The sequence below is a fragment of the Lysobacter sp. Root916 genome (assembly GCF_001429785.1).
Lineage (GTDB): Bacteria > Pseudomonadota > Gammaproteobacteria > Xanthomonadales > Xanthomonadaceae > Lysobacter.
In genome coordinates, this window is the sequence record NZ_LMJF01000012.1 from 455979 (window position 1) to 509820 (window position 53842).

Sequence of the window (53842 nt, forward strand, 5' to 3'; positions counted from 1 at the left end):
GAACAGACGGGTCAGCACGGTGACGGTGTCCCAGCCCAGCAGCTCGCCGGGTTGGAGGGTGTCGAACAGGGCCCCGGCCCGGGTCCAGCCGTCCTCGTCGCCGCCGTCGCCGGGCAGCTTCTGCAGCATCAGGCCGGCCGCTCGCTCGCCGTCGGCGGCCAGCAGCAGGCGGGTCGGCAGTTGTTCGGACTGGCGGAAGTAGTCCTCGAAGGCGCCGCTGAGGGAGTCCGAATCCAGCGCCACCAGGCCCTGGTAGCGGGCCGGATCGCGGTCGTCGCCGGCGCGCCCGCCGATCGGCGGGTTCTCGATGGTGATCGCCAGCACCGCATCCGGGCCGAGCTGGCGCAGGTCGCGCGAGACCTCGCCGCCGTCCTCGGCCAGCTGGGCGATGCCGCGCAGGGTGCCGGCGGCGGTGCACTCGGCGAACAAGGTGCGCAAGGCGCCGTCGCCGCGCAGCTGCACGGACAAGCGGCCCTCGACCTTGGCGTGTCCTGTGAACAGGGCGGCCGCGGCGGCGGCCTCGCCCAGCAGTTCGGCCGCCGCAGGCGGATACTCGGAGCGCTCGCGGATCTGGCGCCAGGTCTGGTCCAGGTGCACGTGCACGCCGCGCACACCGGCGCCCTCGATCAGGAATCGGGTCAGGCGGTCGTGGTCGTGGTCGGGGCCGACGGCGTCGGTGGGGCTGGAATCGTTCATCGCTGGACTCGTGCGGCGGCGCGCGCTCTATCGCGGATAATGCGCGCGACCGCGTGAAAGGGGAGACCGGGCAAGATGGGGATGGAGTGCAGACAGTGCAAGTCGTGAACGAGACCGTCCCCGCGCCCCCGGCCCCGCGCCGGCGCCGTCGCTGGCTGCGCTGGCTGATCGCGCTGCCGTTCCTGTTCCTCGCCGCTTCGATCCTGCAGGTCGCGGTGCTGCGCTTCATCGATCCGCCGTTCAGCGCCTTCATGGCCGCGCGCCAGTTCCAGGCCTGGGGCAGCGGCGATTTCGGCTTCCGCGTCGCCTACGACTGGCGCGACCTGGACGAGATCTCCTCCAACGTGCCGGTGGCCCTGGTGGCCTCCGAGGACCAGAACTTCGCCGAGCACTTCGGCTTCGATCTCAAGGCCATCGAGAAGGCGCGCAAGAACAACGCGCGCGGCCGCAAGGTCCGCGGCGGCAGCACCATCAGCCAGCAGACCGCCAAGAACCTGTTTCTTTGGAGCGGGCGCAGCTGGGTGCGCAAGGGCATCGAGGCCTGGTACACCCTGCTGATCGAACTGATGTGGCCCAAGCACCGCATCATCGAGGTCTACGCCAACATCGCCGAGTTCGGCGACGGCGTGTACGGCGCGCAGGCCGCTGCGCGCACCTACTACCGCAAGGACGCCGCGCGCCTGGGCCCGGCCGAGGCCGCGCGCATGGCCGCGGTGCTGCCCAATCCCAAGCGCTACAGCATCGCGCGCCCGGGCCCTTACGTGCAGCGCCGCGCCAACGCGATCCAGCGCCAGATGCGCTACATCGGCGGCAGCGGCTACCTCAAGCAGATCGACTGAGGCGCGCTCAGGCGCCGCGGCCGATGTCGCGCAGGCGATCCTGCGCGACCAGGCGGTCCAGCTTGCCCAGCGGCAGCGACAGCAGCAGTTCGACGCGCCGGCGCAGCAGCGCGAACGCCGCCACATAGGCCTGGCGGCGCGCGTCCTCGTCGCCGACCGCCGCGGCAGGATCGGCCACGCCCCAATGCGCGGTCGCGGCCTCGCCCAAGCGCACCGGGCAGGACTCGCCGGCGGCGTCGTCGCAGACGGTGATCACCATGTCCATGCGCGGCGCGTCGGCGCCGGCGAACTCGTCCCAGCTTTTGCTGCGCAGGCGCGCCGGGTCGTAGCCGAGCTTGGCCGAAAGCTCGGCGGCCATGGGCTGGATGAAGCCGGCCGGGCGGCTGCCCGCGCTCCAGGCGCGGAAGCGGTCCCCGCCCAAGGTGTTGAGTAGGGCTTCGGCCATCGCGCTGCGCGCGGAATTGCCGGTGCACAGGAACAGGACGTGATAACGGGCATCGGTGGGCATGAGCGGCTCCGGAACGGTGGCGGGCGGCACCGGCTAGGGTCGCGCGGCCAGTTTTCAGCGACGTTGCGATGAGATCGAAAACCCCCGCCCGCGCCGCCGGCTATGATTGAAGGCATGAATCGCGATCTGCTGACCGTCGTCGTCGCCGCCTACAACGAGGCCGAGAGCCTGCCGCTGCTGCAGCCGCGCATCGCCGCGGCCCTGGATGCGATCGCCGCCGACGGCGTCGAGGGGCGCGTGCTGTACGTGGACGACGGCAGCCGCGACGCGACCTGGCGCGTGCTGGAAAGCCTGGCCGCGGCCGATCCGCGCATCGCCCTGCTGCGCCTGTCGCGCAATTTCGGCAAGGAACTGGCGCTGACCGCCGGCCTGGACCGGGTCGAGCGCGGCGCGGCCCTGATCCTGGACGCCGACGGCCAGGACCCGCCGGAGTTGATCGCCGCCTTCGTCGCCAAGTGGCGCGAAGGCTACGACGACGTCTACGGCACCCGCATCGAACGCGAGGGCGAAAGCTGGCTCAAGCGCAGCACCGCGCATGCCTTCTATCGGGTGATCGGGCGTTTGTCGAAGACCCCGATTCCGGCCGACACCGGCGACTTCCGCCTGCTGTCCGAGCGCGCCCTGACCGGGCTGCGCCAGCTGCGCGAGCGCCACCGCTTCATGAAGGGCCTGTTCGGCTGGGTTGGCTACAACCGCGTCGCCTTGCCCTACCATCGCGAGGCGCGCGTGGCCGGCGCCAGCAAGTTCAATTTCTGGCGGCTGTGGAACCTGGCCCTGGAAGGCATCACCAGTTTCTCGACCGCGCCGCTGCGGCTGGCGACCTATATGGGCCTGGCGACCGCGCTGTTCGCGTTCGGCTTCGGCGTGTGGGTGGTGGCCAAGGCCCTGCTCTGGGGCGACCCGGTCGCGGGTTGGCCGACCATGATGGCGGTGATCCTGTTCCTGGGCGGCGTGCAGCTGATCGCGCTGGGCCTGATCGGCGAATACCTGGGCCGGCTGTACGAGGAATCCAAGCAGCGGCCGCTGTACCTCGTCGACACCTGGCAGCCGGCGGCAGGAGTATCCTCGGGACAGGGCTCGCTGCCCCCCTCCCAGATCGCCGAAGGAGAAGGCCATGCGCACCGTGCGGCAACTGCTAGAAGCGAAAGCATCTGAAGTGTTCGCGATCGGCCCGGACGCGCCGGTGATCGACGCGATCCGGCTGATGGCCGAAAAGCGCATAGGCGCGGTACTGGTGATGGAAGGCCCGCGTCTGACCGGGATCCTGTCCGAGCGCGATTACGCGCGCAAAGTCGTGTTGCAGGGTCGCTCCTCGGCCGACACGCCGGTGCGCGACATCATGACCGCCGAGGTGGTCAGCGTCGGCCTGGAAGACAGCGCCGAGCGCTGCATGCAAATCGTCACCGACCGCCGCATCCGCCATCTGCCGGTGGTGCACGGCGGCCAGGTGCAGGGCGTGGTCTCGATCGGCGACCTGGTCAAGGCGGTGATCGAGGACCAGCAACTCGAGCTGGACCAGTTGCAGCGCTATATCGCCAGCTGAGCGGCCACGCCGCCGTAGGATGCGGTGAGCGCCAGCGAACCGCATCATCGTCCCGCCCGGATTCGCACGCTGCTGCGGTCGTCACCGCGCCCGAAGGCCCGTGCCGCTCAACGCGCGTACTTGCCGCCACACGCGGCGTCCTTGCCCGGTCCCAGTTCTATCGTCGCCAGCAACGCCGCCGGCGGCGCGATCGTGCCCAGGGCCAGCGCCGCGGCGCCGCGCAGGCCCAGGCGCGCGTAGTCGGGTTTGGCCTTGGGGTGCTTGAACGTGCCGGACACCTTCAGGGGCGAGCGCAGCGTGAACAGGCTGCGGTCCTTGGGGCGCGCGCGCAGGATCAGGTCCAGGGTCTCGTCTCCCAGGTCGATCTTGCCGTCGCCGACCAGCAAGGTATCGCTGGTGTCGAAGGCCAGCGCGCGGGTGCGCATCACGCCCTCGCGCACTTCGAAATCGCCGAACGCGCAGCGGATCGGGATCTGGCGGTCGTGGCCGAGCTTGAACTTGATGATCTCGGCGATGTCGATGCCGGTGAACTCCATCAGCAGATTGCTGATCTTGCCCGAGCCCATGCCCAGCGCGATGTCGCCGTCGCTGCTGCCGAGCATGTCGGCGATGGAATTGCCGCGTCCGTCCAGGGCGATCTGTCCGCCGACCTTGCCGACCGCGTCGCGCGCCAGGTCCACCGTCGGCAGCAGCTTGGCCAGAGTCAGGCCGCGCGCATCGATCTGCGCGTGCGTGGCGATGGTGGGCTGGCGCGCGTCCATGCGTACGGTCGAGCGGATGCGGCCGTCGGCGACGCCGAAATCCAGCGGTTGCAGGCGCAGTACGCCGGCTTCCAGCAGCAGATGCGCGTCCATGTTGTCGATCGGCCAGCCCGGCGCGTCGATGCGCTGCGCCTTCCAACGCACGTCGGCGTCCATCGCGCGCAGCTTGTCCAGGCGGTAGGGCGTATCCGGCAGCACGCGTGCGCTCGCGCGTTCGCGCGCGGCCAGGGCCGCGAGTTCGGGATTGCTGGACTCGCCGCGTCCGGTTTGCGGCGCGGCGCCGACGAAGCCGCCGAGGTCGTCGAAGTCGAGCCGGCGCGAACGCAGATCGGCGCGCAGATAGGGGCGCGCGCCGCCGGTCTCCACGCTCGCGCGTCCGCCCAGGTCGCTGTCGCCGACCTTGCCGGTGAAATCGTCGTAGTGCCAGGTGGTGCGCGCGCCGGCGATGTCTCGGGTAAGGCGACCGTCCAGCGCGTACGGCGGCGTCGGCGGCGTGGCCACGCCGATCAGCGGGTACAGGTCGGCCAGATCCTGGCCCGACAGCGCCAGGCGCAGGTCGAAGTCGCGCAGCCGCAGCGGATCGACCAGGCTGCCGCGCGCATGCGCGCGGGTGGCGCCGGCAGTCGCGCGCAGATCCAGACGGTACGGACGTTCGCGATCGCGCAGTTCCAGCGGCGATTCGGCGCGGCCCTGCAAGCTGAAGCGATTGCCCTTCCAGCGTCCGCCGCCGCGCGCGGCGATCGGCGCGGCGGCGTCGTTGGCGCCCGGCGCCAGGCTGGCGATCTCGAAACGCATGTCGCTGCGGCTGACCGGGTCGAGGAAGCTCAGCTCGCCCTGTTCGATCCAGACGCGGCCGAAGCTTGGCCCGGCGCCGCCGGTTTCGCCGAACACCCAGTTGCCGCCGCGCTTGCGGTCGTTTTCCAGATGCAGCCTCGGGCGTTGCAGGCGCAGATCGGGGATGCGCACATCGCCGCGCAGCAGCGGCCACAGTTCGATGTCGAATTGCAGACGATCGGCGACCGCCATGTCGCGGCGCCGCGACCAGTCGGCGTCGCCGAAGCGCACGGCATCGGCGCGCACGCGCACGGTGCGGCCCAGCGCGATATCCAGATCGCCGCCGATGTCGAAGTCGCGACCGGTGCGCGCCTGCACCTGGCGCTCGATCGGGCCGCGCAGCCAGTTCCAATCCCACAGCGCGATCAGCGCCAGCAGCGCGATCGCCAGCAGCGCGGCAGCGCTGCGCCAGGGATGAAGACGCATGGCCCGCGCAGCGCGCGCCATACCGGACGCGGGTGTTGCGGCGCCGTCGTTGGCTGGGGTCGGCTCGGGGCTGGAGTGGGGCTCGCTCTCGCGCATGTTGATCGGCCGACTCCGGGCCGCCCGATCGGGCCACACCCGGACGGCGCGCATCGATGCGCGCCAGTGCCGCTGTCCTTCGTTAGGAGTGGCCTCACCATCCCCACCCGGCGGTCAAGCGCAGGTGAACGCGTTGTGCGGCGTTCAGCGAACGCCAGCGCGCGTTCAGCGCGCGGGGATCACCTGCGCCATCACCGAGATGTAATGGCAGACGCTGCCGGCGATCACGAACATGTGCCAGATCGCATGCGAATACGGCAGCTTGGGCCGGTGGTAGAACACCGTGCCCAAGGTGTAGCAAAGCCCGCCGGCGAGCAGCCAGCCCAGGGTCCAGGTGTCCAGCGCGCCCAGCAGCGGCTTGATCGCCACGATCACCAGCCAGCCCATCGCGATGTAGATGCCGGTCGACAGCAGCTTGAAGCGGCCGGTGTAGAACAGCTTGAACACGATGCCGGCGAAGGCCAGCGCCCAGATCGCCGCGAACAGGCCCCAACCCCACGGGCCGCGCAAACCGATCAGGGTGAACGGGGTGTAGGTGCCGGCGATCAGCAGGTAGATCGCGCAATGGTCGAAGACCTTGAGGCGCGCCTTGGCGATCGGGTGCTGGATCGCGTGGTAGAGGGTGGAGGCCACGTAGAGCAGCAGCAGGCTGATCCCGAATACGGTCGCGCCCACCAGTTGCCAGCCGTCGCCGTACAGCGCGGCGAGGGTGATCAGAACCGCCCCGCCGGCCAACGCGGCGGTCGCGCCCAGGCCGTGGGTGAGCGCGTTGGCGATCTCCTCGCGCACCGACGCCACGTGCGGGTTGAGCGCGTTCGCGCGGTCGGGCCTTTCGCTGCCAGGGCGTGCGCTGTCCATCGATGCAGCATCCTCGGGGGAGGTGGAGCAAATGCTCGGAATCGGAGCGGCGAAGCCGGCGCGACGGGCCTGGGCGATGCCCTGCGCGCCCGCCGCTGGCTTAGGATAGGCCGATTCCAGGGCCAGACGCATGATCATCTCCCACCAGCACCGTTTCGTTTTTGCCGCGATCCCCAAAACCGGCACCCATTCGGTCCGCCAGGCCCTGCGCGAGCACATGAGCGCCGACGACATCGAGCAGGTCGGTTTGTTCGTGAACAAGCGCTTCCCGTTCGAGGAACTGGCCGCGATCAAGCACGGCCACCTCAGCTTGCAGCAGGTGCGTCCGTTCCTGGGCGAGGAGGCCTTCGCGAGCTATTTCAAGTTCGCGTTCGTGCGCAACCCCTACGATCGCTTCATTTCCTATTGCGCGTTCATGACCCGCGCCGACGGCGCCTTCCTGCAGCGTCCGCAGGCGGTCATGCGGCATATCCTGTTCGAGGCGCGGCCGATGCAGCACGTGCTGTTCCAGCCGCAGCACAGCCTGGTCACCGGCGCCGACGGCGAACTGCTGGCCGACTACGTGGGCCGGGTCGAGGAGATGCAGGCCTCCTACGACAGCATCTGCGCCCGCATCGGCATCCCCAGCGCCCAGCTGGGCCAGGTCAACAGTTCCCGCCGCGGCGGGTATCGGGACTACTATGACCAGCCCTTGATCGACGCGGTGGGCGAGCTTTACCAGCGCGATCTGGAACTGTTCGGTTATTCGTTCTGACCCGGTCCGATGCCATGAACGCGACTCCCATGAATGCGACCCCGATCCAACCCAACCCGCGCAAGACCACCTCGATACGCCGGCTCGGGCCGGTCGACATCGCGGCGTTGCGCACGGCGGTGCTGGAGATTCCCGAAGCGGTGTGGGACGCCGAGAACGCCGACAAGCCCAACCGCTTCGAGGCCTTGGACAAGACCCGCCACGTGGTCTTCCGCTTCGTCAGCAACTTCCAGGACTGGCGCGATTCCTACGATCGCCCGTTGTGGGCGCAGTGGCGCGAACTGCTGGAGCCGGTGCTGGCGCAGGCGGTGCGGCCCTACGGCTACGCCAACGCCGCGTTCCCGCGGGTGATGCTGGCGCGGATGGCGCCGGGCGGCGTGATCAAGCCGCATCGCGACGCCAACCCGGCCGCGAAATGGCCGCACAAGGTGCACGTGCCGCTGATCACCAACGAGCGCGTGACCTTCTTCGTCGACGGCGTCGGTTACCACTTCGTCGAAGGCGAGGCGGTGGAGGTCAGCAACATGGCGGTGCACGCGGTGGAGAACGCCGGCGACAGCGACCGCATCCATCTGATCTTCGAGTATTACGACCGCGACCAGCCCGAACCCGACTGGCTGCCTCGGCGTTGAAACAGGCCCGGCGCGACGCGCGCGCCGGGCCAGCGCCTTCAGGCCGCCGGTTGCGCGGTGGCGGCGATCTCGGACATGGACGGCATGCCCATGATGGTCAGCACGGTGCCGACCACGCAGATCAGCAGCGGGATCTTGTTCTCGGAAAAGTTCATGATCGCGAAGACCAGCGCGACCAACGGGATCAGCAGCGATCCCAGCCCCCAAAGCACGCTTTCGCGAAACGCGTTGACGATGATCCACAAGCCGCCGATCACGCTCAGCGCCAAACCCAGTAGATACATTGCATTCCCCTTGCAGTAGGTTGCCGCGGTCCCCGCCGCGGTGGATCGATGCTAGCCGATCCCGGGGGAAAGTGTGATGGGGTGCGTGGTTTGGCTCGGCGCCGGGCGCACCCTCATTCCAGGGTGTTGAGCCGCCGCACCCGCCGTAGCCGGCGCTGGATCTTGCGCGGGCGCGCGAAGCGGTATTCCTCGACCTCGACCAGCAGCGCGCAGTCTTCGCCGAAGGCCTCGCGCATCGCGTACAAACGGCCGTTGCCCTCGAACGCGAGCCAACGCTCGCCGTCGCGCACGACCTTGATCTGCGACACCGAGGGAATGATGTCGGTCAAGGCGGCCAGGTCGAGGCGGCCGTGGGCCAGCAGTTCCTCGCGTCGCGCGGCCAGGGCCTGGGCGCGTGCCTGCGTGGCCTGTCGCGCGGACTCGCGATCGATGCGGTGGATCGGTTGCAGCGCGTGCAGCGGCACCATCGCCTGCGCCTTGTCGCCGCGCAGGCGGTGGATGTCCATGATCACCTTGGCCATGTAGGCGTCCTTGTAGTCGAGCGCGGCGATTTCGCTGCGCTTGCTCAACAGGTACAGCCACCACTGCCGCAAGCGCGACATCAGTCGACGGACACCGCGTGCGCGTGTTCGCGCGTGGCCAGGAATTGCACGCCCGGGGCGCGCTCCTGAGCGAGCTGCAGGTTGACCCGGGTGGGCGCCAGGTAGACCAGCTCGCCGGCCGCGTCCAGGGCCAGGTTCATGGCGTTCTTGTCGCGGAACTCCTCCAGCTTCTTGGCATCGGCGCAGCGGATCCAGCGCGCGGTGGCCACGCCGACCTGCTCGAAGCTGGCGTCCACGCCGTATTCGTCCTTGAGCCGGTAGGCGACCACGTCGAACTGCAGCACGCCGACCGCGCCCAGGATCAGGTCGTTGCTCATCAGCGGACGGAAGAACTGGGTCGCGCCTTCCTCGGACAGCTGGGCCAGGCCCTTCTGCAACTGCTTGAGCTTGAGCGGATCGCGCAGGCGCGCGCGTCGGAACAGTTCCGGGGCGAAGTTGGGGATGCCGGTGAACGACAGCGCCTCGCCCTCGGTGAAACTGTCGCCGATCGAGATCGTGCCGTGGTTGTGGATGCCGATGACGTCGCCGGAGTAGGCGGTTTCGGCGATCTCGCGGTCGGAGGCCATGAAGGTCAGCGCGTTGGCCAGCTTCACTTCCTTGCCGGTGCGCACCTGGAAGGCCTTCATGCCGGCGCTGAACTTGCCCGAGCAGATGCGCATGAACGCCACCCGGTCGCGGTGCTGCGGGTCCATGTTGGCCTGGATCTTGAACACGAAGCCGGTGAGCTTGTTCTCGGTCGCCGCGACCTCGCGGCCGGTGGTCTCGCGCGGCTTGGGCGGCGGCGCGTGCTCGACGAAGAAGTCCAGCAGCAGCTGCACGCCGAAGTTGTTGACCGCCGAGCCGAACGACACCGGCGTCTGCTTGCCGGCCAGATAGGCCTGCTTGTCGAACGGATGCGATGCGCCCTGCACGAGCTCGAGTTCCTCGCGCACTTCGCGCAAGGCATCCGCACCGATGCGCGCCTCCAGCGCCGGATCGTCGATCGAGGCGAAGATCGTCGAATCCTGACGGGTGAAGTTGCGGCCCTGTTCGAACAAATGCACCTCGCCGGTGAGCAGGTGGACCACGCCCTTGAGGCGCTGGCCCATGCCGATCGGCCAGGTGATCGGCGCGCACTGGATGCCCAGCACCGATTCCACTTCGTCCAGCAGGTCGATCGGGTTCTTGCCCTCGCGATCGAGCTTGTTGATGAAGGTCATGATCGGCGTGTCGCGCAGGCGGCACACCTCCATCAGCTTGATCGTGCGCTCCTCCACGCCCTTGGCGACGTCGATCACCATCAGCGCCGAGTCGACCGCGGTCAGCACGCGGTAGGTGTCCTCGCCGAAGTCGGCGTGGCCGGGCGTGTCGAGCAGGTTGACGATGCGGCCCTCGTAGGGGAACTGCATCACCGAGGAGGTCACCGAGATGCCGCGCTCCTTTTCCAGTGCCATCCAGTCCGAGGTCGCGTGGCGCGCGGCCTTGCGGCCCTTGACCGAACCGGCCATCTGGATCGCGCCGCCGAACAGCAGCAGCTTCTCGGTGAGGGTGGTCTTGCCGGCGTCCGGATGCGAAATGATCGCGAAGGTGCGGCGGCGGAGGGCTTCTAGGGAAACGTCGGACATGGCGACGGCGCGCACCGGGCGCGCCGGAAGGTAAGGAGTAGGGGCGCGATTATAACCGCCACCCTAGAGAAAGCCCTTGTTCCTTGCTTCCTTCCCCCGCCTAGCGGGGGAAGGTGGCCCGCAGGGCCGGTTGGGGGCGCGCGAATCCCGGCCACGCCGTCAGCCCGGAAGCACCGTTCCAACCCTTAAAGCCCGCCCGAAATCCGCAACGGCCCCGCCGGCCCGGTCATCCGGAACGGAATCGACTCCAGGCGCATGCCGCGGTTGACCTGGATCGCGAAGTGCAAATGCGGCCCGGTGGTGAAGCCGGTGTTGCCGGACAGGCCGATTTGCTGGCCCGCGCGCACGCGCTGACCGACCCGGACCAGGGCGCCATCGGCCTTGAGGTGGGCGTACAGGGCCATGCTGCCGTCGTCGTGGACGATGCGCACGAAGTTGGCGCGGCCGCCGTATTTCTCGCGATTGAGCCCGGCCTTGTCGAAGTCGGACTCGACCTGCATCACCACGCCCTCGCGCGCGGCCAGCACCGGCGTGCCGATCTGCGCCGCGAAGTCGACCGCGTAACGGTTCTCCGGGTCGCTGTGGCTGAACTGGCCGCCGTAGCCCTGGTCGATGCGGAAGTTGTTCTGGCGCAGCGGCAGCACGTAGTCGACGTTGCGCGGCTGCGCGCTGGGGTCGCCGGGCAGGCTTTCCATCTGCAGCTCGATGCCGCGCCCGGAATCCTCCGGGCTCAGCACCGCCACCAGCGCGCTCGCGCGCGCGGCCACGGTGGCGCGCGCGGGCAGGGTCGAGGTGCCGCCGCCGCCGCCGTAGCTCTGGCTGTAGTCGACCTTGACCTCGATCGGTCCGGACAGGTTGTTGTCGGCCCAGGCCAGGTAGCGGCTGCCGTCCGACTCGATGCGCAGGCGCGCGATCGCGCCGGGCTCGCTGTGGACCGGGATCACCCTGACCTCGGACGGCGGCGCGGCCTCGGGCACGTGGTCGCCGTAATGGGTGATGCCGCTGCGATCGGTCCAACGGTAGATCTTGCCGGCATGCGCCTGCGGCGCGGCGGCCACAGCCGCCACGCACAGCGATACGGCCAAGGCGCGCGGCCCCCAAACCATGCGGATTCCTACTCGGTGCAGCCCGGCTTCAAGTTTAGCGCGTGGGCCACGTCGGCGAGATCGAACGCGGTCACGGCTTTGTCGTCGTGCACGGCGAACAGCGCGCCGCTGGGAAAGGCCGCGGTCGAGGCGGCATGCAGGGCGACGCCGTCGGTATGCGAGGTGACCTTGCCTTCGAAGCTGCCGACCGGAGCCAGGCTGACGCGATCGAACAGGTGGAACACGGTCAGCGGCGCGAGCTGGTCGACCGCGATCCAGTAGCCGCCGCCGTCCGGGCAGGTCCACAGCGTCACGCCCTCGGCCTCGGCGCCGAAGCTGCGGTCGGGCAGGCTGCGGCCGGTGTATTTGCCGCCGAAGGTGTACTCGCGCAGGGTGGATTCGTGGCGACGGTCCTCGTCGGCGATCAGCAGGCGGTCGTTGGCCGGGTCGCCGGCGATCGACTCGACCATGCGCAGCGCCGCGGCTTCGCTGGTGTCGCCGAACGCGCCGCCGTAGTTGGCGCGCAGGCGGCCGTCCTGGTCGAACTGGACCCGGTAGCGGCGCACGCGCTGGTCGAGCTCGGCCCACGGCGGCACCTGATCGAACTTCTTGCCGTACATGAAGCTGTCGGTGACGTAGATCTCGAGTTCGCCCGGTTCGGTCTCGGTCAGCCAGATGCCGTAGGGGCTGCGCAGTTCCTTGTCGCCGAAGCTGCCCAGCGGGGTGAAGTCGGGCAGGGCGAACACCTGCACGCGGTGGTTGTCGCGCTCGACCACGAACACGTGGTCGGCGTACACCGCGATGCCGTTGGGGCGGTCGAACTGGCCGATCGCCTTGCCCTCGCCGCCGACCGTGCGCAGCGCGGCGCCGGTGTCGGCGTCGTAAACGTCCAGGCGGTGGGTCGACTTGGCGGTCGCGATCAGCCAGGTCTTGCCGTCCTCGGTCGGCCAGGTGGCCAGCGAATCCAGCTCTTCCTTCGGCGTGTCCGCCGATACGTAGCGCTCGGCGATCGAGGTGATGCCGGGGGTGCCGGCGGCCGGCGCGGAAGCGGGTTGCGTGGTCGCGCAGGCGGCGAGCAGGGCGGCGAGCGTCGCCGCGACAAGGAGGCGTGGGGTCATGGGCACGAAGTGTATGCGGGGCGCGCACCTTTTTGTGATGCCGGTCGCGAGCTTATAATTAATCGCTATATGCGGATGAAGCGATTGACACGCCCTCGGAGCGCGGGCAGACTGGCCGCATCCATCGAGACCGGCTGAGGGACAGGCCCTTAGAAGCCGGGGCAACCCAACGCGACGCAAGTCGCGTGAAGGTGCCAATTCCTGCGGCCCGCCTAGGCGTTGGTCGGAAGATGGTTGCGACGTGCGCTGCTGCGCACGAGCGACTTGCAAGCTCGATGGCCCCGTCACTTCGGATGCCCGCCATGAGCTTCGCCCCCGCTACCGCCTACGCAGACTCCTCCCTATCGCAGGCCCCGGCCGCGTTCGAACGCAGCGACGCCTACGTCGCCCTGAGCGGCGAGCGCGACGCCGCGCGCGGCGAGCTGCGCATCGAGCTCGACCTGCGCCATGCCGGCCGCCGCAGCGTGGTGCTGCGCTACGAAATCCAGGGCGAGGCCTCGCTGCCGGTGCTGTTCGTGGCCGGTGGGATCTCCGCGCACCGCCATCTCGCGCCCAGCCGTGCCTATCCCGAAGGCGGCTGGTGGGAGACCCAGGTCGGCCGCGGCCGCGCCCTCGATCCCAGCCGCCATCGCCTGCTCGCGTTCGATTGGCTGGGCGCCGACGGCGCGCTCGACGTGGCCCTGGACCCGGCCGATCAGGCCGACGCGATCGCCGCGCTGCTGGATGCGCTGCGGATCCAGCGCCTGGAGGCCTTCGTCGGCTATTCCTACGGCGCCATGGTCGGCCTGCAGTTCGCCGCGCGCCACCCGCAACGCGTCGGCGCGCTGGTCGCGATCAGCGGTACCCACCGCGCCCACCCCTATGCCGCCGCCTGGCGTGCGCTGCAGCGCCGCGCGGTCGCGCTGGGCGCGCTGCAATGCGACGAGAGCCAGGGCCTGGCGCTGGCGCGCGAACTGGCGGTGCTGAGCTACCGCACGCCGGAGGAGTTCGCCGAGCGCTTCGGCGCCGCCCAGGTGCGCGACGGCCGGGTGCGCGTGGACGCCGAGGACTACCTCGACCATTGCGGCGCCAAGTACGTGGCGCGCACCCCGACCGCGGCCTTCCTGCGGCTGTCGGAATCGATCGACCTGCAGCAGGTCGATCCCAGCCTGATCCGCGTGCCCGTCACCGTGGTCGCGGTCAGCGAAGACCGCCTGATTCCGCTGTCCGAATCCTACGACCTGGTCGAGCGCCTGCGCGGCGAAACCCGCCTGCGCGTGCTGCGCTCGATCTACGGACACGACGCCTGCCTCAAGGAGGCCGGCGACATCGACACCATCCTGCGCGAAGCGCTGGCCGACTGTACCCAGGCGGCGGCATGAGCACCCATAACGAAGGAACGACCGCCGTGACCCAGAACCGCACCCGCAACGCCTGCACCGCCGCCGTCCGTGCCGGCATCGACCGCGACGCGGCCTATGGCGCGGTCACGCCGCCGATCGTGCTGTCGTCCAACTTCAGCTTCGCCGGCTACAACGACAAGCGCCAGTACGACTACACCCGCAGCGGCAATCCCACCCGCGATCTGCTGGGCGAGGCGATCGCCGAGCTCGAAGGCGGCGTCGGCGGCGTCATCACCAGCACCGGCATGGCCGCGATCACCCTGGTCCTGCACGCCTTCCTCAAGCCCGGCGATCGCATCGTGGTGCCGCACGACGGCTACGGCGGCAGCTGGCGCCTGTTCAACGCGCTGGCCGCCAAGGGCGCGTTCGAGCTGATCACCGCCGACCTCACCGATCCGCGTTCGCTGACCGAGGCCCTGCAGAGCAAGCCGGCCGTGGTCTGGATCGAAACGCCGTCCAACCCGCTGCTGCGCATCACCGACCTGCGCTTCGTGATCGAGGCCGCGCACGCCCAGGGCGCGCTGACCGTGGTCGACAACACCTTCCTGTCGCCGGCCCTGCAGCGCCCGATCGCGTTCGGCGCCGACCTGGTCGTGCACTCGACCACCAAGTACATCAACGGCCACAGCGACGTGGTCGGCGGCGCGGTGGTGGCCAAGAACGCCGAGCACCACCAGCAGCTGACCTGGTGGGCGAACGCGCTGGGCCTGACCGGCTCGCCCTTCGACGCCTTCCTGACCCTGCGCGGCCTGCGCACCCTGGACGCGCGCCTGCGCGTGCATCAGGAGAACACCCAGGCCATCGCCGCGCTGCTGGACGCGCACCCGGCGGTGCGCGTGGTGCATTACCCGGGCCTGGAATCGCACCCGGGCCATGCGCTGGCGGCGCGCCAGCAGCTCGGCTTCGGCGCCATGCTCAGCGTCGAGATCGAAGGCGGCGAAGCGGCGGTGCGCGCTTTCGTCGAGGGCCTGGAGTGCTTCACCCTGGCCGAGTCGTTGGGCGGCGTGGAAAGCCTGATCGCGCATCCGGCCACCATGACCCACGCGGCGATGTCGCCCGAAGCGCGCGCCGCGGCCGGCATCGGCGACGGCCTGCTGCGCCTGTCGGTGGGCATCGAGCATGTGGACGACCTGATCGCCGACCTCGAGGCCGCGCTGGAGCGCGCGGCCGACGCGGTGGCCACGGCGGCGCGCGCGAAACGATGAGCGCCGCGGCCGACGTCCTGCAGACGCAGGCGCAGCAGGCGCTCGCGCCGCATCCCTATCGCAGCGCGGCGCCGGCGCGCGTGGCCCTGCTCGGCACCGGCACCGTCGGCGGCGCGGTGCTCGCGCGCTTGCAAGCGTGGCAGGGCTCGCCGCTGGGCGAGCGCCTGGCGCTGGTGCACGTGGCCAATTCGCGGCGCGCGCTGGCCGATGGCGCCGGCCTTGCCCCCGAACGCGCGGCCGCCGCGCTGGCCGAGGCCAGCCAGGCCAGTTCGCTGGACAGCGTCGCCCTCGCGTTGGGCGACGGCGGCGCGCGCGTGGTGATCGACGCCACCGCCAGCAGCGCGGTCGCAGAACGCCATGCGCAGTGGTTGGCGCAGGGCATCCATGTGGTCACCGCCTGCAAGATCGGGCAGGGCACCTCGCTGGCGCGCTGGCGCGCGATCCGCGGCGCTTGCGCGGTCGGCGGCAGCGGCTACGGCGACAGCGCCACGGTCGGTGCGGGCCTGCCCTTGCTGCGATCCTTGCGCGAACTGCAGGCCGGCGGCGACCGCATCCGCGCGATCGCCGGCGTGCTGTCCGGCTCGCTGGCCTGGCTGTTCAATCATTACGACGGCATGCGCCCGTTCTCGTCGCTGGTGCGGCAGGCGCGCGACGCCGGCTACACCGAGCCCGACCCGCGCGACGATCTATCCGGCGAGGACGTGCGCCGCAAGCTGTTGATCCTGGCGCGCGCCTCGGGCGTGGCGTTGGAGGCCGGCGAAGTCGAGGTCGCCTCGCTGGTGCCGCCGGAGTTGGCGATCCTGTCGCGCGATGGCGTCGATGCCGCGCTGCCGGCGTTGGACGCGCCGCTGCGCGAACGCTACGCGGCCGCCTACAAGAGCGGCGAGCGCCTGCGTTTCATCGCGCGCCTGCAGGACGGCGCGGCACGGGTGGGGCTGGAGTCGTTGCCCGCCGATCATCCGCTGGCCGGCGGCGCCGGCACCGACAACAAGGTCGCGATCTGGTCCGACCGCTATCGCGAGCAGCCGCTGGTGATCCAGGGCCCGGGCGCGGGCGCCGAAGTCACCGCCGCCGGTTTGCTGGACGATGTGCTGCGCTTGGTGAGCTGAGCGCGGAGGTCGCCGTCTATCTGCCACGGCCTAGGTGTGGGATCGGCGCAAGCCGCGACCAAGAAGCTTCGGCCACGACGTGCTCGCGGCTTGCGCCGCTACTACCCCGGCGGGACCGGGCCGCGGAGATGTCGCCGTTCGCTCTCTGTGGGAGCGGCGTAAGCCGCGATCGCGCTACCGCAGATTCCATCGAACGCCCCGATGGCGAAAGCAAGCCCCTCCGCCGTCGCGATGTCATCGGCGTATCTGGATCCGCGGCCGTGCGTGCTGCCGCGATCGCGGCTCACGCCGCTCCCACACAGAGCCAGTGCTTCGGCGAATGTGTCGCACGCAAAACGGCCGCATGCGCGCATGCGGCCGTTCGCGTTCAACTGATTCGGTACGTTGGGATAAATCCGGGGCGCCGGCCCGAGGGGAGGCCGGCGCCCCGAGGCAAGCGCCGGACCGCGAACGGTCCGGCGCTGCGCAAGCTCACTGCAGGCCGTCGCGGATCGCGGTGGCCAGGCTGCCCTGCGGGTCGTCGCCGCTGAACTCCCAGAAGAACGCGCCGCCGAGGTTCTGCGTCTTCACGTAGCCCATCTTCTCGATGATCATGGCCGGCGTGTCGTAGCTCCAGAACGTGCTGCCGTCGTACTTCCAGGTCGCACGCGCGTTGGCGTCGGTGTAGATCGTGCCGGGCCGGTTCTTGAGCACCTTGTAGTCCTCGTTGCCTGCCTCGTAGGTGCCAGGCGCCGCGGTGCCGTTCTGGTACAGACCGTTGTTGACGTTGGCCACGCCGGTCCAGCCGCGACCGTAGAAGCCGATGCCCAGGTTGAGCTTGGCCGCCGGCACGCCGCGCGACAGGAAGGCCTCGAGCGCGTCGTTGGTGTTGTAGAACTTCTGATCGCCGGTAGAGGGATCGTTGGGCGAATCGAACAGCGCCGAGTGATGGTTGGTCTTCGCATCCCAGGTGCCGTGGAAGTCGTAGGTCATCACGTTGATGTAGTCCAGATACTGGTGATACGCGGCCGGGTTGGTCACGCGCACCTTGTCCACGCCCGCGCCGGCGGCGATGGTCAGCAGCAGGCCCGGACGCACCGCGTTGAGCTGGCTGCGGAACTCGGCCAGCAGGGCGGTGAAGTTGGCGCTTTCCTCCGCCGTGCCGCAGGTCAGGCCGCACGCGGCCGGGTATTCCCAGTCCAGATCGATGCCGTCGAACACCCCGGCCGCCGCGCCCACGCCGCCGGCGCCATCGGTCACCGGCAGGTTGCCGCGGATGTAGGCGTCGATGCACGAGGCGACGAAAGCCTGGCGGTTTTCCGGACGCGCCGCGCTGGCGAAACCGCGCGACCAGGTCCAGCCGCCCAGCGAGATCAGCACCTTCAGGCCCGGGTACTTGGCCTTGAGCTGCTTGAGCTGGTTCCAGTTGCCGCGCAGCGGCTGGTCCCAGGTGTCGGCCGCGCCGCTCACGCTTTCGCCGGCACCGAAGGACTTGCTGTAGTCGGCGAAGGCGTCGCCGCCGACGCCGGTGTTGGGATCGGAGGGCTGGATCACGCCGACTTCGCAGCGGTTGTTGCGCACGTTGCCGAAGGCGTAGTTGATGTGGGTCAGCTTGGCGGCCGAACCGCTGGTGTCGATGTTCTTGACCCGATAGTTGCGGCCGTAGATGCCCCACTGGGTGAAGTAGCCGATCACCCGCTTGTTGCCGCCGCCGCCGCCCTGGGTGGTGCTGGCGCTGATCTGCGCGCTCTGCGCGGAGGCGTTGCCGGCGTTGTCGCGGGCGCGCACGCGGAAGGCGTAGGCGGTGTTGGCGGTGAGGCCGCTGGCGGTGTAGCTGGTCGCGGTCGGCGAGCCGACCAGGCTGCCGTCGCGGTAGACGTCGTAGCCGGCCACGCCGCTGCCGCCGCTGTTGTCGGTGGACGCGTTCCAGGTCAGCGAGATGCTGCTGGAGGTCTGCGCGGGCGAGCTCAGGCCGCCCGGCACGCTGGGCGGCGTGGTGTCGGTGGACGGCGCGGTCACGGTGATGGTCGAGGTCGACGAGGTGGTGCTGGCGCCCTGGTTATCGGTGGCGACCGCCTTGAAGGCATGGCTGCCGGCGCTGGCGTTGCTCCAGATCGCGCTGTAGGGCGAGCTGGTGTCCACGCCCAGCGAGACGGTGCCGCGGAAGAATTCGACCTGGGCGACGCTGCCGTCGCTGTCGGAGGCGTTGGCGCTCACCGCGATGTTGGCGCCGGTGCTGTAGCTGCCGCCGTTGGCCGGCGAGGTCAGGCTGACGCTGGGAGGCTGATTGCCGCCCGCGCCGCAGGCGCCGAGATCCTGATACCAGCCGCAGCTGGGGCAGTGGGTCGGCGGCGCGTTCCAGATCTGGATGTTGGCCTGGTAAAGCCGGTTCTGATAGACCAGCTTGTCGCCGGGGTTGTAGATGGTCGCCGAGTTCCAGGCCGGAATATTGGCGCAGCTCGCGCTTTGCGCCAGCGCGTTTGAGCCCCAGGACGCCGCGAGCAGGCAGGTCCATAGCGCCAGTGTGGTCGATCTTGCGTGCTTCATGAGCGTCCTCTCCCTTGCGAAGTCCGATGCGAAATCCCGTGCCGTCGCCGGCCGGTGCTGTCCCTCTGTGTCTGGAAAGGAGGCGCGTGGCCTCGGTGCTGCGCGGGAGGTTCGAACCTCCTCGTAGGTCGCCGTGGAACGGCGTGAAACGGTCGGGCAGGGCCCGTGCGTGCCTGGTGGTTCCCTCCCCGCAGCCCGTGTGGCGGCGCGCGGGGCCGTTTCAGCGCCCCGCTCGCCTGTGTCGAGGGCCGAGGCTGTTTTTTACTGACAACGTTGTCAATCTCGTGCGTATGGGTTTGCGGTGCAGTTCACAGAATTACATGACAACGTCGGTCACTAGAGGTCGTGTATGTTGCGTTGCAGCGAGGTGTAAATGACCGAGAGACAATCGCGGTGTGCCTTGCGACGGCACGCGGCGGTTGCGGGAGGGCGATCGGCGCGGCTCAAGAGGGGCGGCGCGAGCCGCGATCGCGCCTCTACGCGCAGGGGCGTCGACGCGGTCGTCCGATGGATCACGGTCGCGGCGTGCGCCGCTCCTGCACCGAGCGCAGCAGCGCTCAGTGCGCGCGCTTGCCCTTGCGCAGCTCGGCGACGGCGTCGGCGTTCACGGGGGCCGCGCCGCTTTGCGCGCGCAGCCAGTTCGCGAGTTCGGCGACCTGAGCGTCGTCCAAATCCTGGGCGAAGCCCGGCATCGGCTGCATGCGTTCCATGCCGACCAGGTCGTGCTCGGGCAGGCCGTCGAGCACGGCGACGATCAGGTTGTGCGGATCGCGATCGCGCACGCTGCTGTTGTCGCGCAATCCGGGCGCGACATGCGGTACGCCTTCGCGGTCGCGGCCGTGGCAGCCCGCGCACAGGTCCAGGTAATGGCGGCGTCCGCCCTCGGGCGCCGCGGTGCCGGCTTGAGCGATCGCTTGCGCGGCAAGGGGCTTGTCGCCAAGCAGGTAGACGGTCATCGCATCCAGATCGCCGGGCGTGAGCCGGCTGGTCGACAGCCGCACCACGGTCAGCATTTCGTCCGAGGCCACCGCGCGCGGGTTGAGTCCGGTCGCCAGATAGCCGCGCAGCTGCGCCGCGTCCCAACCGCGCGCGGCCAGGCCTTGCGGGGTGATGTCGGGCGCGGCGAAACGCCCGAGTTCGTTGTTGCCGGCCAAGGGCTGGGCGCGCTTGAGCTGCCCGGCCCAGCCGCGCGGGCTGTGGCATTCGCCGCAATGGCCGAGGGTATCGACCAGGTAGCGGCCGCGCTGCCAGGCCGGCGACGCGCCTTGCGAGGCCGGCGTCGCGTCCGCGCCTGCCCCGGCGAAGGCCAGATTCCACAGCGCGATGCCGCTGCGGATATTGAAGGGGAAGCTCACGCCGTTCTTGCGATTGGGCTGCGCGACCGCGGGCTGGTTCATCAGATAGGCGTAGATCGCGTCCGAGTCCTCGCGCGCGATCGTGCGGTACGACACGTAGGGCATGGCCGGGTACAGCTGGTGGCCGTCGCGGGCTTCGCCGCGGCTGAGCGCGTGGTGGAAATCCTCGGCGGTGTAACGGCCGATGCCGTGTTCGGGATCGGGGGTGATGTTGGTGCCGTGGATGGCGCCGAACGGCGAGGCCAGCGCCACCCCGCCCGCGAACGGCGCGCCGCCGGGCGCGGTATGGCAGGCGGCGCAGTCGGCGGCATCGGTGAGGTAGCGTCCGCGCGCGAGTTGCTGGGCGCTGGCCTCGACTTTCTGAGTCGGGCCGCGTCCGGCCCACCATTGCAGCAGCCAGCTCGCGATCAGCCAGATCGCCAGCAGCAGCACCGCCCAGGCCAGAATGCGCCGCCAGCCGACCCGGGTCATGGCGTGCGCTCCCGCACCAGGCCCGGCGTGGCCAGCACCAGCGCTTTCACGGCCTGGTAATAGCGCACGTAACCGGTGCAGCGGCACAGGTGCGGGTCCAGGGCCTCGGTGATGGTGGTTTCGACCTCGGCCGCGGCCACCGGGTTTTTCTTCAGCCGTTCCAGCAGCACGGTGGCGGCGTTGACGAAGCCCGGCGTGCAATAGCCGCACTGGAAACTGAAATGGTCGAGGAAGGCCTGCTGCACCGGCGAGAGTTCGACGATCGCGCCGGCCGCGTCGCGCCGCGCATGGCCTTCGACGGTGCGGATGCGCTTGCCGGCGAAGTAGTGTGCGCCGGTGATGCAGCTGCGTACTTCGCGCGGGCCGTACTCGTCGTCGACGATCACCGTGCACGCGCGGCACACGCCCTGGCCGCAGCCGAAGCGGGTGCCGGTGAGGCCGAGGTACTCGTGCAGCACGTCGACCAGCATCATGTCCTCGGGCACGTCGATCGGGCCGTGGGCGCGGCCATTGACGTGCAGGGCCAGCGGTCGCTTTACGATGGGCGCGCTCATGCGGCGTTCTCCGAGGTGGCGCTGTCCGAGCTTGACGGCGTGGCGCCGCCGGCGAGCGCCGCCAGCACCTTCTCGGGCGTGATCGGCAGTTCGCGCAGGCGCCGTCCGGTGGCGTGCGCGACCGCGTTGGCGATCGCCGGCACCACCGCGATCATCACCACCTCGGCCATGCCCTTGGGCGGGTCGGTGTCGGACAGCGGCGCCAGCACTTCGCCGCTTTGCTTCCATACCGCCACGTCGTGCGCGCGCGGTAGGGTGTAGCGGTTGAAGTTCCAGGTGCCGTTGCCGGGGCCGTCTTCGTACAACGGCAGGAACTCGTGCAAGGCATGGCCGATGCCCATCGCCAGCCCGCCCTGGAGCTGGCCGGAGACCAGTTCGGGCACGATCTGGTTGCCGCATTCCAGGATGGAGTGGTGGTTGAGCAGTTCGACCGCGCCGGTGGCGGTGTCGACCGCGACCTCGGCCAGGGTGCCGATCGCGCTGTAGTAGACGACGCCGGCGTTGTTGCGCTGGGTCGGCGGGTAGTGGGCGCGCGTGCGCTCGATCATGCGGTAGCCGTTCGCGGTCGGCGTGCCGACGCCCGCGCCGCTGCCGTCGCCCCAACGCAGCGCCACGCCGTCCAGCGGCAGGCGTGCGTCGTCGCCCGACAGCGGGAACTCGGCTTCGGCCCATTGCCAGCGGTTGAAGGTGTGCACGATCGCGCCGGTCGCCAGGCCCAACTCATGCGCCTTGGCCGCCAGTTGCGCCAGGGTCAGCGGCACCAGGCCGGCCGCGGTGAGCTTGCCTTCGATCCAGCGCGCGTCCTCGCGTCGCACCACCAGCGGCGCCAACTGGCCGCCGCCGTAGCCCTGGCCCCACAGGGCGCGCGCGGCCGGCCACAGGCCCTGGGTGAACAACAACCGCGCGGCCTCGCGCGTGGCGTGGCCGAAGAAATACGCCGAGTTGCTGGCGCTGCTGGGGATCACCCGGTTCGGCGTCCAGCGCGGATCGCCCTGATGGCGGTCCTGATCGGCCTGCGACATCAGCCAGGGATCGCCGGTCGCGACCATCGGCAGCTCCGGCCATTCGATCTCGCCGGTGCGCACCTCGTCGGCGGGCCGGCCCAGCCATTGCGCGCAGATCGCGGCCTGGCTGGTGGTCATGCCGGTGCCCATCTCGATCGCGACCTGGCGCAGCAGGATGCGGCCGTCCTTGGACAGCGCGACTTCTGCGAAACCGGATTCGGCGCCGGTGCCGAAATCCTTCTGCACGCAGCCGAAGCCCACGCCGTAGCGCTTGCCCGGATGCGCGGCCTCGTACTCGCGCTTGCGCTTGCCGCGCTCGCGCCATAGCGGATGCGCCTTGGCCTGGGCCAGCACTTCGTCGGCGCGCTGGGCGCCGCCCGGGATCGCGCCCTGGGTGTTCTTCATGCCAGACTTGAACACGTTGCGCTCGCGCAGCTCGATCGGGTCCAGCCCGAGTTCGCTGGCGACCTCGTCGACCAGCATCTCGGTCGCGCCCATGCTCTGCAGGGTGCCGTAGCCGCGCGCCGAACCGGCGTCGAGCGCGTGCGAGGCGATCACGGTGCTGGCCAGGTCGCTGCGCGGGAAGTAGTAGATCGACTGCGCCGCGGTCGCCGCGACCAGGCACACCGAGGGCGAGAAGTTGCGCCGACCGCCGCCGTCGCCGGTCATGTCGCCTTGCAGGATCTCGAAGCGGCCGCTTTTGCGATCCACCGCGATCTTGTAGCGCATGCGGAAGCTGTGGCGCTTGAGGCTGGCCTGGAACTGCTCGTAGCGGTCGTTGGCCAGGCGCACCGCGCGGCCGTCGCCGTACAGCCCCGCGATCAGGGCGTAGAACGGGAACGGATTGTGGTCCTTGGAACCGTAGCCGACGGTGTAGCAGGGGTGCAGCACCAGCCGCTTCACGCCCAGCGCGCTCGCCGCCAGCATGCGCGCGCCGTCCTCGGCGATTTCCTGCGGCGACTGGGTCGCGGCGACCAAGTGCAGCGTGGCGTTGTTGCGGTCGTACCAGCCGTTGCCGTTGTCGGGTTCCAGCGCGGCGGTGTCGATGGATTGCGAGTAGTACTCGCGCTGCAGCACCAGGCGCCCTTCGGCGGGCGCGTCCAGGCTGGCCGCCATCGCCGCCGCATGCGCCGCGCCCTGGGCGTCGATTGCGCCGTCGGCGTTCGCGGCCGGCCACTGCGGCTGGTTCTTGCGATAGCCGGACGGGAACAGCGGCGTGTCCTTGAGGCTGGAATAGGCGTCGTCGTCGTAGGCGGTGGCGCCGCCCACGCGCACGTAGCGGAAGCTCGCCCAGGGATCGCGCTGCAAGGGGCCGGTCTCGGCGCCCCAGCGAATGAGATCGTCGCGGAACTTCAGCCGGGTCTTGGCGGCGCGGAAGCGGTCGAAGTCGTGCCAGATCAGCAACGCGACCGCATGCCCCAGGTAGGCCGGGGTCTGGCCTTCGGGCAGCAGCATGTGCTCGCCGTAGAAGGGCGGAAAGCCGACGCCGTCGCGCGCAAGATCGGCGGCGGTGACGATGCGGTCGGGTTGCAGGCCCGCGCCCAGCACGGACAGGTCGTAGCCGGCATAGGCGCGATCGGCGCGGGTCACGCGCAGCAGCATCGCGTGCGCCTGCTGCCGCGGCCAGCCGGGCAGGTCGTGCGCGCGCATGTCGAAACTGAAGACTTTCTCGCCGGTGACCTTGGCGGTGGCGTCGGTGCGGTAACGGATCTTGCCGGTGGCCGCGTCCCAGGGCATGGGCCGCAGGCGCTCGCGTTCGAACAGGGCGGCCAGCGCGGCGCTGCCCGGCGCGGCGACGTAGACCGAGATCCCGGCCACCACGCTGCATTTGAGGAAATCGCGACGGCTGAGGCGGGCTGGCATGGAGGGCGTCCTAGCTGGCTCCAGCGCATAGTAACCACAAGTCCGGCGGGAAAAATCGCCGTGCGCCGCATGGCCGGCGCAGGGCGCGCTTACGCCGTCGGCGATGTGTAGACCTTGTGAGGGCGAGGGCGCCGGCCGCTCAGCCTGGCCGCTTCGAGGCCTCGTCCACGCCGGCGGGCCAGGTCGCGTCCGGGGCCAGCCGCATCACGATGACGTTGCCCACGCCGAACAACAGCCACAGCGGGAACGGCAGCGACATCAGCACCATCATCAACGTGCCGAAAAAACCGCGCATGCGTTCGCGCGCGCGCCGGCCCGTCGGGGTCGGTGCGAACCAAGGCATGGCGAACAGCAGGCAGTCGATGAAGCGCGGGGTCCGATCGCGCAGCTGTTGCGCAGGCAGGCCTTCCAGGCCGTCGTTCATGTAGCGGCGCAGCAGCTCCCACTGCTCCTCGTACTGGCCGGTCGTCTGCGCGCCCTGTTGCAGCCGGAAGCGGTCGACTTCCTCGAAGGAGCCCGGCGCGCAGGCCACGAGTTCGAACGCATAGCGCCACGTCGCCACTTCGCCGCCGGAGTCGATCTGCTGGGTGATCTCGGCCTGCAGCGTGGACCAAGCGAAGACTTTCGCGTCGCCGCCCCAGCGGCCGAAGGGGTTGTGGTTCCAGAGGTAGCGGTTGGCGTAGACCAAGCCTTGGCGGCGATTGAAGCGGACAGGCCGGTCCTTGGGCAGGCGCAGATCGAGGCGCAGGAAGAACAGGGCCAGACAGAACATCGGCAGCGACGCGGCAATCAACACGCCATCGGCCCAGATGTCGAAGCCACGCGCCGGCCAGGTGATGGACATCAGGTAGCCGGGAAACAAGCCCATGGCCAGGCAGATGATGCCGCACCAAAACAGGGGGCCTCTGGGAATGTCCGTGGCCATCGAGAACTCCAGATAGGTCTCGTCCAGATGGTTCAACTCATCCCAGCTGTCGGCATTGCCGGAAGGCGGCGCATCCCGCAATGCCAGGTCCTGCTCCCACCGCGGGTGGGCGGGCTGGATGCGGGGCGCGCGCTGAGGTTCCGTCTCGAGGGGCATGGTCGTCCTGTTCGTCGAGACATAGTAGCCACTGGGCGCCGCCGCCATCCACGCCGGCCTGGCCGCGTAAGACAGTGCGAACGGGCCCGGTCGTCCGCCGGGGCAGCGCGTTCAAGTCTCGAACGCGCGCTTGATCGCGGCGGCGGCCTCGACGGCTTTCGCCTGCAGCAGGAAGTGCGGGCCGTCGAGTTCCACGCACTTCGCCTGCGGCAGCGTCGCGCGTATGTGTTCCCAACTGCGCCGCGACACCAGCCGGTCGTGGCGGCCGCGCAGGTACAGCAGCGGGCAGGCGACGCGGCTCAGGGCGGCGGTTTCATCGGCGGTGCTGCCCGCGCGCATGCGCGCCCGGATCGTCGCCGGGTCCAGCGTGGCCAGTACGTCGCGCGTGCGTGCGCGCCAAGGCGCGTCGGCCCAGGGACCGAGCATCGCCGCTGTGGTCAATCGAGGGGGAATGCGGTCGATCGGCAGGACGCTGCCGATCCGGCCCAGCCACGCCGCGGGCAGTACCCAGCCCGGCGGACTGGGCGCACGAGCGAAGCTCGCGCACAGCACCACGCCGCGAAGGCCCTCGGGTCGCGCGGCGGCGATGCGGATCGCGATCGGACCAGAGAAGGATTCGCCCACCACCACGAAGGGTTCGCCCTGCGGCAGGCGCTGGCGCACCAGATCGGTCAGGGCGTCGTATCCCAACGCCGCGTCGCGCGGATAGACCACGATTTCAGCCCGCAACTGCGGTGCGAGCGCCGCGGCAAATTCGTCCAGCAATTCGCCGGTGCCGTCCATGCCCGGTAGGATCAAGCAGCGCAGCGACGCGCTCATGCGGCGTTGTTCCTTGGGCCCTGGCCTAGCTGGCTAGAGCACAGGCCGAACAGCGGCGGCACTTAAACGCTCGGCCAGTTCGCTCACCTGGGTCAGCCACTCTTCGGCGTCGTTCTCTGCCCATAACTCGTACAGTTCCGAGCCTTCGGGGCTGCGTACGCGTGCGAGCGCAGCCAAGGCCTGGGGCGCTAGCGCGCGTAACCGATTCGCAGGCTGGCGGCTTATCCACGCGGACAGGTCCGCAGGAAGGTTGTGGTTGGGCTTGCCCAGAGCCGCAGCAACCACTTCCGCCGCCACCAGCGCTTCCACGGCGACATCCGAGTCCAGGTATCTGGCCGACGTTGCGGCGTCCAGCGCATGCCGGATCGAGTCGACGGAACCCGCTTCACTCCAGTCGCTTGCCGTGTCCAATGCATGGTCGTTTTCGAACTGCCCGTATCCCCAAGCGCCCGCGTGGACCGTTGAGGTAGAGACCAGTAGGAGCAACGCTGCGATCAAACCTCTCATCGGATCAGCTCCTGCGCCTCAGCACTCGATCACGTTGACCGCCAGACCGCCGCGCGAGGTTTCCTTGTACTTGTCCTGCATGTCGCGGCCGGTGTCGCGCATGGTCTTGATGACCTTGTCCAGGCTGACCTTGTGCTTGCCGTCGCCGCGCATGGCCATGCGGTAGGCGTTGATCGCCTTGACCGCGCCCATCGCGTTGCGCTCGATGCAGGGGATCTGGACCAGGCCGCCGATCGGGTCGCAGGTCAGGCCCAGGTTGTGTTCCATGCCGATCTCGGCCGCGTTCTCGATCTGGCTGGCGGTGCCGCCCAACGCCGCGACCAGGCCGGCGGCGGCCATCGAGCAGGCCACGCCGACCTCGCCCTGGCAGCCGACTTCGGCGCCGCTGATCGAAGCGTTTTCCTTGTACAGGATGCCGACCGCGGCCGCGGTCAGCAGGAAATCGCGCACGCCCTGGATGTTCGCGCCCGGGCAGAAACGGTCGTAGTAGTGCAGCACCGAGGGAATGATGCCGGCCGCGCCGTTGGTGGGCGCGGTGACCACGCGGCCACCGGCGGCGTTCTCTTCGTTGACCGCTAGCGCGTACAGGTTGACCCAGTCCAGCACGGTCAAGGGATCGCGCATCGCCGCTTCGGGCTTGCTCGACAGTTCGCCGAACAGCGCCGGCGCGCGCCGCGACACGTGCAGGCCGCCGGGCAGGGTGCCGGTCTGGCGGATGCCGCGCTCGACGCAGGCCTGCATCGCCTTCCAGATCTCGTCCAGACCGCTGTCGATCTGCTCCGGCGTGCGCCAGGCCTGTTCGTTGGCGTACATCAGCGCGGCGATGCTCAAGCCGCTGCGCTGCGCCTGCGCAAGCAGTTCGTCGCCGGAATGGAAGGGGTAGGGCAGGTCGGTGGTATCGGCGACGATGCGGTCTTCGGCCGCCTCGTCCTGATTGACCACGAAGCCGCCGCCGACCGAGTAGTAGTCGCGCGTGGCGATCACTTCGCCGTCGCCGTCGTAGGCGGTGAAGCGCATGCCGTTGGTATGGAACGGCAGCTTCTGGCGCTTGTTCATGATCAGATCGTGCTTCTCGTCGAAGCCGATCTCGCGCTGACCGAACAAACGGATGCGCTTGCTGCTACGAATGCGCTCCAGCGCCTCGGGAATGATGTCGGGATCGATCTGGTTCGGCCAATGGCCTTCCAGGCCCATGAGCACGGCCTTGTCGGTGCCGTGGCCGCGGCCGGTGAGCGCCAGCGAGCCGAACACTTCGGCGCGCAGCCGCGCGCAGCGTTCGAGCTCGCCGTTCTCGACCAGCCAACGTTCGACGAAGCGCGCCGCGGCGCGCATCGGGCCGACGGTGTGCGAGGAACTCGGCCCGATGCCGATTTTGAAAAGATCGAAGGTGCTGACGGCCATGGGGCGGGGGATGCTCGGCTGGAGGGCGATGGGACGCGGTCAGCGTCCGTTGGCGATCTTGCGGTAGCGGGCGCTGCTGGTTTCGTCGGCTTCGCGCAGCAGCAGGATGTCAGGGCCGCTCATGCGCACCGCGTAGTCCCAGCGCTGCCCGCTGGCGGCGTGGTTTATGCGCAGGCGACAGGTCTTGGGGTCGAAGCTCCAACGGCCGTCGAGCAGGTCCGGGCGCTCGTGCAGCCAGGAGTCGAAGCCGCGCTGGCCGTCGCGTTGGTTTAGCTCGAACTGCTCGAAATGGCCGCCGTCGTCGCTTTCCCAGGCCGCGATCAGCTGCGCGGGTTGGACCTTGCAGGCCGGAGCGGCCCACGCCACGGCCGGCGCCAGCAGCGCGCCCAGGATCGCAGCGTGGATCGAGCGGAAGGCCATGAGCCGTCCCAAGATGGACTCTAGGTATTCTAGACGCTCGCGAACCCCGCGACCTCAGTACGCAAGCGCATGCACCTGATCCTGTACCAACGCGACGACTGCCATCTCTGCGACCTGGCCCTGGAGGTCTTGGCGCAGGCGCGCGCGCCCGAATTCGACAGCGTCTTCATCGACGAGGACCAGGCGCTGGAGGCGCGTTACGGCACGCGCGTGCCGGTGTTGCGCGACCAGGCGCGCGGGCTGGAGCTGGAGTGGCCGTTCGACGCGGCGCGGCTGCGGGCGTTTTTGGGCGGCTGAGCTGGCGCGCCCGCGAGCGGGCGATGGTGCGGTGCGCCTTCGGCTTACCGCACCCCACGCGAGGCGTAGGGTGCGGGGCGATCGCGCTTTCGGGCTTACTTCGCCGGCACCAGAATGACCTTGGTGCTGACCGCGACTTCGTTGGGGATGACCGAGGTGTCGGCCCAATCGCCGCCGCCGACGCCGAAGTCCAGGCGCTTGACCGTGGCCTTGCCGCTCAACACCGGCTTGGCGCCCGGGGTCCAGGTGAACGTCAGGGTGACCGGCTTGCTCACGCCGCGCAGGCTCAGGCTGCCGTCGGCGGCGTAGTTGTTGCCGCCCAGGCTGCGAAACTTGGTGGCGGTGAAACGCGCCTGCGGGAACTTGGCGATGCTGAAGAAATCCGCGCCCTTGAGGTTGTCGTCGCGTTCGGCGTTGGCGGTGCTGACGCCGGCCAGGGGAATCACCACGTCGAGCTTCGAGTTCGTCAGGTTCGCCGGATCGAAGCTGAGCTTGGTGGTGAAACCGGGCAGGCGGCCGCTGAACACTTCGCCCTGATACTTGGTGGCGAAGGTCAGGGTGGAGCCGGGCGCCTGCGCGTAGTCGGCGGCGTAGACCGGTGCGGCGGCGAACAGCAGGGCGACGGCGAGCGGCTTAAGGGACATCGGGATTCTCCGGAATGGGGGTGGGGGCGACGGCGGCGACGGGCACGGCTTGGGCAGCGGCCGGCGCCTGGCGCAGGCGCATCGGCAGCATGCGCCGCAGGGTGTCGTCGTTCTGGAACAGGTGGTGGTAGAAGGCGGCGCCCGCGTGCGCGAGCACCAGCACCAGCAACAGCCAGAAGCCGTTCTCGTGCAGCGATTCGCTCAGATCGGCCAGGCCGGAGTTGACCGCGGCGATCTTGGGCAGGTTGAACAGGCCGAAGTACTGCAGCGGATAGCCGGAGCTGGAATTGAACAGCCAACCGGTGATCGGCATGGCGAACATCAGCAGGTACAGCGCCCAATGGGTGAGCGAGGCGATGCGCTCCTGCCAATGCGGCGTGCCCGCGACCGGCTTGGGCGCGCCGGCGTAGAAGCGCCACAGCAGGCGCAGGACCACCAGCGCCAGCAGGGTCAGGCCCAGCGATTTGTGCAGGGCGTAGATCTTGATCTTGGGCAGGCCGTTGGCCATGTCGGTCATGGTCAGGCCGATGATCGCGATCGCCGTGATCAGCAGCACGATCGCCCAATGCAGCAGCTGGCTGATCGCGCCCCAGCGGAGTTCGGTGTTCTTGATCGTCATGCGTGCGGTACCGGGGCGGGTTCGTAGGGGTCGTTGTCGGGCTTGCTCGGCGGCGCGGACGGCGCGACTTCGGATTCGGCGGCCGGTGACGGCTCGTCGGCTTCGCCGGCCTGGCGATCGCGCACGGCCTCGGCCTCGATGCGCAGTTCGACGCTGTCGCCGATCACCGATTTCCAGGCGTCGATGCCGAACGCGGCGCGGCTGAGGGTGGCGGTGGCGGAGAAGCCGGCGGTGCGGCGGAACGGCGGCAGCGGATGGCGCTTGAGCGCGTTGAGGGTCACGTCCATGCACAGCGGCGCGCTGCGGCCGTGCAGGCTGAGCTGGCCGCAGACCTTGGCATGATCGGCGTCGACCGGCTCGACGCGGTCGGAGACGAAGCGCGCTTCCGGATAGCGTTCGCCATCGAGCAGGTTGCGCGCCAGCGCGGCCGCGTTCCATTTGGCATCGCCCAGGTCCAATCGGGTCAGCGGCACGCGCACGTCCAGACGCGCGCTGCGCCAGTCCTCGCGATCGAAGCTCAATGTGCCGGTACTGCCCGATACGGCGCCCAGGGCCTTGGAGAAGCCGGCATGCGAGATCGCGAACATCACCCGCGTGTGCACCGGATCCAGCGCGTAGGTGTCCGGCCCGGCCGCACGCGCCTGCGGCGCCAGCGCGCACAGCGCCAGCGCGCACCACAGCGGACGGTAGGACGGATTCGGCACGCGGCGCTCCTAAGGCAGGTCCGACCTGCATCGTCCGGGGATTCTATGGACCGCACGATGAACCCGTAGACGCGTGTCCGCAACGGTCCGTTGCGGCTTGGTCGCGGAACGCGGGGGTGGGGCGCGCGGTCGCGGGCCTTGCTTCGCCGGGCCCGGATCGGGGAGCCTAGCGGCCGTACAGCAAGGAATCGGACCCGAGGATGCTCAGGCCAGCGGTCGTGCATGGAAGCCCGGGATGGGCGCGTTGGCTGTGCTGGCTGCTGCTCGCGGCGCTGGCGCTGCCGGTGCGCGCGGCGCTGCCGGAGACGCCGCAGTTCCGCTACTACGGCGTCGCCGAGGGCATGCCCTCCAGCACCGTGGCCGCGCTCGCCCAGGACGCCGAGGGCTACATCTGGCTGGCCACCCACGACGGCCTGGCGCGTTACGACGGCATCAGCTTCCGGGTCTGGCGCCACGTGCCCGGCGATCCGGGCTCGCTGCCCAGCAACATGGTCCAGGCCTTGCACGTGGATGCGCGCAACCGGGTCTGGGTCGGGCTCAGCGGCGGCGGCCTGCACATGCTCGACCGCGAGCGTCAGAACTTCGTCCACTACAGCCGCGACACCCATCCCGACATCGGCAGCGACGAGATCTACACGATCACGTCCACGCCCGACGGCGCGATCTGGTTCGGCACCGACGGCGCGGGCGTGCACCGCCTCGACGCCGAAGGCCGCATCACCCGCTATATGCCCGACAAGGCCGGCGCGGCCAAGGGCGCGCCCGCGGCGCAGAGCGGTCTGCCCGGCGAATACATTTGGACCATGAAGACCGACAGCAGCGGTCGGCTGTGGGTGGGCACGACCACCGGCCTGGCCTACTGGGACGGCGCGCGTTTCCGCACGGTCGCGCATGCGGGCATCAGCGGCGCCTGGGTCACCGCCTTGACGCCGGCCGCCGACGGTACGCTGTGGATCGGCGCCGGTCTGCGCGCGTTCCGGCGCACGCCCGACGGCCGCATCGCGCAGATGCCGTGGTTTCAGCCCGCCGACAAGATCGGTGTGTACGGCGTGGTCGGCGACGGTCCCGGCAGCTACTGGGTCGCGACCCATCGCGGTCTGCGTCGCGTGCTCGGCGGGCGCTTGATGCCGCCGGCCGGCGACATCGCGATCTCGGAAATCAACACCCTCGATCTGCTGCAGGACCACGAAGGCGGTTGGTGGTTCGCGACCGAGGAGGAGGGCGTCGCCTATCTGGCGCCGAACTGGCGGCAGTTCACCGTGCTCAAGCCCGGCACCGGCCGCCCCGGCGCGACGCGCGTGGGCTACATGCGCGACCTTGCGACCAGCCGCGACGGCAACGTGTGGATGGTCGGCGAGCGCGGCGTGGTCGATCACCTGAACCTGGCCGACGGCCGCTCGACCCAGCGCAAGGTGCCGGCGGTGGCCGACGCCGCGCTGTATTCGATGCTGGAGGCGCGCGACGGCGCCTTGTGGTTCGGCGACAACCACGGCCTCTCGCGGGTGGCGCCGGATGGCAGCGTGCGCAACTGGAGCGCGAGCTCGCCGCGCGACGCGGCGTTGGGCGACGACGGCATCACCGACCAACTGGTGCAGACGCCCGACGGCAACGTCTGGATCGCCTACATGCCGCCGGCGCTGCAGATGCGCGACAGCGAGGGGCGGGTGCAGCTGTCGGTGAAGCCGGAGGACGACCGCGGCGTCGACAGCCTGTACATCGAGCAGATCGATGTCGGCCCCGACGGCGCGCTGTGGATGGCCGGGCCCTCCGGCCTGTCGCGCTGGAACGCGGCCGCGCGCCGCTTCGACGCCTTGCCGGGCGGGCCGGCCGGGCGCGTGTTCGGCTTCGCGATGGCCGGCAAGGACCGGCTGTGGCTGCATCGTCTGGAAGCCTTGGAGCAATACGCCTGGGACGGTCGCGAGCTGCGCCTGCTGGCGCGCGTGAGCGGCGACGAAGGCCTGCCGGCGACCGAGTCCGGCGGCGTGCTGGCCTGGGGCGACAACGTCTGGCTGACCACGCGCCGCGGCCTGATCTGCTGGAACCAGACCCGCCAGCGCCTGCGCATCTACGGCATGCGCGACGGCCTGCCCAGCCAGGAGTTCACCGAGCGCAATCCGCTGCTCACGCCCTCCGGCGTGGCCGCGGCGGTGACCATGGACGGCGTGGTCCTGTTCGACGCGGGGCGCGCGCCGGAGGCGGCCAAGTCGCCGCGCCTGGTGATCGAAACCCTGAGCTACCGCCGCGACGAGGACGAGTTTAAGCTCGATCCCGAGCGCCCGGTGGTGCTGGGCCCGCAGGACCGCGACCTGCGCGTGTCGGCGCGCCTGCTGTCCTTCGTCGATCTGCAATCGCATCGCTACCGCTTCCGTTTGCACGGCTACGACCCGGATTGGGTGATCCAGTCCGGCAACGGCGAGCGCGTGTTCTCCAAGCTGGAACCCGGCACTTACCGCATGGAAGTGCAGGCGGCCAACGCCGACGGCATCTGGTCGCAGTCGCGCCAGTTCTCGCTGACCGTGCAGCCGCCGTGGTGGCGCACGCCACCGGCGCTGGCGGCGCTGGTCGGCATCGCTATCCTGGGCGCGTGGTGGGCGGCCGATCGCTACCGCAGACGGCTCAAGCGCCGTCTCGACTGGCAGGCCGCCGAGCACGAGCGCGAGATCGCCAAGGAGGCCTCGCTGGCCAAGACCCGCTTCCTCGCCACCTTGGGTCACGAAGTGCGTACGCCGATGACCGGCGTGCTGGGCATGAGCGAACTGCTGCTGGACACGCCGCTGGATACCCAGCAGCGCAGTTACACCGAATCGATCCAGCGCGCCGGCAAGCACCTGCTGCGTCTGGTCAACGACGCGCTGGATCTGGCCCGGATCGAATCGGGCAAGCTGGAGCTGGCCGACGAGGCCTTCGATGTGCGCGCGCTGGTCGAGGACGCGAGCGCGCTGATGGCGCCGCTGGCGCGCAAGCGCGGCCTGGCCTTCGAGCTGGACATCGCGCACGACGCGCCGCGCGGTTTGCGCGGCGACCCGCATCGGGTCCGGCAGATCCTGCTCAACCTGCTCGGCAATGCGATCAAATTCACCGAACAGGGCCAGGTCTCGCTGCGGGTGTCGGCGATGGCGCCGCAGGGCGTGCGCTTCGAAGTCGCCGACACCGGCCCGGGCTTGAACGAAGAGCAGCAGTCGCGCTTGTTCCGCCGCTTCGAGCAGGCCGAGGGCGCGCGCACCGCCGCGCGCTATGGCGGCAGCGGCCTGGGGCTGGCGATCTGTCAGGAGCTGGCGGCGGCGATGAACGGATTGCTTACCGTGGACAGCCGGCCCGGCGAAGGCGCGCGCTTCTGCTTCGAACTGCCGCTGCCGGCGGCAATCGTCGCCAGCGGCGCCAGCGCGCCCGACCGGGTCGGCGCATCGCGGCGCGCGCCGCTGGCGCTGCTGTTGGTCGAGGACGATACGACCGTGGCCCTGGTCATCGCCGGCCTGCTGCGTGCGCAGGGGCATCGCGTGACCCATGTCGGCAACGGCCTGGGCGCGCTGACCGAGGTGGCGACGGCGAACTACGACGCGGCCTTGCTCGATCTCGATCTGCCCGGTCTCAACGGCCTGGACCTGGCCCGCCAACTGCGCGCCCAGGGCTACGCGCGCCCGCTGATCGCGGTCACCGCGCGCGCCGATGCCGATGCCGAACCGCAGGCGATCGCGGCCGGCTTCGATCGCTTCCTGCGCAAGCCGGTGACCGGCGCGATGCTGGCCGCGGTGCTCGACGAGGCGCTGCCGCCGACCGCGTGAAGGCCGGCTGTCCCGGCGGCGTGCGGCAGGCTGGCAGGTGCCGCCGAAGCGGCGCATGATCGCGACGTAAGCAGGGTCGCGGAAGCGGCGCTGCAGGCAGGCGGAATCGGGAGCGAAGATGATCGGTACAGCGGTGCGCGGGGTGGGCTGCGCGGGGGCGATGGGCTGGGCCTTGCTCGGTGCGCTCGCGTGGATACCGGCCGTCGCGCGCGGCGCCGACGCCGTCGCCAGCGCCGATACGGCGCAGACGCAGACGGTGCCGCTGTTGGGCGGTTACCTGCGCGAGACCCGGGTGGTGTATCCGCTGCGCGTGGGCAAATGGCAGGCGGTGGACGAACACCGCTACGACCGCCAGGAATTCGGCGTGTCGGTACGCTACGCGCTGAGCAACCGCAGCGATCGTTGGATCGACGTGTACTTCTATCCGGCCGGCGTGCTGTCGCCGGACGAGTTCGAGCGCGTCGCCGGCGAGGAGCGCGAGGCCCTGGCCGAGGTCGGCCGCCAGCCCGGCGGTTACCAGGACATGGACATGGGCGAGCTGCGCAGTTTCGCCTCGGCGCGCCGCAAGGACGGCGCGGTCAGCGGGCGCTCGCTGGACCTGGCCTACACGAGCCAGGGCGAGCGCAAGAGTTCGGCGATGACTCTGCAACTGGATCGCATGTACCTGGTCAAGGGCCGCTACAGCGTGCCGGCCAAGGCGGCCACGCCCGCGCAGGCGCGCGCTTCGCTGGAGGAATTCGCGTCCGATCTGTCCGGGCGCCTGACCGTGGCCAGCACCGGCCGCTGCTGGGACCCGCTGCCGATCGAAAAACTCGAAGCCGGCGCGCCCACGCCCAGCGGCGCGGTGTCCACGCTGTCCAAGGACGGCGTGGACAGCGTTTACCTGATGAGCGACCGCGTGCTTGCGCGCGAGCCGCAGTCGGACGAGGCGCGCGCGCTGATGATGATCGGTATGGGCCTGCACAAGCGCCTGCAGCCGGGCTGTGAACCGCCGGAGGAGATCGAGCAGGCGGTGCCCAAGGACATGCGCGAGATCCGCCTCGAGTACGGCGCGCCCAGCGACGCGCCGGCAGACCCTTCGCGGCTGCTGCGCAGCAATAAGATCGACGTGGGTTGAAGGCCGGGATTGGGGATTCGGGATTCGGGATTCGGGATTCGCAAGAGCGACGTCCTCAAGCTTGTCCCTAATCCCTAATCCCTAATCCCTAATCCCTAATCCCTAATCCCGGCTCCTAACACTGAGTTCGTGCACCGCGCTCACCATCGCCGCCACGTGGTCCGGGCTCATGTCCGGCGACAGGCCGTGGCCGAGGTTGAACACGTGGCCTTCGCGCGAACCGCCGTTACCGTCGCGATAATCGTCCAGCGCGCGTCCGACCTGGTCGCGGATCGCCGCGGGCGTGGCGTACAGGGTGACCGGGTCGAGGTTGCCCTGGATCGCGACGCGGCCGCCGATGCGGCGCGCGGTGTCGCCCAGGCCGATGGTCCAGTCCACGCCCACCGCTTCGGCGCCGCTGCCGGCCAGGTCTTCCAGATAGGGATCGTTGCCCTTGCCGAACAGGATCAGCGGCGCGCGCTGCGCGCCCGCGCCGCGCGGCAGTTCGGCGGCGATGCGCTGCAGGTAGCGCAGCGAGAACTCGCGGTACATCGCCGGCGACAGCACGCCGCCCCAGGTGTCGAACACCTGCAGCGCCTGCGCGCCGGCGGCGTGCTGGGCTTGCAGGTAGGCGATCACCGCGTCGGTGACCACGCCCAGCAGCTTGTGCATCGCCGCCGGATCGTTGAGCGCTAGCGCCTTGACCTTGGAATAGTTGTCGCTGCCGCCGCCCTCGACCATGTAGCAAGCGATGGTCCAGGGGCTGCCGGAGAAACCGATCAGCGGCACCGAACCGTTCAATTCGCGGCGGATCGTGCGCACCGCGTCCATCACATAGCGCAGCTCGCCTTCCATGTCCGGCACGGCCAGGCGGTCGATGTCGGCCGCGCTGCGGATCGGGCGTTCGAACTTCGGACCCTCGCCGTCGGCGAAGTACAGGCCCAGGCCCATCGCATCGGGCACGGTGAGGATGTCGGAGAACAGGATCGCGGCGTCCAGCGGGAACCGGCGCAGCGGCTGCAGGGTGACCTCGCAGGCCAGCTCCGGGTTCTTGGCCAGGTTGAGGAAGCTGCCGGCCTGGGCGCGGGTGGCGCGGTACTCGGGCAGGTAGCGGCCGGCCTGGCGCATCAGCCACACCGGCGTGCGATCGACCGGCTCGCGGCGCAGGGCGCGCAGGAAGCGGTCGTTGGCGGGTGCGGCGTCGGTAAGGCTCATGCTGGATTCCTGGTGCGCGGGGGCGTCGGCTGGGCGCGCATTATCGCGGTGCGGCGGGGCCGAAGCGAGCCGCGCAGCGCTGCGTGGCTGCGTTGCTGTGTTCCGCGCGGGCGCCCGCGCGGCGCGCCGTCACTCGGTCGGCGCTTCCGCGCCCTGGGCGAACATCAGCTGGAAGCCGCGCTTGAGCTGCTGATCGCGCGCATGTTCCAGCGCGGCGAAGGCGCTGTCGCGGTCCATGAACTGCTCGCGGCGCACGCTGCTGCGGCCGCCGATCTGGCCGGTTTCGCGCACCAGGGTCCAGCCGCCCAGCAGGTCGGGCTGCAGCATCAGCTGCACGAAGCGCGGGGCTTCGCGGCCGTCGGGGCGTTGTTGTAGGAGTAGGCGCACGCCTGGATTGTAGCGGCAGGCGGCGCCGCAACGGTGTCAGCCGCCGCGGAACTCGCGCCGATAGGCCGAGGGCGAGGTCTTGAGCGCGGCCGCGAAGTGCTGGCGCAGCGACACCGCCGAGCCGAATCCGGTGTCGGCGGCGATCGCCTCGATCGGCCGATCGGTGCTTTCCAGCAGCCGCTGCGCGCGCGCCAGGCGCTGGTTCGCCAGCCACTGCGCGACCGTGGTGCCGGTGCTCTGACGGAAGCGGCGGGTGAAGCTGCGCCGGCTCATCAGCGCGCGTTCGGCCAGCGCGTCCAGGCTGTGCGGCTGCTCCAGATGGGCCAGGGCCCAGCTCAGCACCCCCGACAACCGCTCGTCCTGGGCCGAGGCCGGCACCGGCCGCTCGATGTACTGGGCCTGGCCGCCCTGGCGGTGCGGGGCCACCACCAGCCGGCGCGCGACCCGGCTGGCGAGGTCCGCGCCGCAGCGCCGGCGCAGCAGGTGCAGGCAGCAGTCCAGCGCCGCCGCGGTGCCGGCCGAGGTGGTCAGTTCGGCGTCGTCGACGTAGAGCACGTCCGATTGCAGGCGCACCTGCGGATAGCGCTGGGCGAAGTGCTCGCTCCAATGCCAATGGGTGGTGGCGCGGCGGCCGTCGAGCAGGCCGGCCTCGGCCAGCACGTAGGCGCCCAGGCACAGGCCGACGATCTGCGCGCCGCGCGCATGGGCCCGGCGCAGCGCCTGCAGCAGGGCCTCGGGCGGGCGTTCGTCGGCATCGCGCCAGGACGGCACGATCACCACGCCGGCGTCGTCCAGGCCTTCCAGCCCATGCTCGACCGCGATGCTGAAACCGGCCTGGGTGCGCAGCGGGCCGGGTTCGGCCGCGCACACGCGCAGTTCGAAGCGCGGCTGGCCGTCGAAGCCGCGGTCCTCGAACACGATGCAGGGCACCGACAGATGGAAGGGGCTGATGCGGTCGAAGGCGACCACGGCGATGGTGTCGGCGTTCATGGCCCGATTCTATCGAATATTGGCAATCGGGCCACTGTCGGCGATTCCGCCTCAAGCGGAGCATGTGCCTCGTCCGATCCCTTCCCCACTCATTAGGAATTCCGCCATGACCCGCAAGCGCGCCCTGATCGTCGTCGACGTCCAGAACGAGTACTTCAGCGGCGGCCTGCTCATCGAGCACCCGCCGGTGAGCCAGACCCTGCCCAACATCGGCCGCGCCATGGACGCCGCGCGCGCCGCCGGCGTGCCGGTGGTGGTGGTACAGAACACCGCGCCGCCGGAGGCGCCGGTATTCGTCAAAGGCACGTCGGGTTGGGAGCTCAACGAGGTCGTCGGCGGCCGTCCGCGCGACCACTACATCGAAAAGAATTTCCCCAGCGTGTTCACCGGCACCGATCTCAAGGACTGGATCGCCGCCAACGGCGTCGACACCCTCAGCGTGGTCGGCTACATGACCCACAACTGCGACGCCTCGACCATCTTCGAAGCCGCGCACCTGCAGCTGAACGTGGAGTTCCTCAGCGACGCCAGCGGTTCGCTGTCGTACGAGAACAGCGCCGGCCAGGCCAGCGCCGAGGAGATCCATCGGGTGTTTTCGGTGGTATTCCAAAGCCGCTTCGCCGCGGTGCTGAGCACGCAGCAGTGGATCGAGGCGGTCCAGGCCGACGCGGTGCCTTATCTGGACAATCCGTACGCCTCCAACCAGCGCGCCCTGGCGCGGGTGAAGGCGGCGGCGTAAGCGCGACTCGCCGGCCCTTCGCTCGCTATCGGGCGAGGGGCGGCGCAGGCGGACGAAGCTAGGTCCGACTCCCTAGCGGGCTGCGCGGCAACGCCGTTTACTGCTGCGACAACTCAACCGGTCCGACCAAGGTTCCGGACAGATGTTCGAAGTGAGTGACCTCGCCCAGTTGCGGCGGATTGCCGACCGCGCTCGCCTTCAGCTGGACCGTGCCGTCGCGGTACTCGTTGACCCGGTAGGTCGCGCCGCCGCCCTGCGAGTAGCGTCCGGCGCTGACGTAGCGCATGCCGGTGAGGACGATGCGCCACTCCTTGCCGCTGGCGTCCAGCGTGGCCGTGCCCGCGCGCGATGCCGCGCCGCGTTGCGCATAGGCGCGCACCACGTCGGCGATGGTGTCGGTCCAGGCCTGCCAGTCGATGGCGTAGACCGCCACCGCGGTGCGCGCGCGCGGATACGGGCCGTAGCGTTCGAACACGGCTTGCGCCGCGACCTGCACCGACTCGGTCGCGCAATAGTGTTTGTCGAGAAAGTCGAACTGCGAACTCATGCGGTGCCCCTGTGCCCCTGCAACGGATGGAACCGCTCGTTGCGGCAGCGGGCCGGTGGCGCACTGTGCGGCTCCGGGGTCGGCGAGGCAAGGCCCGCCGGTAACGGGCTCGATTAGCCGCTGGCGAGGACGTTCAACACCGCTTCGTCGGCCACCCCCGACACGATCCGGGCCAGGCCGGCGCGATCCCACAGAATGAAGCGCAGGCCGCTGGCGTCGGCTTTCTTGTCCAGGCGCATGCGCGCGAGCAGGGCGTCGGGCGACAGGCCTGCCGGGATCGTGGTCGGCAGGCCCAGCGCTTCCAGCAGGCTGCGCAAGCGTTGGGTGTCGGCGGCGTCGGCCATGCCCAGCTCCGCCGACAGTCGCGCCGCCAGCACCATGCCGACCGCGACCGCTTCGCCGTGATTGAGGCCATCGCCGGTGGCGCCGGCGTAGCCCTGTTCGGTTTCGATGGCGTGACCGAAGGTATGGCCGAAATTGAGCAGGGCGCGATCGCCGCGCTCGTAGGGGTCGCGCGCGACCACGTCGGCCTTGTAGGCGCAGCTGCGCGCGATCGCCTGCGCCAAGGTCGCGTCGTCGCCGCTGAGCAAGGCCGTGGCATGCGCCTCCAGCCAGGCCAGGAAGCTCTCGTCGAAGATCGCGCCGTACTTCACCACTTCGGCCAGACCGGCGCGCAGTTCGCGCGCGGGCAGGCTGCGCAGGGTGGCGGTGTCGGCGATCACCGCGCGCGGCGGATGGAAGGCGCCGACCAGGTTCTTGCCGCTGGGCAGATCGACCGCGGTCTTGCCGCCGACCGAGGAATCGACCATCGCCAGCAGGGTGGTCGGCAGCTGCACCACGTCGACGCCGCGCATCCAGCAGGCGGCGGCGAAACCGGCGAGGTCGCCGACCACGCCGCCGCCCAGGGCCAGCACGGTGGCGTCGCGGGTCGCGCCGAGCCGGGCCAGCGCGTCCAGGCATTCGCCGAAGCGCGCCAGGGTTTTCTCGTGTTCGCCCGGCGGCAGCACGTAGCGCGCCAGCGACAGGGTGGGGCGGGCCGCCCGCAGCGCGCGTTCCAGCGCATCGGCGTACAGCGGCGCGACGTGGCCGTCGCTGACGATCAGGGCGTGGCGGCCGCGCAGGTGCACGGCGACGTGCTCGGCGTCGGCGAGCAGGCCGGGGCCGATGTCGATCGCATAGGCGGCGTCGCCCGACACCTTCACTCTGTGCAAGGGCTGCGAGGCGGGGGTAGTCATGCGGAGGCTCCGTGCGCGTGCGCGGGACGGAGCCAGCAAAGGTCGAGTTCGTCGGCGAGCTTGGCCGCGGCGTCGGCCGCGGTCATGCGTTCGGTGTCGAAGCGCAGGTCGGCCACTTCGGCGTACAGCGGCGCGCGCTGCGTCGACAGCGTGCGCAGCACGTCCTCGCGGTCGTCGCGCGCCAGCAGCGGGCGGGTGCGGTCGCGCGCCAGGCGCTCCAGTTGCGCCTCCACGCTGACCTGCAGGTGCACCACATAGCCGCGCTCGCGCAGCAGGGCGCGGTTGTCCGGGTCCAGCACCGCGCCGCCGCCGGTGGCCAGCAGCAGGCCGTCCTCGGCCAGCAGCTCGGCCAGGGTCGCGCGCTCGCGCGCGCGGAAGCCGGCCTCGCCCTCGCATTCGAAGATGGTGGCGACGGTGGCGCCGGTGCGCTGTTCGATCTCGCGGTCGGCATCGGCCAGGCGCAGGCCGTAGCGCTCGGCCAGGCGGCGGCCGATGCAGCTCTTGCCGGCCCCCATCGGGCCCACCAGGATCAGATTGCTCGCGGGATTCATGCCGCGATTGTAGCCAGCCGCGGCTCCGCGCTGGCGGCGGCTGTTGCGTGGCCTTAACGCCGGCCAGCCTAGGCTCGCCGTTCCGGTCGCAAACCCGCGCGCCGGCCAGACAGGAGCACGCCCATGGCGATCGCCAAGATCATCGAACTCAACGCCTCTTCCAAGACCAGCATGGAGGACGCGGTCAAATCGGGACTGAAGAAGTGCGGCGAATCGGTGAAGAACATCAAGGGGGCGTGGGTCAACGAGATCAAGGTCGTGACCGAGGACGACGGCACGGTGACCGAGTGGCGGGTCAACCTGCGGGTGAGCTTCATCGTCGAGTGACGGCGCCGTCGCGCGCCAGCGCGCGGCTCTAGGCGAGCACGCGCCGGCGCGCGTCCACCGGCACCGTCCAGTCGGCGATCTCCGGCAGCCGCGCCAGCGCCTGCCGGCTCACCCGTTCGAACAGGCGCACGAAGCGTTCGATCCGGGCGCGGTCCATGCCCGCGCGCCCGGGGCTGGCGGCCTGCAGCGCACGCTCCTGTTGCCACCGCCACTCCGGTACGTGTTCGAAGCCCGGCGGCTGCAGGAACAGCAGCCGGTCCAGGCGCGCCCACAGCGCCGGGTAGTCCTGCGCCAAGGCCTGGTTGCAGTAGCCGCGCCAGACGCCGTCGCGGTCCTCGTCGCGCTCCAGGGCGTTGATCGGCTCGATCAGCTCCGCCCCCGTCTGTGCCGGGGTCTTGAGGAACCAGCCTTCGAACAGGGTCAGATCGACCGCGCGCAGGCGCGGCCAGCGCGAGGGCGGCAGGCGGCGGTCGCCGAGCTTGTCGAAGCGCGGCAGGCGTGCGGCGCCGCCGGCGCGCAAGGAGTCCAGGGTGGCACAGGCCAGTTCGACCTCGTGAGTGCCCGGCGGGCCGCGCGTGGCCAGCAGCGGATGCACCCGGCGGCCCAGTTGCGCGCGTTCGCGCCGGCCCAGGTAGCAGTCGTCGATCGACAGCACCGCCACCCGCAGTCCGCGTTCGCCGGCGAGCGCCGCGACCTGCGCGGCCAGGGTCGACTTGCCGCTGCCCTGCAGGCCGGCGATCGCGTAGACGCGGGCGTCGTGGCGCAGGGCGTCGGCCAGCACGCGTTCGACGAAGTCCGCAGCATAGGCGCTGGCGGCGGAGGGATGCGTAGCGGGCGGCATCGCGCGACAATAACCCAATGAACCCACATCCCCTGTTAGCCGAAGCCATCGCAGGATTTTCCGGTCTGTTCGAGGAGGCGCGCGTCGCCGGCGAGCCCGATCCCACCGCGATGACCATCGCCACCGCCGGCCTGGACGCGCGTCCGTCGGCGCGCACCGTGCTGCTGAAAGCGCACGACGCGCGCGGTTTCGTGTTCTACACCCATCTGGACGGGCGCAAGGGCCGCGAGCTGCAGGCCAATCCGCATGCGGCGCTGTTGTTCCATTGGCCGCGCGTGCGCAACGGCGTGCAGGTGCGGGTGGAAGGCACGGTCGAGATCGTCTCCGACGCCGAGGCGGACGCCTACTTCGCCTCGCGTCCGCGCGTGAGCCAGCTCGGCGCCTGGGCTTCACTGCAATCGGAAACCCTGGCATCGCGCGAGACCTTCGAGCAGCGCCTGGCCCAGGTCGAGCAACGCTTCGACGGCCGTGAGGTGCCGCGTCCGCCGCGTTGGACCGGCTTGCGCATGCGGCCGGAGAAGATCGAGTTCTGGTACGGCGCCGACTTCCGCCTGCACGAGCGCTGGTTGTACGAATGCGACCGCGCCGGCGACTGGTCGAAGCGGATGCTGTATCCGTGAGCGATGCCGGGCGGGTGCGGCCGGCGACCGCGGCCGACCTGGCCGACTGGGCGCGGCTGCGCGGCGCGCTGTGGCCGGACGAGGAGGGCGAGGAGCCCAACGATCACGAGGGCGAGATGCGCGAGGCGCTGGCGCGTCCGGAGCGCGATCTGTGCGTGCTCGCATTCGACGCGCACGGCCGCGCCTGCGGCTTCGCCGAAGCCAGCCTGCGCACGGACTACGTCAACGGCACCGACAGCTCGCCGGTCGGGTTTCTCGAAGGCTGGTACGTGGCGCCGGAACAGCGCGGCCGCGGCGTCGGACGCGCCCTGATCGGCGCGGTCGAGCGCTGGACGCGCGAACGCGGTTGCGAGGAGCTGGCTTCCGATTCGCTGTTGGACAACCACGACGCCCACCACGCGCACGCGGCCTGCGGCTTCGAGGAAACCGAGCGCGTGGTGTATTTCCGCAAGCGCCTTGGGTAACGCAATGGTGCGGTTAACACCGCACCCTACGGCCCCAGCTGGCTTGCGTAGGATGCGGTGAGCAAAGCGAACCGCATCGCCGCGCCGCTCGGGCAACGACGCCGGCACCGATACCGCCGCGCAACCGCCTCAATACTCGCGCTTGTACCAGAAGGTGTGCTGCATCGGCGCCATGCCCGCGCGTTCGTAGAAGCCGACCGCGTCCGGCACCGAGGCCAGGATCAGACTTACCGTCGGCCCGAGCTGGCGCCGCGTCTCGTCCAGCAAACCCTGGCCTATACCCAGTCCCTGCGCCGTTTTCGACACCGCCAGCTCCGACAGATAGCAGCACCAGGCGAAATCGGTGACGCAGCGCGCGATGCCGACCAGTTCGCCGTCGGGCCGGCGCGCGCTCACGATCAGATCGGCCGCGTCCAGCATCCGCTGCAGGCGCGGCGCGTCGTCGACCGGACGGATCGCGCCCAGGCCGGAATCGACCAGGAGGTGGCGGAAGTCGGCGACGGCGACGGTGGCCTCGCGGGCGTAGACGATGGCGGGTTGCATGCGGCGAAGATCGCATCGCGCGGCGCGCCTGGCAATCGCCGCCGGCCGCGTCGGCGCCCCCCGGTAATGCGACAATCGCGACATGGGCCCCCAACGCATCGTCTGCCTCACCGAAGAACCGACCGAGACCCTGTACGCGCTCGGCGAACAGCACCGCATCGTCGGCATCAGCGGCTTCACCGTGCGCCCGCCGATCGCGCGCAAGGAAAAGCCCAAGGTCAGCGCCTTCACCAGCGCCAAGATCGACGAGATCCTCAAGCTCCAGCCCGATTTCGTGATCGGCTTCTCCGACATCCAGTCCGAGATCGCCGCCGCGCTGATCAAGCAGGGCGTGGAGGTCTGGATCAGCAACCACCGCAGCGTCGAGGGCATCCTCGACTACATCGCGCGCTTGGGCGCCCTGGTCGGCGCGGCCGACCGGGCCGTGGCCTACGCCGACGAACTGCGGCGCGGGCTGGACGCGATCGAGCGCGAAGCGCAGACCTATCCGCGCCGGCCCAAGGTCTATTTCGAGGAGTGGGACGAGCCGCTGATCACCGGCATCCGCTGGGTCGCCGAGTTGGTGCGGATCGCCGGCGGCGACGACGTGTTCCCGCAGCACGCGGCGCAGTCGCTGGCCAAGCACCGCATCCTGGCCGACGCGGCCGAGGTGATCCCGCTGGCACCGGACATCGTGTTCGGCTCCTGGTGCGGCAAGAAATTCCGTCCCGAACGCGTGGCCGCGCGGCCAGGTTGGGACGCGATCCCGGCGGTGCGCGACGGCGAGCTGCACGAGATCAAATCGCCGCTGATCCTGCAGCCCGGTCCGGCCGCGCTCAGCGACGGCGTGGCCGAGATCGCCGCGCATATCCGCGCCTGGGTGCAGCGCAACAATTAGCCCGGGCTCGGCGCTTGGCCAGCCCGGCCTGGCGCGATAGGCATCACGGTTCGCTCCCGTATGGTGCACTGCGGCGTGCAGGTTCCATACGCATTCGTACAGTCGATCGGGCCGGCGCCGCCGGCCTCGCCTGCGGTACGGCACCGTTTCTGGGAGGGAACATGTCGCGATCGATCCTGCGTATGGGCGCGTTGCGCGCCGGAGTCTGGGCCAGGCTGTTCGCGGTCCTGCTGTTGCTGGCGGCGGCCCTGCCGGCCAGCGCCGACGATTACACCAAGACCAAGCACCCGGTCGTGCTGGTGCACGGCCTGTTCGGCTTCGACGAACTCGGCGGCATCTACGACTACTGGTACGACATTCCCGGGCAGCTGCGTTCGGGCGGCGCCAAGGTCTATGTCGCCAACGTGTCCTCGGCCAACTCCAGCGAACTGCGCGGCGAACAGCTGATCGACTACCTGGAAACCCTGCAGGCCACTTACGGCTACAGCCGTTTCAACCTGATCGGCCACAGCCATGGCGGACCGACCGCGCGTTACGTGGCTTCGGTGCGCCCGGACCTGGTCGCCTCGATCACCTCGATGGGCAGCCCGCACACCGGCAGCAAGGTCGCCGACGGCATCGGCACCGCGTTCCCGCCCGGCTCGCCTGGCCGCGGCCTGGTCGCCGGCCTCGCCGATGCGCTGGGATCGTTCCTGGAGTTCCTGTCCGGCGACGACGATCCGCAGGACGCGCTGGCCGCCTTGGCTTCGCTCGACAGCGCCGGCGCGGCCGCGTTCAACGCGCGCTATCCCGAGGGCCTGCCCGGCAGCGCCTGCGGCCAGGGCGCGGCCAGCGTGCGCGGCGTGCGCTACTACTCGATGGGCGGCACCTCGCCGCTGAGCAACGTGTTCGATCCCAGCGATCTGCTGCTGGGCGCGGGCGCGCTGTTCTTCGGGTTCGAGGCCAACGACGGCCTGGTCGGGCGCTGTTCCTCGCATCTGGGCAGCGTGATCCGCGACGACTACGCCTGGAACCACCTCGACGAGGTCAACCAGGTCGCCGGCCTGCGCGGCCTGTTCGCGTCCAATCCGCCCAGCGTCTACCGCGCGCATCTGAACCGGCTGAAGAACGCCGGGCTGTAGGCATGCTGCGTTTCACGCTGGTCCTGATGCTGGCGGCGGGCTTGGCGCTGGTGCTGGGGCTGTCGGGCCGGAGTCGCGAGACCACGCCGGCCCTGACCCCGGCACAGCCCTCGGCGGCCGCCAACGCGGCCGCCGATGCGCGCATGGGGCGCCCGCCTGCCGCCGCGGCCGCCGCGGACGACTCGCTGCGCGGCACCGGCGTCGACGGCGGCTTGACCTTGAATGCCGCGGGCAAGGCGGTTCCGGATCGTGCGATGCGGCGGCTATTCGACTACTTCCTCACCCGCCTGGGCGAGCGCTCGCCCGCGGCCATCCGCGACGACCTGCGTCGCCATCTGCAGCCGCGCGTCGGCGCGGCGGTGCTGGCGCAGGTACTGGCCTGGTTCGATGCCTATGTCGCGCTGGAGCGCGAAAGCGCGGCCTTGGGCGCCAGCGGCGATCTGAGCGCGGATCTGCAGCGTCGCCGCGAGCTGCGCCGCCGCCGCCTCGGCGCCACGGTCGCGCAGGCCTGGTATGGCGAAGACGAGCGTCGCCTCGAGCACGCGATCGCGCGCCAGGCGCTGCAGCGCGATCGCGGTCTCGCGCCCGCGCAACGCGCCGCGCGCCTGCGCGAACTCGATGCCGCGTACGGCCTGGACCTGGACCCGACCCGCACGGAGGGCGACACGGTCGCCCTGGCGATGCGCCAGAGCGCGCGCTTCGAGGCCGAGGGCGCCACGCCGGAACGCCGTTACGCCGAACGCGAAGCGACGTTCGGGCGGGAAGCGGCGCAGCGCTTGGGCGCGCTCGATCTACGCCGCGCGCAATGGAATCGGCGCGTGGCCGCGTATCGCGTCGCGCGCTCGCAGGTGTTGGCCGATCGCGGTTTGAGCTCGGCCCAGCGTCAAGCCCGGCTGGCGGCGCTGCTGGCGCCGTTCGATGCGCGCGAGCGTCTGCGCATCGAGGCGCTGACCCGCAACGACTGATCGTGGCGCCGCGCTGGCGATCCGCTCATGGTTCGACGGGTTCACCGCGAACGCATCGTGGAGCGACGCGGCGCCCCATCCCGATCAACTGTCGCGGTTCGGATGCATTACGTCCGAGCGCGACCCTCAGCGCGGATAGAACTCGCGGCTGAACTGCAGCGTGGTCGGTGCGCCGCCCTCCGGCGCCACGCTCAGCTCGAAGCGCAGGGTGTCGGGCAGGGCGATCTCGACGGTGCCCACGTAGTCCAGCAGTTGCGCGCTGCCCGCCTCGCCGGTACGCAGTTCGCGCAGTTCCAGCGTGCGGCGCTGGCCGCGCAGGTCGGTTGCGGTCGCGCTCACGCGCGCCGGGATCGCGTTGTCCTGGCCGTCCGGGCCGCGTCGCACCGCCACCAGCAGCAAGACCGTGGCGTCATCGCGCGCGATGCCGTACTGCTGCGCGACCGCCGGCGACAGCGCCGAGGTCTGCAATGCGCTGGCGCGCACGGTGACGTCGCCGCTGCGCACGGTCGCCTCCTGCGGCGCGGCGCCGGCGCTGCCGGAGCCGGTGGGCGCCGCCGCCTCGCGGCCGCAGCCGCTCAGCAGCGCTAGGGTGAGCAGGCAGACGGCGAGGGCGGTGCGCATGGCGGCGGTTCCGGTGGAAAGGGTCAATCGTTGGCGGCCGAGAGCTCGCGGCCGCGTCGGGTAGCGGCCGCGATCGCGGCCTCGACCAGGGCATGGAAGCCGCCGGTTTCGAAGGTCTCGATCGCCGCCTGGGTGGTGCCGCCGGGCGAGGTCACGCGCGCGCGCAGCACCTGCGCGGACTCGTCGGAACGGGTCAGCATGGTCGCCGCGCCCAGCAGGGTCTGATTGACCAGGGCGCGCGCGGCCTCGGGCGCCAGGCCCTGGGCGACGCCCGCGGCCTGCATGGCCTCGGCGAGCAGGAACACATAGGCCGGGCCGCTGCCGGAGACCGCGGTGACCGCGTCCATCAGCGCCTCCTCGGCGATCCACACCGTCGGACCGACCGCGTCCAGCAGCGCCGCCGCGCGCGCGCGTTGCGGTTCGGCGGTGGCGGCGTTGGCGTACAGGCCGGTGATGCCGGCGCCGAGCAGGGCGGGCGTGTTCGGCATCGCCCGCACCACCGTCTGGCCGCCGCCCAGCCACAGGTCGAGCTGGCCGGCGGTGATGCCGGCCGCGATCGAGATCACCAGCGGGCGCTGCGACTGCGCCAGCGGCGCCAGCGCCGCGCATACGCTGCGCATCACCTGCGGCTTGACCGCGAGCAGCCACACGCCGGCGCCGGTCGCGGCCTCGGCCGCGTTGGCGTAGCTGGGCACGCCGAAATCGCGCTGCAGGGCCTCGCGCAGCGCATCCACCGGCTCGGCCACGCGAATCGCGTCGGCGTCGCCGCCGCGCGCGACCAGGCCGCCGATCAGGCTGCGCGCCATGTTGCCGCCGCCGATGAAGGCGACCGGACTGAGCGGGGACAGGGCGGTTTCGGATGCGGGCATGGCGTTCGCGGCGTGCGGGACTGGAGCGCCAGCATACCGAGGCGGCCGCGCTCCCGCGCTAGAACCTCGTGCGCGGGGATGCGCCGGGCAGCGGCGGACAGGGCCGGTCGAGGATGCGCGCTTCGAAGCGGTAGCGCGGCACGTAGTCGCCGGCGTAGCTCAGGGCAATCCGGCCCGACCACAGCAGGTCGTAGCGGTCGCTGTCGCCGCGGCGCTGGAAGCGAATGCGGTGATCGACCGCGCTGTCGTGACCGAGCAGGTACAGCCCGAACGCCGGATCTTCGTCGGCGTCGGGCAGCTCCCCGTCGCCGTCGAACGGATCGGCCACGAATTCGGCACCGTCCAGCGCCGCCAGCGAGAACTGCGCCAGCGGCCCGATCCGGATGCCGCCGCTCTCGCCCCAATAGACCGAGGACAGGATGCAGTGGTGGTAGTTGCCCCACACGATCGGCGAGGCCCAGTCCGAAGCCGCGTCGTTCCCGTCGTCGGCGATCTCGCGTTCGGCGTAGTACTTGGCGCCGACCAGGTGCAGGTCGAACCACACATCCTCGCCCTCGACCCGCGCGCTCCAGTCGAATTCGGCGATCGCGTGGCCTTCCGGCCAGGGATTGCCGGGGAACACGATGCGGTCCTGCCCGTCTGGCGCGGCGCTCATGCGGCGGCCTTGGGCGGGCGCGCACCGAACAGCGCGGTGCCGATGCGGACCATAGTCGCGCCTTCCTCGATCGCGATCGCGTAGTCGTCGCTCATGCCCATCGACAGGGTGTCGAGGCCGGGGTGGTCGGCGCGCAGCGACTCGAACAAGGCGTAGGCGCGGCGGAACGCGGGGCGGCGGCGCTCGGGATCCGCGTGCGGGGTCGGGATCACCATCAGGCCGCGCAGCCGCAGGCGCGGTTCGGCCGCGATCGCGGCCGCCAGCGCCGGCGCATCCTCGGGCCGGCAGCCGTGCTTGCTGGCCTCGTCGTCGATGTTGACCTGGATCAGCGCCTGCAGCGGCGCCCGCGCCGGATCGCGGTGGCGGGCCAGGGCCGCGACCAGCTTGGGCCGGTCCACGGTCTGCACCCAGTCGAACAGCCGCGCGGCCTGCTCGGCCTTGTTCGACTGCAGGTGGCCGATCAAATGCCACTCCAGTCTCAGTTCGGCCAGGGCCGCGGTTTTGGTCGCGGCTTCCTGAACATAGTTCTCGCCGAGCGCGCGTTGCCCGGCCGCCGCCAGTTCCGCGACGGCGGTCGCATCCTGGGTCTTGCTGACCGCGAGCAACTGCGGTACTGGCCGTTGCGCAAGGCGCGCGGCGTTATCCAACTGGTGCAAGATGCCGAGCAGGGCGTGCGCGCGCACGTGAGGAATCCTGTGAAAGAGGGCTGGTTCGGCAATGCGGGTACGGGGCTATACTGCCTCGCAGGGGACGCTTCCCGCCACTTGCGGCTGGCCGTTATTGTCGCTCGTTTGCGTTTAGGCGTTTCGCTGTAGCGTCGCTACGTGTGGTCTGAAGTTTCCATCTGAAGTTCTGTTGCAGTGCGGGGGAGCACGCATGGATATCGCCGAACTGTTGGCGTTTTCGGTCAAGAACAAGGCATCCGACTTGCATCTGTCGGCCGGCCTGCCGCCGATGATTCGCGTCGATGGCGACGTGCGGCGCATCAATATCCCGGCCTTGGACCATAAGCAGGTCCACTCGCTGGTGTACGACATCATGTCGGACAAGCAGCGCCGCGATTACGAAGAATTCCTCGAGGTCGACTTCTCGTTCGAGATTCCCGGCCTGGCCCGCTTCCGCGTCAACGCGTTCAATCAGAACCGCGGCGCAGGCGCGGTGTTCCGTACCATTCCCTCGGAAGTGCTGTCGCTCGAAGACCTGGGCTGCCCGCGCATCTTCAAGGAACTGATCGAGCAGCCGCAGGGCCTGATCCTGGTCACCGGACCGACCGGTTCGGGCAAGTCGACCACGCTGGCGGCGATGATCGACCACATCAATAAGAACGAGTACGCGCACATTCTGTCGGTCGAAGACCCGATCGAGTTCGTGCACACCTCGCAGAAGTGCCTGATCAACCAGCGCGAAGTCCACCGCGACACCCACGGCTTCAACGAGGCCCTGCGTTCGGCGCTGCGCGAAGACCCGGACTACATCCTGGTCGGCGAGTTGCGAGATCTGGAAACCATCCGCCTGGCGCTGACCGCGGCCGAAACCGGCCACTTGGTGTTCGGTACCCTGCACACCTCGTCCGCGGCCAAGACCGTCGACCGCATCATCGACGTGTTCCCGGCCGGCGAAAAGCCGATGGTGCGCTCGATGCTGTCCGAATCGTTGCGCGCGGTGATCTCGCAGGCGTTGCTGAAGAAGGTCGGCGGCGGTCGTACCGCGGCCTGGGAAATCATGGTCGGCATCCCCGCGGTGCGTAACCTGATCCGCGAGGACAAGGTCGCGCAGATGTACTCGGCGATCCAGACCGGCCAGAACCACGGCATGATGACCCTCGACCAGCACCTGCAGGACCTGGTGAAGCGCGGCATGATCCTGCGCCCGCAGGCCCGCGAGTACGCCAAGGACAAGCGCCTGTTCGATTGAGACCGGGGTTCGAGATTCGGGATTCGAGATTGGTTAAAAGCAGTATTCAGTTCAGGCCGGAGTTGCGGTGCGGGGTCGGGGTTTGCAAATCCCGAATCCCCAATCCCCCATCCCGGCTCAGTAGGAGCATCCCATGAGCACCATCGACTTCACCTCGTTCCTCAAGCTGATGGCGCACCAGAAGGCGTCGGACCTGTTCATCACCGCCGGCATGCCGCCGTCGATGAAGGTCCACGGCAAGATCTCGCCGATCACCCAGAACCCGCTGACGCCGCAGCAAAGCCGCGATCTCGTGCTCAACGTCATGAACCCTCAGCAGCGCGAGGAGTTCGAAAAGACCCACGAGTGCAACTTCGCCATCGGCGTGACCGGCGTCGGCCGCTTCCGCGTGAGCTGCTTCTACCAGCGCAATCAGGTGGGCATGGTCCTGCGACGCATCGAGACCAAGATCCCGACCGTCGAAGAGCTCAACCTGCCGCCGATCATCAAGACGCTGGCGATGACCAAGCGCGGCATCATCATCTTCGTCGGCGCGACCGGTACCGGTAAGTCGACCTCGCTGGCGGCGATGATCGGCTACCGCAACATGAACTCCAGCGGCCACATCATCACGATCGAGGACCCGATCGAGTTCGTGCACAAGCACGAGGGCTGCATCATCACCCAGCGCGAGGTCGGCATCGACACCGACAGCTGGGACGCCGCGCTCAAGAACACCCTGCGCCAGGCGCCGGACGTGATCATGATCGGCGAGGTGCGCACCCGCGAGGGCATGGACCACGCCATCGCCTTCGCCGAAACCGGTCACCTGGTGCTGTGCACCCTGCACGCCAACAACGCCAACCAGGCGATGGACCGCATCATCAACTTCTTCCCCGAGGATCGCCGCGGCCAGTTGCTCATGGACTTGTCGCTGAACCTCAAGGGCGTGGTCGCGCAGCAGCTGATCCCGACCCCGGACGGCAAGGCGCGCCGGGTCGCGATGGAAATCCTGCTGGGCACGCCGCTGGTCCAGGACTACATCCGCGACGGCGAGATCCACAAGCTCAAGGAAGTGATGAAGGAGTCCGTGCAGCTGGGCATGAAGACCTTCGACCAGGCCCTGTTCGAGCTCTACCAGGCCGGCGAGATCAGCTACGAGGACGCGCTGCGTTACGCCGACTCGCAGAACGAAGTGCGCCTGCGCATCAAGCTCGCCCAGGGCGGCGACGCGCGCACCCTGGCCCAGGGCATGGATGGCGTCGAGGTCGCGGAAGTGCGCTGACGCGCGCGACGCGCATCGCCACACGAAGAAGCCCGGCTGGTCCGGGCTTCTTCTTTTTTGGGCGCGCGCACCTGCCGTTTCGCGTTGCCGCGCGCGGCGCTGGCTCAGCCCTTCGCCGCCCGCATCCACGGCGGCGGCGGGCGCAGCTTGGCCAGCTTGGCGTACACCGGGCAGGTCTCGCGATGGCCGCCGGGCAGGTAGCCCAGGCTCATCAGGAATTCGTTGGTGATTTCGCCGCCGGTGAAGCGGAAGGTTTTCTTGAACAGCTTGACCCAGGCCGTCTTGTCGCGCGCGCGGCCGTCCAGCAGCAGGTGCGCGTCCAGCCATTGCGCGAATCCGCCGTGGCTGTCGCGCAGGCTTTGCACGATCTGGGCGTTGTGGATGGCGGCGTCGACCTTGAGGCGGTTGCGGATGATGCCGGCGTCGGCGAGCAGGCGCCCGCGTTCGGTATCGCCGTAGGCGGCCACGGTGTCGACGTCGAAACCGTCGTAGGCCAGGCGGAAGCCCTCGCGCTTGCGCAGGATGGTTTCCCAGCTCAGGCCGGCCTGGTTGATCTCCAGGATCAGGCGCTCGAACAGCTCGGCCTCGGCGCGTTGCGGGAACCCGTACTCGCGGTCGTGATAGGGGCCGTGCAGGGGATGGCCGGGGGCGTAGTCGCAGTAGCCGGACACGGTCAGGCGCGTCCGTGGCGCAGGCCGACGGCGGCCGTGGCGGGCGCCGGAAAACGGAGGATCGGCCGGGGCATGGCTCGGGTCCGGGGTAGGGGGCAAACCCCATGCTACGACGGATCGGTCACGACCCGCGAGCGCGGCACGCACGTTAGAATGGCGCCATGTCCGTGATGCCCACACCCCTGGCCAGCCAGCTCCTGATCGCGCTGCCCGCGCTGTCGGATACCAACTTTTCGCGCAGCGTCGCCCTGATCTGCCAGCACGACGACGACGGTGCCATGGGCATCGTGGTCAACCGACCGTCCGAGTACACCCTGGGCGAGGTGTTCGGCCAGATGGGCGTGGACGGCGGCGACGACCGCCTGCGTTCGCAGATCGTGCTGGCCGGCGGCCCGGTCCATCCGGAGCGCGGCTTCGTGTTGCACGACGGCGGCATGCACTGGGACTCGACCCTGGCGATCGCCGATGCGCTGTTCCTGACCACCTCGCGCGACATCCTGGAAGCGATGGCGCGCGGCGAAGGTCCGGAGAACGCCATCGTCGCCCTGGGCTGCGCCGGTTGGGGTTCGGGCCAGCTCGAACACGAACTGACCGAGAACGACTGGCTGACCGCGCCGGCCGACGCCGAGCTGCTGTTCGACCTGCCGCTGGACGCGCGCTGGCACGCCGCGGCGGGCCGTATCGGCGTGGATTTCGCGCACTTGGCCGATTACGCCGGGCACGCATGAACGCCGACGCCGATCAGCGTACGGTCATCCGCCGCGACGGCACGGTACTGGGCTTCGATGTCGGTGCGCGCCGGATCGGCGTGGCGGTGGGCAGCGCCTTCGGCCACGGCGCGCGCGCGCTGGCGGTGGTGGACGTGCACGGCCACGGCCCCGACTGGAACGCGATCGACCGCCTGCGCAACGAATGGCGCCCCGACGGCCTGATCGTCGGCGATCCGA

55 protein-coding genes, 1 pseudogene and 1 riboswitch (2 of these 57 only partly in view) are annotated in these 53842 nt (G+C 69.9%); of the genes and pseudogenes, 22 read left to right on the plus strand and 34 right to left on the minus strand.

Going from position 1 to position 53842, the window contains the following annotated elements:
• A protein-coding gene (locus ASE35_RS11560; protein WP_057163900.1) for an Hsp33 family molecular chaperone HslO crosses the window boundary here: on the minus strand, nucleotides 1-696 show its 5' portion. It extends 252 nt beyond the left edge of the window; the window shows 696 of its 948 coding nt (coding positions 1-696); its start codon is at nucleotides 694-696; its stop codon lies beyond the left edge, outside the window.
• Nucleotides 697-800: 104 nt separating this feature from the next.
• Here ASE35_RS11560 and mtgA point away from each other — a divergent pair, with 104 nt between their 5' ends.
• The gene (mtgA, locus tag ASE35_RS11565; RefSeq protein WP_235570051.1) at nucleotides 801-1535 is read left to right on the plus strand and encodes a monofunctional biosynthetic peptidoglycan transglycosylase; all 735 of its coding nucleotides are present in this window, start codon (nucleotides 801-803) and stop codon (nucleotides 1533-1535) included.
• A 7-nt stretch (nucleotides 1536-1542) separates the two neighbouring features.
• Here mtgA and ASE35_RS11570 read toward each other — a convergent pair whose 3' ends face one another.
• Nucleotides 1543-2043 (minus strand): arsenate reductase ArsC, encoded by a 501-nt coding sequence (locus tag ASE35_RS11570; protein ID WP_057163902.1) that lies wholly within the window; start codon nucleotides 2041-2043, stop codon nucleotides 1543-1545.
• 114 nt (nucleotides 2044-2157) lie between these two features.
• Here ASE35_RS11570 and ASE35_RS11575 point away from each other — a divergent pair, with 114 nt between their 5' ends.
• Nucleotides 2158-3198: a glycosyltransferase family 2 protein gene (locus ASE35_RS11575; protein WP_056182641.1), complete on the plus strand. Its 1041-nt coding sequence runs from the start codon at nucleotides 2158-2160 to the stop codon at nucleotides 3196-3198.
• A complete protein-coding gene (locus tag ASE35_RS11580; RefSeq protein WP_056183175.1) occupies nucleotides 3158-3586 on the plus strand; it encodes a CBS domain-containing protein in 429 nt (142 codons plus the stop codon). The genes ASE35_RS11575 and ASE35_RS11580 overlap by 41 nt, the downstream gene beginning before the upstream one ends.
• A gap of 107 nt (nucleotides 3587-3693) precedes the next feature.
• Here the strand turns inward: ASE35_RS11580 and ASE35_RS11585 are convergent, their stop codons facing one another.
• Together ASE35_RS11585 and ASE35_RS11590 are read right to left on the minus strand one after the other, a co-directional pair.
• Complete coding sequence (locus ASE35_RS11585; protein ID WP_235570052.1) at nucleotides 3694-5607, minus strand: AsmA family protein; 1914 nt, start codon at nucleotides 5605-5607, stop codon at nucleotides 3694-3696.
• Between the two features lie 261 nt (nucleotides 5608-5868).
• On the minus strand, nucleotides 5869-6561 hold the full coding sequence (locus tag ASE35_RS11590; RefSeq protein ID WP_057161765.1) for a hemolysin III family protein: 693 nt from the start codon (nucleotides 6559-6561) through the stop codon (nucleotides 5869-5871).
• A 130-nt stretch (nucleotides 6562-6691) separates the two neighbouring features.
• Between ASE35_RS11590 and ASE35_RS11595 the strand changes: the two genes are divergently transcribed.
• On the plus strand, nucleotides 6692-7315 hold the full coding sequence (locus ASE35_RS11595) for a sulfotransferase family 2 domain-containing protein (protein WP_056182648.1): 624 nt from the start codon (nucleotides 6692-6694) through the stop codon (nucleotides 7313-7315).
• A gap of 29 nt (nucleotides 7316-7344) precedes the next feature.
• Complete coding sequence (locus tag ASE35_RS11600) at nucleotides 7345-7947, plus strand: aspartyl/asparaginyl beta-hydroxylase domain-containing protein (RefSeq protein WP_057163904.1); 603 nt, start codon at nucleotides 7345-7347, stop codon at nucleotides 7945-7947.
• Between the two features lie 38 nt (nucleotides 7948-7985).
• Here the strand turns inward: ASE35_RS11600 and ASE35_RS11605 are convergent, their stop codons facing one another.
• The 5 genes from ASE35_RS11605 to ASE35_RS11625 form a co-directional block, all read right to left on the minus strand.
• The gene (locus tag ASE35_RS11605; protein ID WP_056182651.1) at nucleotides 7986-8231 is read right to left on the minus strand and encodes a hypothetical protein; all 246 of its coding nucleotides are present in this window, start codon (nucleotides 8229-8231) and stop codon (nucleotides 7986-7988) included.
• A 113-nt stretch (nucleotides 8232-8344) separates the two neighbouring features.
• Nucleotides 8345-8833 (minus strand): hypothetical protein, encoded by a 489-nt coding sequence (locus tag ASE35_RS11610; protein ID WP_057163905.1) that lies wholly within the window; start codon nucleotides 8831-8833, stop codon nucleotides 8345-8347.
• Nucleotides 8833-10437: a peptide chain release factor 3 gene (locus ASE35_RS11615; protein ID WP_056183186.1), complete on the minus strand. Its 1605-nt coding sequence runs from the start codon at nucleotides 10435-10437 to the stop codon at nucleotides 8833-8835. The genes ASE35_RS11610 and ASE35_RS11615 overlap by 1 nt, the downstream gene beginning before the upstream one ends.
• A gap of 185 nt (nucleotides 10438-10622) precedes the next feature.
• Nucleotides 10623-11543 carry a M23 family metallopeptidase gene (locus ASE35_RS11620; protein ID WP_082576659.1) on the minus strand — a complete coding sequence of 307 codons (921 nt, stop codon included), beginning with the start codon at nucleotides 11541-11543 and terminating at the stop codon, nucleotides 10623-10625.
• A gap of 8 nt (nucleotides 11544-11551) precedes the next feature.
• The gene (locus ASE35_RS11625) at nucleotides 11552-12640 is read right to left on the minus strand and encodes a hypothetical protein (protein ID WP_057163906.1); all 1089 of its coding nucleotides are present in this window, start codon (nucleotides 12638-12640) and stop codon (nucleotides 11552-11554) included.
• 118 nt (nucleotides 12641-12758) lie between these two features.
• Nucleotides 12759-12877: riboswitch (SAM riboswitch) on the plus strand.
• 65 nt (nucleotides 12878-12942) lie between these two features.
• Between ASE35_RS11625 and ASE35_RS11630 the strand changes: the two genes are divergently transcribed.
• From ASE35_RS11630 to ASE35_RS11640, 3 genes are read left to right on the plus strand one after another with little or no spacing between them, the layout of a single operon-like run.
• Nucleotides 12943-14001 carry a homoserine O-succinyltransferase gene (locus ASE35_RS11630; RefSeq protein WP_082576660.1) on the plus strand — a complete coding sequence of 353 codons (1059 nt, stop codon included), beginning with the start codon at nucleotides 12943-12945 and terminating at the stop codon, nucleotides 13999-14001.
• On the plus strand, nucleotides 13998-15227 hold the full coding sequence (locus ASE35_RS11635) for an O-succinylhomoserine (thiol)-lyase (protein WP_056182663.1): 1230 nt from the start codon (nucleotides 13998-14000) through the stop codon (nucleotides 15225-15227). Before ASE35_RS11630 ends, ASE35_RS11635 begins: the two co-directional genes overlap by 4 nt.
• Nucleotides 15224-16336, plus strand: coding sequence for a homoserine dehydrogenase (locus tag ASE35_RS11640; RefSeq protein WP_057163907.1), 1113 nt, complete (start codon nucleotides 15224-15226; stop codon nucleotides 16334-16336). The genes ASE35_RS11635 and ASE35_RS11640 overlap by 4 nt, the downstream gene beginning before the upstream one ends.
• Before the next feature lie 471 nt (nucleotides 16337-16807).
• Here the strand turns inward: ASE35_RS11640 and ASE35_RS22270 are convergent, their stop codons facing one another.
• The 9 genes from ASE35_RS22270 to ASE35_RS11685 all read right to left on the minus strand — a co-directional run bounded on the left by ASE35_RS22270 (nucleotide 16808) and on the right by ASE35_RS11685 (nucleotide 28337).
• Nucleotides 16808-18862: a glycosyl hydrolase family 18 protein gene (locus tag ASE35_RS22270; RefSeq protein ID WP_057163908.1), complete on the minus strand. Its 2055-nt coding sequence runs from the start codon at nucleotides 18860-18862 to the stop codon at nucleotides 16808-16810.
• A gap of 557 nt (nucleotides 18863-19419) precedes the next feature.
• Nucleotides 19420-20688, minus strand: coding sequence for a cytochrome c (locus ASE35_RS11650; protein WP_057163909.1), 1269 nt, complete (start codon nucleotides 20686-20688; stop codon nucleotides 19420-19422).
• On the minus strand, nucleotides 20685-21242 hold the full coding sequence (locus ASE35_RS11655) for a (2Fe-2S)-binding protein (RefSeq protein WP_057163910.1): 558 nt from the start codon (nucleotides 21240-21242) through the stop codon (nucleotides 20685-20687). The genes ASE35_RS11650 and ASE35_RS11655 overlap by 4 nt, the downstream gene beginning before the upstream one ends.
• On the minus strand, nucleotides 21239-24109 hold the full coding sequence (locus ASE35_RS11660) for a molybdopterin cofactor-binding domain-containing protein (protein ID WP_057163911.1): 2871 nt from the start codon (nucleotides 24107-24109) through the stop codon (nucleotides 21239-21241). The genes ASE35_RS11655 and ASE35_RS11660 overlap by 4 nt, the downstream gene beginning before the upstream one ends.
• A 139-nt stretch (nucleotides 24110-24248) precedes the next feature.
• Nucleotides 24249-25238, minus strand: coding sequence for a DUF6708 domain-containing protein (locus ASE35_RS11665; RefSeq protein WP_157489419.1), 990 nt, complete (start codon nucleotides 25236-25238; stop codon nucleotides 24249-24251).
• Between the two features lie 63 nt (nucleotides 25239-25301).
• A complete protein-coding gene (locus ASE35_RS11670; protein ID WP_057163913.1) occupies nucleotides 25302-26009 on the minus strand; it encodes an alpha/beta fold hydrolase in 708 nt (235 codons plus the stop codon).
• A 33-nt stretch (nucleotides 26010-26042) separates the two neighbouring features.
• Nucleotides 26043-26516 (minus strand): DUF4259 domain-containing protein, encoded by a 474-nt coding sequence (locus ASE35_RS11675; protein WP_057163914.1) that lies wholly within the window; start codon nucleotides 26514-26516, stop codon nucleotides 26043-26045.
• A gap of 18 nt (nucleotides 26517-26534) precedes the next feature.
• Entirely contained in the window at nucleotides 26535-27917 is a 1383-nt protein-coding gene (locus tag ASE35_RS11680) for an L-serine ammonia-lyase (protein WP_056182689.1), read from the minus strand.
• A 39-nt stretch (nucleotides 27918-27956) separates the two neighbouring features.
• Nucleotides 27957-28337, minus strand: coding sequence for a hypothetical protein (locus tag ASE35_RS11685; RefSeq protein ID WP_057163915.1), 381 nt, complete (start codon nucleotides 28335-28337; stop codon nucleotides 27957-27959).
• A 69-nt stretch (nucleotides 28338-28406) separates the two neighbouring features.
• Between ASE35_RS11685 and ASE35_RS11690 the strand changes: the two genes are divergently transcribed.
• A complete protein-coding gene (locus ASE35_RS11690) occupies nucleotides 28407-28634 on the plus strand; it encodes a glutaredoxin family protein (protein ID WP_057161742.1) in 228 nt (75 codons plus the stop codon).
• 95 nt (nucleotides 28635-28729) lie between these two features.
• On the opposite strand, the gene ASE35_RS11695 is transcribed toward ASE35_RS11690, so the two are convergent.
• The 3 genes and pseudogenes from ASE35_RS11695 to ASE35_RS11705 form a co-directional block, all read right to left on the minus strand.
• Nucleotides 28730-29278, minus strand: coding sequence for a YceI family protein (locus tag ASE35_RS11695; RefSeq protein WP_056182698.1), 549 nt, complete (start codon nucleotides 29276-29278; stop codon nucleotides 28730-28732).
• 82 nt (nucleotides 29279-29360) lie between these two features.
• A pseudogene (locus tag ASE35_RS11700) lies at nucleotides 29361-29897 on the minus strand (cytochrome b); the annotation flags it as partial.
• Nucleotides 29894-30565 (minus strand): YceI family protein, encoded by a 672-nt coding sequence (locus ASE35_RS11705; protein ID WP_057164039.1) that lies wholly within the window; start codon nucleotides 30563-30565, stop codon nucleotides 29894-29896. The pseudogene ASE35_RS11700 and the gene ASE35_RS11705, both read right to left, overlap by 4 nt.
• Nucleotides 30566-30819: 254 nt before the next feature.
• Between ASE35_RS11705 and ASE35_RS11710 the strand changes: the two genes are divergently transcribed.
• On the plus strand, nucleotides 30820-34383 hold the full coding sequence (locus ASE35_RS11710) for an ATP-binding protein (RefSeq protein ID WP_057163916.1): 3564 nt from the start codon (nucleotides 30820-30822) through the stop codon (nucleotides 34381-34383).
• Between the two features lie 118 nt (nucleotides 34384-34501).
• The gene (locus tag ASE35_RS11715; protein ID WP_157489420.1) at nucleotides 34502-35500 is read left to right on the plus strand and encodes a hypothetical protein; all 999 of its coding nucleotides are present in this window, start codon (nucleotides 34502-34504) and stop codon (nucleotides 35498-35500) included.
• Nucleotides 35501-35602: 102 nt separating this feature from the next.
• On the opposite strand, the gene hemE is transcribed toward ASE35_RS11715, so the two are convergent.
• The 3 genes from hemE to ASE35_RS11730 all read right to left on the minus strand — a co-directional run bounded on the left by hemE (nucleotide 35603) and on the right by ASE35_RS11730 (nucleotide 38071).
• On the minus strand, nucleotides 35603-36694 hold the full coding sequence (gene hemE, locus ASE35_RS11720) for a uroporphyrinogen decarboxylase (protein WP_057163917.1): 1092 nt from the start codon (nucleotides 36692-36694) through the stop codon (nucleotides 35603-35605).
• Between the two features lie 129 nt (nucleotides 36695-36823).
• A complete protein-coding gene (locus ASE35_RS11725) occupies nucleotides 36824-37081 on the minus strand; it encodes a WGR domain-containing protein (RefSeq protein WP_056182710.1) in 258 nt (85 codons plus the stop codon).
• 36 nt (nucleotides 37082-37117) lie between these two features.
• Complete coding sequence (locus ASE35_RS11730) at nucleotides 37118-38071, minus strand: helix-turn-helix domain-containing protein (protein WP_057163918.1); 954 nt, start codon at nucleotides 38069-38071, stop codon at nucleotides 37118-37120.
• Between the two features lie 106 nt (nucleotides 38072-38177).
• Here ASE35_RS11730 and ASE35_RS11735 point away from each other — a divergent pair, with 106 nt between their 5' ends.
• Nucleotides 38178-38810: a cysteine hydrolase family protein gene (locus tag ASE35_RS11735; RefSeq protein WP_057163919.1), complete on the plus strand. Its 633-nt coding sequence runs from the start codon at nucleotides 38178-38180 to the stop codon at nucleotides 38808-38810.
• Between the two features lie 97 nt (nucleotides 38811-38907).
• Here the strand turns inward: ASE35_RS11735 and ASE35_RS11740 are convergent, their stop codons facing one another.
• The 3 genes from ASE35_RS11740 to ASE35_RS11750 form a co-directional block, all read right to left on the minus strand.
• Nucleotides 38908-39357 (minus strand): hypothetical protein, encoded by a 450-nt coding sequence (locus ASE35_RS11740; protein WP_056182722.1) that lies wholly within the window; start codon nucleotides 39355-39357, stop codon nucleotides 38908-38910.
• 113 nt (nucleotides 39358-39470) lie between these two features.
• The gene (aroB, locus tag ASE35_RS11745; protein WP_057161748.1) at nucleotides 39471-40592 is read right to left on the minus strand and encodes a 3-dehydroquinate synthase; all 1122 of its coding nucleotides are present in this window, start codon (nucleotides 40590-40592) and stop codon (nucleotides 39471-39473) included.
• A complete protein-coding gene (locus ASE35_RS11750; protein WP_057163920.1) occupies nucleotides 40589-41143 on the minus strand; it encodes a shikimate kinase in 555 nt (184 codons plus the stop codon). The genes aroB and ASE35_RS11750 overlap by 4 nt, the downstream gene beginning before the upstream one ends.
• A gap of 123 nt (nucleotides 41144-41266) precedes the next feature.
• Between ASE35_RS11750 and ASE35_RS11755 the strand changes: the two genes are divergently transcribed.
• Nucleotides 41267-41470 (plus strand): dodecin family protein, encoded by a 204-nt coding sequence (locus ASE35_RS11755; RefSeq protein WP_056182730.1) that lies wholly within the window; start codon nucleotides 41267-41269, stop codon nucleotides 41468-41470.
• Between the two features lie 28 nt (nucleotides 41471-41498).
• Here the strand turns inward: ASE35_RS11755 and ASE35_RS11760 are convergent, their stop codons facing one another.
• Nucleotides 41499-42311 carry a kinase gene (locus ASE35_RS11760; RefSeq protein ID WP_057163921.1) on the minus strand — a complete coding sequence of 271 codons (813 nt, stop codon included), beginning with the start codon at nucleotides 42309-42311 and terminating at the stop codon, nucleotides 41499-41501.
• Between the two features lie 17 nt (nucleotides 42312-42328).
• Here ASE35_RS11760 and pdxH point away from each other — a divergent pair, with 17 nt between their 5' ends.
• Nucleotides 42329-42931, plus strand: coding sequence for a pyridoxamine 5'-phosphate oxidase (gene pdxH, locus ASE35_RS11765; RefSeq protein WP_057163922.1), 603 nt, complete (start codon nucleotides 42329-42331; stop codon nucleotides 42929-42931).
• Complete coding sequence (gene aac(6') / locus ASE35_RS11770; protein WP_157489421.1) at nucleotides 42886-43395, plus strand: aminoglycoside 6'-N-acetyltransferase; 510 nt, start codon at nucleotides 42886-42888, stop codon at nucleotides 43393-43395. Before pdxH ends, aac(6') begins: the two co-directional genes overlap by 46 nt.
• A gap of 129 nt (nucleotides 43396-43524) precedes the next feature.
• On the opposite strand, the gene ASE35_RS11775 is transcribed toward aac(6'), so the two are convergent.
• Entirely contained in the window at nucleotides 43525-43938 is a 414-nt protein-coding gene (locus ASE35_RS11775) for a GNAT family N-acetyltransferase (protein ID WP_057163923.1), read from the minus strand.
• 82 nt (nucleotides 43939-44020) lie between these two features.
• On the opposite strand from ASE35_RS11775, the gene ASE35_RS11780 reads away from it, so the two are divergent.
• The 3 genes from ASE35_RS11780 (at nucleotide 44021) to ASE35_RS11790 (ending at nucleotide 46901) form a co-directional block, all read left to right on the plus strand.
• A complete protein-coding gene (locus ASE35_RS11780; protein ID WP_057161752.1) occupies nucleotides 44021-44815 on the plus strand; it encodes a cobalamin-binding protein in 795 nt (264 codons plus the stop codon).
• Between the two features lie 161 nt (nucleotides 44816-44976).
• Nucleotides 44977-45936, plus strand: a complete 960-nt coding sequence (locus ASE35_RS11785; RefSeq protein ID WP_157489422.1) for a triacylglycerol lipase — start codon at nucleotides 44977-44979, stop codon at nucleotides 45934-45936.
• A 2-nt stretch (nucleotides 45937-45938) separates the two neighbouring features.
• Nucleotides 45939-46901: a lipase secretion chaperone gene (locus ASE35_RS11790; protein ID WP_057163925.1), complete on the plus strand. Its 963-nt coding sequence runs from the start codon at nucleotides 45939-45941 to the stop codon at nucleotides 46899-46901.
• Between the two features lie 126 nt (nucleotides 46902-47027).
• On the opposite strand, the gene ASE35_RS11795 is transcribed toward ASE35_RS11790, so the two are convergent.
• The 4 genes from ASE35_RS11795 to ASE35_RS11810 are packed head-to-tail and all read right to left on the minus strand — an operon-like array spanning nucleotide 47028 to nucleotide 49693.
• Nucleotides 47028-47522: a DUF4426 domain-containing protein gene (locus tag ASE35_RS11795; protein WP_056182754.1), complete on the minus strand. Its 495-nt coding sequence runs from the start codon at nucleotides 47520-47522 to the stop codon at nucleotides 47028-47030.
• Nucleotides 47523-47545: 23 nt separating this feature from the next.
• Nucleotides 47546-48391, minus strand: coding sequence for a pyrroline-5-carboxylate reductase (gene proC / locus ASE35_RS11800; RefSeq protein ID WP_057163926.1), 846 nt, complete (start codon nucleotides 48389-48391; stop codon nucleotides 47546-47548).
• A 58-nt stretch (nucleotides 48392-48449) separates the two neighbouring features.
• Nucleotides 48450-49046 (minus strand): hypothetical protein, encoded by a 597-nt coding sequence (locus ASE35_RS11805; protein WP_057161757.1) that lies wholly within the window; start codon nucleotides 49044-49046, stop codon nucleotides 48450-48452.
• Nucleotides 49043-49693: a YggS family pyridoxal phosphate-dependent enzyme gene (locus tag ASE35_RS11810; protein ID WP_057164041.1), complete on the minus strand. Its 651-nt coding sequence runs from the start codon at nucleotides 49691-49693 to the stop codon at nucleotides 49043-49045. The genes ASE35_RS11805 and ASE35_RS11810 overlap by 4 nt, the downstream gene beginning before the upstream one ends.
• Nucleotides 49694-49922: 229 nt before the next feature.
• Here ASE35_RS11810 and ASE35_RS11815 point away from each other — a divergent pair, with 229 nt between their 5' ends.
• Nucleotides 49923-50960: a type IV pilus twitching motility protein PilT gene (locus ASE35_RS11815; RefSeq protein WP_055903397.1), complete on the plus strand. Its 1038-nt coding sequence runs from the start codon at nucleotides 49923-49925 to the stop codon at nucleotides 50958-50960.
• Between the two features lie 133 nt (nucleotides 50961-51093).
• On the plus strand, nucleotides 51094-52224 hold the full coding sequence (locus ASE35_RS11820; protein ID WP_056182768.1) for a PilT/PilU family type 4a pilus ATPase: 1131 nt from the start codon (nucleotides 51094-51096) through the stop codon (nucleotides 52222-52224).
• 104 nt (nucleotides 52225-52328) lie between these two features.
• Here the strand turns inward: ASE35_RS11820 and ASE35_RS11825 are convergent, their stop codons facing one another.
• Entirely contained in the window at nucleotides 52329-52895 is a 567-nt protein-coding gene (locus ASE35_RS11825) for a DNA-3-methyladenine glycosylase I (RefSeq protein WP_057163927.1), read from the minus strand.
• A 161-nt stretch (nucleotides 52896-53056) separates the two neighbouring features.
• Here ASE35_RS11825 and ASE35_RS11830 point away from each other — a divergent pair, with 161 nt between their 5' ends.
• Both ASE35_RS11830 and ruvX read left to right on the plus strand, forming a co-directional pair.
• The gene (locus ASE35_RS11830) at nucleotides 53057-53623 is read left to right on the plus strand and encodes a YqgE/AlgH family protein (RefSeq protein WP_056182775.1); all 567 of its coding nucleotides are present in this window, start codon (nucleotides 53057-53059) and stop codon (nucleotides 53621-53623) included.
• Nucleotides 53620-53842 carry the start of a Holliday junction resolvase RuvX gene (gene ruvX, locus ASE35_RS11835; protein WP_056182780.1) on the plus strand. The gene runs 272 nt beyond the window's last position, so only the first 223 of its 495 coding nucleotides appear in the window; its start codon is at nucleotides 53620-53622; the stop codon falls past the right edge of the window. Before ASE35_RS11830 ends, ruvX begins: the two co-directional genes overlap by 4 nt.

Bases quoted from the DNA above. Each gene is read 5' to 3' on its own strand.
- ASE35_RS11570 (WP_057163902.1), bottom strand. From the start codon at position 2,043: ATGCCCACCGATGCCCGTTATCACGTCCTGTTCCTGTGCACCGGCAAT.
- ASE35_RS11575 (WP_056182641.1), top strand. From the start codon at position 2,158: ATGAATCGCGATCTGCTGACCGTCGTCGTCGCCGCCTACAACGAGGCC.
- ASE35_RS11580 (WP_056183175.1), top strand. From the start codon at position 3,158: ATGCGCACCGTGCGGCAACTGCTAGAAGCGAAAGCATCTGAAGTGTTC.
- ASE35_RS11585 (WP_235570052.1), bottom strand. From the start codon at position 5,607: ATGCGTCTTCATCCCTGGCGCAGCGCTGCCGCGCTGCTGGCGATCGCG.
- ASE35_RS11590 (WP_057161765.1), bottom strand. From the start codon at position 6,561: ATGGACAGCGCACGCCCTGGCAGCGAAAGGCCCGACCGCGCGAACGCG.
- ASE35_RS11595 (WP_056182648.1), top strand. From the start codon at position 6,692: ATGATCATCTCCCACCAGCACCGTTTCGTTTTTGCCGCGATCCCCAAA.
- ASE35_RS11600 (WP_057163904.1), top strand. From the start codon at position 7,345: ATGAATGCGACCCCGATCCAACCCAACCCGCGCAAGACCACCTCGATA.
- ASE35_RS11605 (WP_056182651.1), bottom strand. From the start codon at position 8,231: ATGTATCTACTGGGTTTGGCGCTGAGCGTGATCGGCGGCTTGTGGATC.
- ASE35_RS11610 (WP_057163905.1), bottom strand. From the start codon at position 8,833: ATGTCGCGCTTGCGGCAGTGGTGGCTGTACCTGTTGAGCAAGCGCAGC.
- ASE35_RS11615 (WP_056183186.1), bottom strand. From the start codon at position 10,437: ATGTCCGACGTTTCCCTAGAAGCCCTCCGCCGCCGCACCTTCGCGATC.
- ASE35_RS11620 (WP_082576659.1), bottom strand. From the start codon at position 11,543: ATGGTTTGGGGGCCGCGCGCCTTGGCCGTATCGCTGTGCGTGGCGGCT.
- ASE35_RS11625 (WP_057163906.1), bottom strand. From the start codon at position 12,640: ATGACCCCACGCCTCCTTGTCGCGGCGACGCTCGCCGCCCTGCTCGCC.
- ASE35_RS11630 (WP_082576660.1), top strand. From the start codon at position 12,943: ATGAGCTTCGCCCCCGCTACCGCCTACGCAGACTCCTCCCTATCGCAG.
- ASE35_RS11635 (WP_056182663.1), top strand. From the start codon at position 13,998: ATGAGCACCCATAACGAAGGAACGACCGCCGTGACCCAGAACCGCACC.
- ASE35_RS11640 (WP_057163907.1), top strand. From the start codon at position 15,224: ATGAGCGCCGCGGCCGACGTCCTGCAGACGCAGGCGCAGCAGGCGCTC.
- ASE35_RS22270 (WP_057163908.1), bottom strand. From the start codon at position 18,862: ATGAAGCACGCAAGATCGACCACACTGGCGCTATGGACCTGCCTGCTC.
- ASE35_RS11650 (WP_057163909.1), bottom strand. From the start codon at position 20,688: ATGACCCGGGTCGGCTGGCGGCGCATTCTGGCCTGGGCGGTGCTGCTG.
- ASE35_RS11655 (WP_057163910.1), bottom strand. From the start codon at position 21,242: ATGAGCGCGCCCATCGTAAAGCGACCGCTGGCCCTGCACGTCAATGGC.
- ASE35_RS11660 (WP_057163911.1), bottom strand. From the start codon at position 24,109: ATGCCAGCCCGCCTCAGCCGTCGCGATTTCCTCAAATGCAGCGTGGTG.
- ASE35_RS11665 (WP_157489419.1), bottom strand. From the start codon at position 25,238: ATGGCGGCGGCGCCCAGTGGCTACTATGTCTCGACGAACAGGACGACC.
- ASE35_RS11670 (WP_057163913.1), bottom strand. From the start codon at position 26,009: ATGAGCGCGTCGCTGCGCTGCTTGATCCTACCGGGCATGGACGGCACC.
- ASE35_RS11675 (WP_057163914.1), bottom strand. From the start codon at position 26,516: ATGAGAGGTTTGATCGCAGCGTTGCTCCTACTGGTCTCTACCTCAACG.
- ASE35_RS11680 (WP_056182689.1), bottom strand. From the start codon at position 27,917: ATGGCCGTCAGCACCTTCGATCTTTTCAAAATCGGCATCGGGCCGAGT.
- ASE35_RS11685 (WP_057163915.1), bottom strand. From the start codon at position 28,337: ATGGCCTTCCGCTCGATCCACGCTGCGATCCTGGGCGCGCTGCTGGCG.
- ASE35_RS11690 (WP_057161742.1), top strand. From the start codon at position 28,407: ATGCACCTGATCCTGTACCAACGCGACGACTGCCATCTCTGCGACCTG.
- ASE35_RS11695 (WP_056182698.1), bottom strand. From the start codon at position 29,278: ATGTCCCTTAAGCCGCTCGCCGTCGCCCTGCTGTTCGCCGCCGCACCG.
- ASE35_RS11715 (WP_157489420.1), top strand. From the start codon at position 34,502: ATGATCGGTACAGCGGTGCGCGGGGTGGGCTGCGCGGGGGCGATGGGC.
- hemE (WP_057163917.1), bottom strand. From the start codon at position 36,694: ATGAGCCTTACCGACGCCGCACCCGCCAACGACCGCTTCCTGCGCGCC.
- ASE35_RS11730 (WP_057163918.1), bottom strand. From the start codon at position 38,071: ATGAACGCCGACACCATCGCCGTGGTCGCCTTCGACCGCATCAGCCCC.
- ASE35_RS11735 (WP_057163919.1), top strand. From the start codon at position 38,178: ATGACCCGCAAGCGCGCCCTGATCGTCGTCGACGTCCAGAACGAGTAC.
- ASE35_RS11740 (WP_056182722.1), bottom strand. From the start codon at position 39,357: ATGAGTTCGCAGTTCGACTTTCTCGACAAACACTATTGCGCGACCGAG.
- aroB (WP_057161748.1), bottom strand. From the start codon at position 40,592: ATGACTACCCCCGCCTCGCAGCCCTTGCACAGAGTGAAGGTGTCGGGC.
- ASE35_RS11750 (WP_057163920.1), bottom strand. From the start codon at position 41,143: ATGAATCCCGCGAGCAATCTGATCCTGGTGGGCCCGATGGGGGCCGGC.
- ASE35_RS11755 (WP_056182730.1), top strand. From the start codon at position 41,267: ATGGCGATCGCCAAGATCATCGAACTCAACGCCTCTTCCAAGACCAGC.
- ASE35_RS11760 (WP_057163921.1), bottom strand. From the start codon at position 42,311: ATGCCGCCCGCTACGCATCCCTCCGCCGCCAGCGCCTATGCTGCGGAC.
- pdxH (WP_057163922.1), top strand. From the start codon at position 42,329: ATGAACCCACATCCCCTGTTAGCCGAAGCCATCGCAGGATTTTCCGGT.
- ASE35_RS11775 (WP_057163923.1), bottom strand. From the start codon at position 43,938: ATGCAACCCGCCATCGTCTACGCCCGCGAGGCCACCGTCGCCGTCGCC.
- ASE35_RS11780 (WP_057161752.1), top strand. From the start codon at position 44,021: ATGGGCCCCCAACGCATCGTCTGCCTCACCGAAGAACCGACCGAGACC.
- ASE35_RS11785 (WP_157489422.1), top strand. From the start codon at position 44,977: ATGTCGCGATCGATCCTGCGTATGGGCGCGTTGCGCGCCGGAGTCTGG.
- ASE35_RS11790 (WP_057163925.1), top strand. From the start codon at position 45,939: ATGCTGCGTTTCACGCTGGTCCTGATGCTGGCGGCGGGCTTGGCGCTG.
- ASE35_RS11795 (WP_056182754.1), bottom strand. From the start codon at position 47,522: ATGCGCACCGCCCTCGCCGTCTGCCTGCTCACCCTAGCGCTGCTGAGC.
- proC (WP_057163926.1), bottom strand. From the start codon at position 48,391: ATGCCCGCATCCGAAACCGCCCTGTCCCCGCTCAGTCCGGTCGCCTTC.
- ASE35_RS11805 (WP_057161757.1), bottom strand. From the start codon at position 49,046: ATGAGCGCCGCGCCAGACGGGCAGGACCGCATCGTGTTCCCCGGCAAT.
- ASE35_RS11815 (WP_055903397.1), top strand. From the start codon at position 49,923: ATGGATATCGCCGAACTGTTGGCGTTTTCGGTCAAGAACAAGGCATCC.
- ASE35_RS11820 (WP_056182768.1), top strand. From the start codon at position 51,094: ATGAGCACCATCGACTTCACCTCGTTCCTCAAGCTGATGGCGCACCAG.
- ASE35_RS11830 (WP_056182775.1), top strand. From the start codon at position 53,057: ATGTCCGTGATGCCCACACCCCTGGCCAGCCAGCTCCTGATCGCGCTG.